Origin of the sequence: Sphingosinicella sp. CPCC 101087 (assembly GCF_004151485.1) — a bacterium.
In the GTDB taxonomy this organism is placed as follows: Bacteria; Pseudomonadota; Alphaproteobacteria; order Sphingomonadales; family Sphingomonadaceae; genus Allosphingosinicella.
Map to the genome: position 1 here is coordinate 1 of NZ_SBFF01000006.1, position 57671 is coordinate 57671.

The 57671-nt window shown below is 66.7% G+C and carries 50 protein-coding genes and 3 tRNA genes (1 of these 53 running past the window's edge); 23 read left to right on the top strand and 30 right to left on the bottom strand.

From position 1 onward, the window contains the following. The 10 genes from EKM57_RS10210 to EKM57_RS10255 all read right to left on the bottom strand — a co-directional run. Positions 1 to 329: acyl-CoA dehydrogenase family protein (locus tag EKM57_RS10210; protein WP_206185391.1), on the bottom strand; the 329-nt coding region annotated here is incomplete at its 3' end. An 84-nt stretch (positions 330 to 413) separates the two neighbouring features. Beyond that, positions 414 to 1910: a hypothetical protein gene (locus EKM57_RS10215; RefSeq protein WP_129792409.1), complete on the bottom strand. Its 1497-nt coding sequence runs from the start codon at positions 1908 to 1910 to the stop codon at positions 414 to 416. 97 nt (positions 1911 to 2007) lie between these two features. Beyond that, positions 2008 to 2820: a cyanophycinase gene (locus EKM57_RS10220; protein ID WP_129792410.1), complete on the bottom strand. Its 813-nt coding sequence runs from the start codon at positions 2818 to 2820 to the stop codon at positions 2008 to 2010. Further along, positions 2817 to 3692: an isoaspartyl peptidase/L-asparaginase gene (locus tag EKM57_RS10225; RefSeq protein ID WP_129792411.1), complete on the bottom strand. Its 876-nt coding sequence runs from the start codon at positions 3690 to 3692 to the stop codon at positions 2817 to 2819. Before EKM57_RS10225 ends, EKM57_RS10220 begins: the two co-directional genes overlap by 4 nt. Continuing rightward, a complete protein-coding gene (gene cphA / locus EKM57_RS10230; protein ID WP_243450985.1) occupies positions 3689 to 6433 on the bottom strand; it encodes a cyanophycin synthetase in 2745 nt (914 codons plus the stop codon). The genes EKM57_RS10225 and cphA overlap by 4 nt, the downstream gene beginning before the upstream one ends. Before the next feature lie 393 nt (positions 6434 to 6826). Continuing rightward, positions 6827 to 8671, bottom strand: a complete 1845-nt coding sequence (locus tag EKM57_RS10235; RefSeq protein WP_129792413.1) for a M61 family metallopeptidase — start codon at positions 8669 to 8671, stop codon at positions 6827 to 6829. Positions 8672 to 8789: 118 nt separating this feature from the next. Further along, positions 8790 to 9698, bottom strand: coding sequence for a glutathione-dependent disulfide-bond oxidoreductase (gene yghU / locus EKM57_RS10240; RefSeq protein ID WP_129792414.1), 909 nt, complete (start codon positions 9696 to 9698; stop codon positions 8790 to 8792). A 143-nt stretch (positions 9699 to 9841) separates the two neighbouring features. Then, positions 9842 to 10621 carry a hypothetical protein gene (locus EKM57_RS10245; RefSeq protein ID WP_129792415.1) on the bottom strand — a complete coding sequence of 260 codons (780 nt, stop codon included), beginning with the start codon at positions 10619 to 10621 and terminating at the stop codon, positions 9842 to 9844. Next, positions 10621 to 13218 carry a TonB-dependent receptor gene (locus EKM57_RS10250; RefSeq protein WP_129792416.1) on the bottom strand — a complete coding sequence of 866 codons (2598 nt, stop codon included), beginning with the start codon at positions 13216 to 13218 and terminating at the stop codon, positions 10621 to 10623. The genes EKM57_RS10245 and EKM57_RS10250 overlap by 1 nt, the downstream gene beginning before the upstream one ends. Before the next feature lie 177 nt (positions 13219 to 13395). Next, positions 13396 to 13485, bottom strand: a tRNA-Ser gene (locus tag EKM57_RS10255). A gap of 120 nt (positions 13486 to 13605) precedes the next feature. Between EKM57_RS10255 and EKM57_RS10260 the strand changes: the two genes are divergently transcribed. The 9 genes from EKM57_RS10260 to mazG all read left to right on the top strand — a co-directional run bounded on the left by EKM57_RS10260 (position 13606) and on the right by mazG (position 22342). Then, positions 13606 to 14673 carry a lytic transglycosylase domain-containing protein gene (locus EKM57_RS10260; protein ID WP_371414132.1) on the top strand — a complete coding sequence of 356 codons (1068 nt, stop codon included), beginning with the start codon at positions 13606 to 13608 and terminating at the stop codon, positions 14671 to 14673. Between the two features lie 26 nt (positions 14674 to 14699). Then, positions 14700 to 15872 carry a D-alanyl-D-alanine carboxypeptidase family protein gene (locus tag EKM57_RS10265; RefSeq protein WP_129792686.1) on the top strand — a complete coding sequence of 391 codons (1173 nt, stop codon included), beginning with the start codon at positions 14700 to 14702 and terminating at the stop codon, positions 15870 to 15872. Next, positions 15869 to 16492, top strand: coding sequence for a dTMP kinase (gene tmk, locus EKM57_RS10270; protein WP_129792417.1), 624 nt, complete (start codon positions 15869 to 15871; stop codon positions 16490 to 16492). The genes EKM57_RS10265 and tmk overlap by 4 nt, the downstream gene beginning before the upstream one ends. Positions 16493 to 16556: 64 nt before the next feature. Beyond that, the gene (locus EKM57_RS10275) at positions 16557 to 17546 is read left to right on the top strand and encodes a DNA polymerase III subunit delta' (RefSeq protein WP_129792418.1); all 990 of its coding nucleotides are present in this window, start codon (positions 16557 to 16559) and stop codon (positions 17544 to 17546) included. 68 nt (positions 17547 to 17614) lie between these two features. Further along, on the top strand, positions 17615 to 19174 hold the full coding sequence (metG, locus tag EKM57_RS10280; RefSeq protein ID WP_129792419.1) for a methionine--tRNA ligase: 1560 nt from the start codon (positions 17615 to 17617) through the stop codon (positions 19172 to 19174). Positions 19175 to 19216: 42 nt separating this feature from the next. Beyond that, the gene (locus EKM57_RS10285; RefSeq protein WP_129792420.1) at positions 19217 to 19993 is read left to right on the top strand and encodes a TatD family hydrolase; all 777 of its coding nucleotides are present in this window, start codon (positions 19217 to 19219) and stop codon (positions 19991 to 19993) included. A 99-nt stretch (positions 19994 to 20092) separates the two neighbouring features. Beyond that, positions 20093 to 20857, top strand: a complete 765-nt coding sequence (locus tag EKM57_RS10290; protein WP_129792687.1) for an MBL fold metallo-hydrolase — start codon at positions 20093 to 20095, stop codon at positions 20855 to 20857. Positions 20858 to 20880: 23 nt separating this feature from the next. Continuing rightward, positions 20881 to 21450, top strand: coding sequence for a TIGR02281 family clan AA aspartic protease (locus EKM57_RS10295; protein ID WP_243450986.1), 570 nt, complete (start codon positions 20881 to 20883; stop codon positions 21448 to 21450). 124 nt (positions 21451 to 21574) lie between these two features. Next, a complete protein-coding gene (gene mazG, locus EKM57_RS10300; protein WP_129792422.1) occupies positions 21575 to 22342 on the top strand; it encodes a nucleoside triphosphate pyrophosphohydrolase in 768 nt (255 codons plus the stop codon). 34 nt (positions 22343 to 22376) lie between these two features. On the opposite strand, the gene hflX is transcribed toward mazG, so the two are convergent. The 5 genes from hflX to dusB all read right to left on the bottom strand — a co-directional run bounded on the left by hflX (position 22377) and on the right by dusB (position 29145). Continuing rightward, complete coding sequence (hflX, locus tag EKM57_RS10305) at positions 22377 to 23684, bottom strand: GTPase HflX (RefSeq protein ID WP_129792423.1); 1308 nt, start codon at positions 23682 to 23684, stop codon at positions 22377 to 22379. After that, positions 23681 to 24178: an RNA chaperone Hfq gene (hfq, locus tag EKM57_RS10310; RefSeq protein WP_129792424.1), complete on the bottom strand. Its 498-nt coding sequence runs from the start codon at positions 24176 to 24178 to the stop codon at positions 23681 to 23683. Before hfq ends, hflX begins: the two co-directional genes overlap by 4 nt. 126 nt (positions 24179 to 24304) lie before the next feature. After that, the gene (locus EKM57_RS10315; protein WP_129792425.1) at positions 24305 to 25693 is read right to left on the bottom strand and encodes a sigma-54 dependent transcriptional regulator; all 1389 of its coding nucleotides are present in this window, start codon (positions 25691 to 25693) and stop codon (positions 24305 to 24307) included. A 4-nt stretch (positions 25694 to 25697) separates the two neighbouring features. Further along, positions 25698 to 27932, bottom strand: a complete 2235-nt coding sequence (locus EKM57_RS10320; protein ID WP_243450987.1) for an ATP-binding protein — start codon at positions 27930 to 27932, stop codon at positions 25698 to 25700. A gap of 214 nt (positions 27933 to 28146) precedes the next feature. Then, a complete protein-coding gene (dusB, locus tag EKM57_RS10325; protein ID WP_129792689.1) occupies positions 28147 to 29145 on the bottom strand; it encodes a tRNA dihydrouridine synthase DusB in 999 nt (332 codons plus the stop codon). Positions 29146 to 29209: 64 nt separating this feature from the next. Here dusB and EKM57_RS10330 point away from each other — a divergent pair, with 64 nt between their 5' ends. Both EKM57_RS10330 and EKM57_RS10335 read left to right on the top strand, forming a co-directional pair. Continuing rightward, positions 29210 to 30376 (top strand): bifunctional 2-C-methyl-D-erythritol 4-phosphate cytidylyltransferase/2-C-methyl-D-erythritol 2,4-cyclodiphosphate synthase, encoded by a 1167-nt coding sequence (locus EKM57_RS10330; protein ID WP_129792426.1) that lies wholly within the window; start codon positions 29210 to 29212, stop codon positions 30374 to 30376. Continuing rightward, positions 30373 to 30906 (top strand): CinA family protein, encoded by a 534-nt coding sequence (locus EKM57_RS10335; RefSeq protein WP_129792427.1) that lies wholly within the window; start codon positions 30373 to 30375, stop codon positions 30904 to 30906. Before EKM57_RS10330 ends, EKM57_RS10335 begins: the two co-directional genes overlap by 4 nt. On the opposite strand, the gene EKM57_RS10340 is transcribed toward EKM57_RS10335, so the two are convergent. Together EKM57_RS10340 and lipA are read right to left on the bottom strand one after the other, a co-directional pair. After that, positions 30846 to 31328, bottom strand: a complete 483-nt coding sequence (locus EKM57_RS10340; protein WP_129792428.1) for a type II toxin-antitoxin system RatA family toxin — start codon at positions 31326 to 31328, stop codon at positions 30846 to 30848. The two genes, EKM57_RS10335 and EKM57_RS10340, sit on opposite strands and share 61 nt — an antisense overlap. Before the next feature lie 7 nt (positions 31329 to 31335). Then, on the bottom strand, positions 31336 to 32280 hold the full coding sequence (gene lipA, locus EKM57_RS10345) for a lipoyl synthase (RefSeq protein ID WP_129792429.1): 945 nt from the start codon (positions 32278 to 32280) through the stop codon (positions 31336 to 31338). Between the two features lie 89 nt (positions 32281 to 32369). Here lipA and EKM57_RS10350 point away from each other — a divergent pair, with 89 nt between their 5' ends. Beyond that, a complete protein-coding gene (locus tag EKM57_RS10350) occupies positions 32370 to 33008 on the top strand; it encodes a carbonic anhydrase (protein WP_243450988.1) in 639 nt (212 codons plus the stop codon). Between the two features lie 12 nt (positions 33009 to 33020). On the opposite strand, the gene EKM57_RS10355 is transcribed toward EKM57_RS10350, so the two are convergent. The 3 genes from EKM57_RS10355 to EKM57_RS10365 all read right to left on the bottom strand — a co-directional run bounded on the left by EKM57_RS10355 (position 33021) and on the right by EKM57_RS10365 (position 35682). Further along, entirely contained in the window at positions 33021 to 33614 is a 594-nt protein-coding gene (locus tag EKM57_RS10355; RefSeq protein ID WP_129792431.1) for a peptidylprolyl isomerase, read from the bottom strand. Further along, a complete protein-coding gene (locus EKM57_RS10360) occupies positions 33614 to 35020 on the bottom strand; it encodes an amino acid permease (protein WP_371414133.1) in 1407 nt (468 codons plus the stop codon). The genes EKM57_RS10355 and EKM57_RS10360 overlap by 1 nt, the downstream gene beginning before the upstream one ends. 89 nt (positions 35021 to 35109) lie before the next feature. Beyond that, on the bottom strand, positions 35110 to 35682 hold the full coding sequence (locus tag EKM57_RS10365) for a CAP domain-containing protein (RefSeq protein ID WP_129792432.1): 573 nt from the start codon (positions 35680 to 35682) through the stop codon (positions 35110 to 35112). A 167-nt stretch (positions 35683 to 35849) separates the two neighbouring features. Between EKM57_RS10365 and EKM57_RS10370 the strand changes: the two genes are divergently transcribed. The 3 genes from EKM57_RS10370 (at position 35850) to EKM57_RS10380 (ending at position 37716) form a co-directional block, all read left to right on the top strand. Then, the gene (locus EKM57_RS10370) at positions 35850 to 36437 is read left to right on the top strand and encodes a PAS domain-containing protein (RefSeq protein WP_165357335.1); all 588 of its coding nucleotides are present in this window, start codon (positions 35850 to 35852) and stop codon (positions 36435 to 36437) included. Positions 36438 to 36531: 94 nt separating this feature from the next. Further along, positions 36532 to 37257 (top strand): NYN domain-containing protein, encoded by a 726-nt coding sequence (locus tag EKM57_RS10375; protein WP_129792434.1) that lies wholly within the window; start codon positions 36532 to 36534, stop codon positions 37255 to 37257. 3 nt (positions 37258 to 37260) lie between these two features. Next, positions 37261 to 37716: a GNAT family N-acetyltransferase gene (locus EKM57_RS10380; RefSeq protein ID WP_129792435.1), complete on the top strand. Its 456-nt coding sequence runs from the start codon at positions 37261 to 37263 to the stop codon at positions 37714 to 37716. A gap of 16 nt (positions 37717 to 37732) precedes the next feature. Here the strand turns inward: EKM57_RS10380 and ettA are convergent, their stop codons facing one another. Next, positions 37733 to 39412, bottom strand: a complete 1680-nt coding sequence (ettA, locus tag EKM57_RS10385; protein WP_129792436.1) for an energy-dependent translational throttle protein EttA — start codon at positions 39410 to 39412, stop codon at positions 37733 to 37735. Between the two features lie 104 nt (positions 39413 to 39516). Here ettA and EKM57_RS10390 point away from each other — a divergent pair, with 104 nt between their 5' ends. The 5 genes from EKM57_RS10390 (at position 39517) to EKM57_RS10410 (ending at position 45666) form a co-directional block, all read left to right on the top strand. Then, positions 39517 to 40902 carry a M20/M25/M40 family metallo-hydrolase gene (locus EKM57_RS10390; protein WP_129792437.1) on the top strand — a complete coding sequence of 462 codons (1386 nt, stop codon included), beginning with the start codon at positions 39517 to 39519 and terminating at the stop codon, positions 40900 to 40902. A 146-nt stretch (positions 40903 to 41048) separates the two neighbouring features. Next, positions 41049 to 42941 (top strand): TonB-dependent siderophore receptor, encoded by a 1893-nt coding sequence (locus EKM57_RS10395; RefSeq protein WP_206185392.1) that lies wholly within the window; start codon positions 41049 to 41051, stop codon positions 42939 to 42941. Positions 42942 to 43033: 92 nt separating this feature from the next. Next, a complete protein-coding gene (locus tag EKM57_RS21845; protein ID WP_165357337.1) occupies positions 43034 to 43486 on the top strand; it encodes a YfiR family protein in 453 nt (150 codons plus the stop codon). Then, positions 43483 to 45222 (top strand): response regulator, encoded by a 1740-nt coding sequence (locus EKM57_RS10405; protein ID WP_129792440.1) that lies wholly within the window; start codon positions 43483 to 43485, stop codon positions 45220 to 45222. Before EKM57_RS21845 ends, EKM57_RS10405 begins: the two co-directional genes overlap by 4 nt. 60 nt (positions 45223 to 45282) lie before the next feature. Beyond that, a complete protein-coding gene (locus tag EKM57_RS10410) occupies positions 45283 to 45666 on the top strand; it encodes a thioesterase family protein (protein WP_129792441.1) in 384 nt (127 codons plus the stop codon). Positions 45667 to 45761: 95 nt separating this feature from the next. Here EKM57_RS10410 and EKM57_RS10415 read toward each other — a convergent pair. From EKM57_RS10415 to EKM57_RS10435, 5 genes are all read right to left on the bottom strand, one after another. After that, positions 45762 to 45838, bottom strand: a tRNA-Pro gene (locus tag EKM57_RS10415). 150 nt (positions 45839 to 45988) lie between these two features. Beyond that, positions 45989 to 46063: transfer RNA gene (locus EKM57_RS10420), tRNA-Ile, on the bottom strand. A 72-nt stretch (positions 46064 to 46135) separates the two neighbouring features. Further along, on the bottom strand, positions 46136 to 47794 hold the full coding sequence (locus EKM57_RS10425) for a histidine kinase dimerization/phospho-acceptor domain-containing protein (protein ID WP_129792442.1): 1659 nt from the start codon (positions 47792 to 47794) through the stop codon (positions 46136 to 46138). Positions 47795 to 47984: 190 nt separating this feature from the next. Continuing rightward, positions 47985 to 49244, bottom strand: coding sequence for a hypothetical protein (locus tag EKM57_RS10430; protein ID WP_129792443.1), 1260 nt, complete (start codon positions 49242 to 49244; stop codon positions 47985 to 47987). A gap of 61 nt (positions 49245 to 49305) precedes the next feature. Further along, entirely contained in the window at positions 49306 to 50580 is a 1275-nt protein-coding gene (locus EKM57_RS10435) for a hypothetical protein (RefSeq protein WP_129792444.1), read from the bottom strand. Between the two features lie 329 nt (positions 50581 to 50909). Between EKM57_RS10435 and gyrA the strand changes: the two genes are divergently transcribed. Beyond that, positions 50910 to 53705 carry a DNA gyrase subunit A gene (gyrA, locus tag EKM57_RS10440; protein WP_129792445.1) on the top strand — a complete coding sequence of 932 codons (2796 nt, stop codon included), beginning with the start codon at positions 50910 to 50912 and terminating at the stop codon, positions 53703 to 53705. A 37-nt stretch (positions 53706 to 53742) separates the two neighbouring features. Here the strand turns inward: gyrA and EKM57_RS10445 are convergent, their stop codons facing one another. Together EKM57_RS10445 and EKM57_RS10450 are read right to left on the bottom strand one after the other, a co-directional pair. Next, a complete protein-coding gene (locus tag EKM57_RS10445; protein ID WP_129792446.1) occupies positions 53743 to 54174 on the bottom strand; it encodes a DUF488 family protein in 432 nt (143 codons plus the stop codon). Next, positions 54171 to 54569, bottom strand: a complete 399-nt coding sequence (locus EKM57_RS10450; protein ID WP_129792447.1) for a VOC family protein — start codon at positions 54567 to 54569, stop codon at positions 54171 to 54173. The genes EKM57_RS10445 and EKM57_RS10450 overlap by 4 nt, the downstream gene beginning before the upstream one ends. Before the next feature lie 85 nt (positions 54570 to 54654). Between EKM57_RS10450 and trmFO the strand changes: the two genes are divergently transcribed. Then, on the top strand, positions 54655 to 55983 hold the full coding sequence (gene trmFO / locus EKM57_RS10455) for a methylenetetrahydrofolate--tRNA-(uracil(54)-C(5))-methyltransferase (FADH(2)-oxidizing) TrmFO (protein ID WP_129792448.1): 1329 nt from the start codon (positions 54655 to 54657) through the stop codon (positions 55981 to 55983). Then, a complete protein-coding gene (locus tag EKM57_RS10460; RefSeq protein WP_129792449.1) occupies positions 55980 to 56732 on the top strand; it encodes a ThuA domain-containing protein in 753 nt (250 codons plus the stop codon). Before trmFO ends, EKM57_RS10460 begins: the two co-directional genes overlap by 4 nt. A 28-nt stretch (positions 56733 to 56760) precedes the next feature. On the opposite strand, the gene EKM57_RS10465 is transcribed toward EKM57_RS10460, so the two are convergent. Next, positions 56761 to 57201, bottom strand: a complete 441-nt coding sequence (locus tag EKM57_RS10465; RefSeq protein WP_129792450.1) for a hypothetical protein — start codon at positions 57199 to 57201, stop codon at positions 56761 to 56763. A 60-nt stretch (positions 57202 to 57261) separates the two neighbouring features. Beyond that, on the bottom strand, positions 57262 to 57671 hold the 3' portion of the coding sequence (locus EKM57_RS10470; protein WP_129792451.1) for a squalene/phytoene synthase family protein. 244 nt of this gene lie beyond the right edge of the window; 410 of the gene's 654 nt are visible here — the last part of the coding sequence; its start codon lies beyond the right edge, outside the window; it ends in the stop codon at positions 57262 to 57264.

Here is a 57671-nt window from a genome sequence, read left to right on the forward strand (position 1 = left end):
ACCAAGGACGACTGAACCGACATCGCCGAGCGATAGCCAGAATCCACCCGCTCGACCGCACGCGCGATCAGGCCGTAACTGACATAGTTGAGCCCGGCCCCGCCATATTCCGGCGAAATGGTCGCACCCAGCAGGCCGAGCGACCCCATCTCCGCCATGATCCCGGGATCGAAGCGCTCCTCCAGATAAGCACTCGTCACCCGCGGCTGAAGCTTCTCCTGCGCATAGGCCTCGGCCGTGTCGCGGACCATCCGCTCCTCGCCGGAAAGCTGCGCGTCAAGCGAGAACGGATCCGCCCAGTCAAAGGGAAGGGGACGAAGATCGGCCATCATGTTCCTCTTGTACCTGTCGGCGTGCGGCCTAGCCGCTACGGGGCGAGGAGGGAAGCCGGCGCGGTACGCACTCACCAGGCATCATTCGTCCGGATCAGGAAAGGCGAACGGGTCGGGCAGGTCCCGGTTGTCGCGGGCCTGCGCCTTGGCCAGCAGGGCGACCGCCGCCTGCCGCATCCGGCCGCGATGCCGGCTCGCGCCCACGGGGACGAGCAGGGCTGCGGCCCGATCATATTCGCCACGCCGGATCAGGACGTTGGCTGCCGTCATCGCGATCTCCTCCACCTGGGGCGCGATCTGGTGGGCGAGAAGCAGGATGTTGCTCGTATTCTCACTGAGGAAGTCCGGCTCCAGGCTGAGGCTTTCCGCATAGCGATAGAGGGTTGGGAAATGGTTCTCGTCGGCACGGTGGGCGCGAACGAACCAGCGCTTGGCCTCGGCGAAGTGGCGCGCGCGCGCCGCTTCGTCGCGGCGACCGGCGACGAGGTGGCGCATGCCCTTGAGATAGAGCAGCTCGACGTCTCCCGGCGCCTCGGCGAGCAAGGAATCGAGCTGCCTGTCTGCGGCCGCGCCGTCGCCGTAGAGCGCCTCGGCTCGGGCCCTGACCCGGCGCGCCAGCGCGCCGTCGCCGTCGGCGGCGCCGAGAGCGCGACCAAGAAAGCGATCGGTGACCTTCGGCGTCCAGGTGAGCTGGAGCGAAGCGCGGGCCAGGATCAATTCGTCAGGAACTCCGGCGAGCCGAACCACCTCGACCTCCGCGGCTTCCGCCGCGCTGATTCGCGGAAGGCGCGAATAGGTCATTCCCGTCCCGCCATAGCGGCTGATCTCCCGCTGAAGGGTCGAGACGTCGGTCGCGAACGCTTCGGCGAAGGCCGTCCGGGGCTCGGCACCGGCCGTCATCGCCGCGAGATAGCGCGCGAGCCGACCGCGCCGGTCCGCGTCCCGCATCAGATAATGAACGAGAAGCCAGCTCTGGGCGTAGAATTTGGCCGTCTCGGCCCCATTGAGCCGGGTGGGATCGCCGAATAGGAGCGTGTCGAGCGGCAGCCACCCCGAACGATCCGCCAGCCAGCTCGCCCGCGCCGGGTTGAACCGCCCGATCTCGAGCATGGCGTCCGCAAAGCGGATGGTGGCGAGATACTCGGCGAAGCCCTCGACATACCAGGCCGGATAGCTGGCCGGGAAATATTGCATCATGAAATGGTGCGAATATTCGTGAAGGAGGACCTCCTCATGAGTCATCCAGTCCTCGCGCCAGCCCTGGTCGACGACCGCGACGATACCATCGGGCGATGGGGCGTAGAACCCGCCGAGCCCGGCGCTGCTCTGCAAGATTCGATCGAGCTGGCCGCGACCTCGCACCATGTAGATGTTGAGCTTGTTCGGAGAAGGCGGGGCCTCGGTCCCGGTCATCATTCGCAGCAGCCGGTCGAATTCCTCGAGCTGCCGGACTCGTCCGACGAGATCCGATTCCTCCCCCTCGCTGTACACGACGAAATTGGCGCTCTCCGCGCGAAACCACTCGGCATTCGCGGTGGTGGGCGCCAGCCACAACAATATGAAGAATGAAGCAAGCACGCGCCGCATCCGCCGTCCCCCCATGACCACCGGCAACCACCAAGCCTAAGGATTTGGCGACCTGCCGCAAGGCCAGCGAATCGTCGCCTCGTCGCGCCTATTTCGCCGCCGGGATCGGGCGGCGTCCGGCCAGATCGTAGCGATCGCCGGTGCCGAGCACATGAACGACGACGCCGTGCATCGAAAGCACGCGGTCGGGCTCGGCCTCGGCCAGATTGCAATGGCTGACTCGGGAGCCGTCGACGATATAGACTGCGCCGCTTCCGATCACCTCGAGGCTGTCGCCTTCGGCGATGGCGGCGGTATCCTCGTCGATGCCGATCCCGAGAATCCTCGGATTGTGGGCAACCGCACCGATCAGACGCCCGAAGCGGCCTCGCTCGGCGAAATGCTGGTCGATAATGACGTCGCGGATCAGTCCAAGGCCGGGCGCCATGTGGAGGTCGCCGATCCGGTGCGTCTCCCCGCTCGTTCCCCGGACGAGCATCACGTCGCTCATCACCGAGGCGCCCGCGGACGTCCCTGCAACGGTGCCACCGCGTTCGAACAGCGCCCGAACCTTGGCTTCGATGCCGCTGTCGCCGATCTGGCTGGTAATCCTCAACTGGTCGCCGCCGGAGAAGAACACGGCCGCGGCATCGTCGAGCACCTGCAGCTTGTCGCGATCTCCGGCCTCCGCCCGGTCCTCGACGTAGAGCTCGACGAGTTCGCCCACCTCGAGGTCGGCGAACGCTTTCTCGTAATCGTCGAAATAGCCCTCGGGCTGGTGGCTGGCGACGGTGGCGAGCACCAGCTTGCCGCCGCGTACGCGCCGCGCAACCTCGCGCAGGATGACCCTGCGCCCCCGTGGATCGCGATCCTCGCCGCCACCGATGATGATCAGGCTTCCGCTGCCGCGCTTTTCGCTCATGCCTCGTCCTTGCTCAGCCACACCCGCCCGTCAGGGTCGCCCGCCGTCGCGACGGCGACGGCGAAATGGGGGCTATTGTGCCACCAGCCGACCGCACCGTCCTTTCGGATCGCGATTCCGCCGCCGTCGCCGCCGAGGTGGGGAAGGCGGGAAAGCGCTAGTTCCAGCGCGCGCGCAGGACCTGTTTCCGGCATGAGCCGCATCACCTCGGAAGCGATGGCCAGGCGAGCGATCGACTCGCCGTCGCCCGACAGCGCCAGCGCGCCCACGGCGTTGTCCGCATAATAACCGCATCCGGGAAGCGAGCTGTCCGCCATTCGGCCGACCGGCGCACCGGGGAGCCCGCCCGTCGACGTAGCGGTCGCGATATTGCCGGACGTGTCCAGTGCGACCGCACCGACCGTGTCATGCTCCTTGAGCGATACACGCTGCTTCTCGACGACCAGATCCCGTGGATCGCACAAGGTCGCGCCCCGCTCGATCGCGAACTGCCGTGCACCGTCGCCGGCTACCAGTATCGCCCTTTCCGCCACCAGCAGCCGAGCGACGCCGACGGGATTGCGCACCCCCTTGATCACGCCTACCGCGCCGACCGCCAGATCGCGGCCGCTCATGACCGCCGCGCACATCTCGACCTCTCCGGCCTCGTTCAGCGCGGACCCGTAGCCTGCGTTGAACGTGGGATCGTCCTCGAGAACCCGCACCGCCGCCTCGACTGCGTCCACCGCCGCTCCGCCGCGCTCGAGGACAGCGCGCCCGGCGTCGAGCGCCCGAGCGCAACCGCGCCGATTCGCCGCTTCCTCACCGGGTTCGATCTCCTTCGCCCCACCATGGACGGCGAGGGCCCAGCCACGCTCCAACAGCACCGTCATTCAGCCGCGTAGAGGGGCTGCGGGGCTGCGCTGAACTCGCGCTCGGCTGGAACGAACTCGCACACCTGCTGCCATGCCGCGAAGACCTCGGTAGGCGTGACCACCACCAGATCCCCCGGCCGAGCCGCACGCAGCGCGGCCTGCGTCGCCTCCGCTTCTCCAGCGACCAGCTGGATCCGCTCGGGATCCGCCCCGGCTTCGATCGCCCCCGCCTTGAGCAGGTTCATGATCTGGCCGCGCGGACGGCCGCGGGTCGCAGGATCCTCGCGAAAATAATGTTCGTCGAAAATTCGGGCGGCGAGCCGGCCCATTTCCAATATATCCTCGTCCCGCCGGTCACCGGGAATAGAGATGCAGCCGATCATCCGCTGGTAACGGTGACGCAGACCGTCGATCATCTCGCCGATGGCGGCCAGTCCGGCGGCATTGTGCGCATAGTCGACGATGATCCGGAATCCGTGCGCGTCGTGGACGTTGAGTCGGCCCGGATTCTGCTCGAAGCTCGATCTGAATCCGCACAGCGCCGAGCGAATGGTCAGCAGGGGGACGTCGTGGGCGACCGCGATGGCGCAGGCGGCAAGGGCGTTCGCGATATTGAACGTCGCCGCCCCGTGCAGGGTCGCCGGAATGTCGTTGGCCGCCATGATGACTTCGCGTCGTCCGCCCCGGTGAAGGACGAGACAGCCCCCCTCCGAGCCAGGCTCGCGCACCACCGCCGTGCGGCCTGCGTCGATGTGCCGGCGCACGCACACCGGCATGTTCTCGCCGCCGTCCAGCGAGAACCAGATCAGGCGGCCACCGGCGCGCCGAGCCATTCGTACCGTGAGCGGGTCATCGGCATTGAGGACGGAGGCGCCGTCACGCGGCACCGTCTCGACGATCAGCGACTTCACGGCCGCGAGGTCCTCGACCGTTTCTATTCCCTTGAGCCCGAGATGGTCGGCGCTGATGTTGAGCACGGCGGCAATGTCGGCTTCATCGAAGGCCAGGCCCTCGCGAAGCATGCCGCCGCGTGCCGTCTCCAATACCGCCACCTCGACGCTGGGATCACGCAGCACCATTCGCGCGCTGCGCGGTCCGGTGGCATCGCCTTCCGCGACGATGAGGTCGTTGACATAGACTCCGCTTGTCGACGTCAGCCCGACGGTACGGCCGGTGTAGCGCAGGATGTGATTGACCATCCGGCCCACGGTCGACTTTCCGTTCGTTCCGGTAATGGCGATGATCGGTATCCGTCCGCGGCAGCCGCGCGGGAACAGCATCTCCATCACGGGGCGGGCAACGTCTCGCGGCGCCCCTTCCGAAGGCTCGATGTGCATGCGGAAACCCGGCGCCGCATTCACCTCGATCACGCCGCCGCCGGTCTCACGGACGGACCGGGAGATATCCGGCGCGATGAAGTCGATCCCGGCAATATCAAGTCCGACGATGGCGGCAGCCCTGCGGGCGATTTCGATATTCTCCGGATGGATGTCGTTCGTCCGATCGATCGCCGTGCCGCCGGTCGAAAGGTTGGCCGTCGCGCGCAGGTCGACGACCTCCCCGCGGGCGGGCACGGTCTCGACGGTGCGTCCGCCGCGCGCGATGAATTCGATGAGGTGCGGGTCGATCCGGATCCGCGTCATCACCTTCTCGTGTCCCTCGCCGCGCCGCGGGTCCTGGTTCACCTTCTCGATCAGCTCGGCGATCGTGCTGACGCCGTCTCCGGTGACACGTGCCGGCACGCGTTCGGCGACGGCGACGAGCTGTCCATCGACGATAAGGATGCGGTGGTCGCGCCCGGCGAAAAATTGCTCCACGACAATCCGGCGGCCATGCTCGCGGGCCGCGGCAAAGCCGAAGCGCAGCTGGGCTTCGTCGCGGATGTCCGTCGTTACACCTCGGCCGTGATTTCCGTCGAGCGGCTTGGTGACGAGCGGGTAACGGAGCGTTCGCGCTTCCCGCAGCGCCGCCTCCACGTCCCGAACCACGACGCCATGAGGAACGGGGACGCCGGCCTGGGCGAGCAGCCTCTTGGTCAGGTCCTTGTTCCCCGCGATATCCACCGCCACGAGCGACGTGCGGCCGGAGATGCTCGCTCGGATGCGCTGCTGCCTACGGCCATAGCCGAGCTGGATAAGGCTATTGTCGTCGAGGCGCATGACGGGAATTCCCCGCCGCTGGGCTTCATCGACCAGCGCCTGAGTCGTCGGGCCGAAGCGGCTCGCCTTCACCAGCTGCCGTACCGCCTCCAGACGGGCTTCGTAGTCATAAGGGCCTTCAGCCGCCCAGATCCGGTCGAGCCCAACGACCCCCCGCACAGATTCGGGTAGCAGCGAATCGACAAGTTCGAGCGCGAATCGGCCGGCGGCGAGAGCGACATTCTCGTCGCGATAGGCGTACATCACATTGTAGCGTCCCGGATGCCCCTTTACCGAGCGCGTCTTGCCGCGGGTCAGGCGGTCGCCGGCGATTGTCTGCAGTTCAAGGGCGACATGCTCGGCGACATGGCCGAGCCAGGTGCCTTCCCGGAGACGCTTCACGAAGCCGCCCCGGCGGCCGAAGCAGCAGCCGTGCAGTTCAAGTCCTGGAAGCCGCGCAAGCAAGCGATCCGAGAAATCGCCCAGCCGGTCGGTGGGCCAATCCTCCATGCGGCCCAGGTCGAGCTGGATCCGCACCATCGGCGTATGACTGTATCGGTGGGGCCCGCGATATACCCCTTTTTCGATCACCCGTACGGGCTGAGTGAGCAATCGAGTCACGGCATCGGACGGTGTCCCGAAGAAAACCGGCTGGTCCGCCAAAAAACCTCTCCCAATGGCAAGGATATCACCCGTCCCGGGATTGGCCCGTTCAGGATTTTGCGTTGCAACACAAACGCCTATGGACAGTTGGCGTTCCGGAACAATCATGCTGATCCAGATTATTGCCTCTGTTCTCAAATCCGGCCTGGCGGCGCTCGGGTCGACCGGCGCGGCGCCATGGACTGCTTGTCTCCAGCGAAAGGCCTCGATTCGAGAACAGGATAGGTGGGCTGCTGATCGAAGCTTTGTCTCGGGCGCCAAGACCACCGGGTGGCGGCCGAGCTCGACCGCTCCTGTCGTGCGCGACGCGGGCGGCCCGAATGCGGGGGAAGGACGAGGCGCGGTTAGCCGCTAGCTCGCGTCTGCTTCGTCGCCCAGCCAAGCCTTTCGAAAGGAGAGCTGTTCGGCGGTTGGCCTGAGGTTCGCCGCCTCGAAGCGAACCACCTCGAGCGTCGGGTCCTCGGCGAAGATGATCGTGGCGCTGCGCTGGAGCCCCCGCTGGATATAGTCGATCCGCACCGCATCGCCCGGCGAGTGGCGGGAAAGGACGGCGTCCCAATCTTCTTGCCGATCAATCTCGATCGTGCCGATCCGGACGATCTCGTCGCCGCCGTCCAACCCCGCCGCATAAAGGGGGCTTCCAACAGTGCTGCCGCCGTCGAGCGTCACGGCCTCGCCCTCCACGTTCAGCCGGGCCGGCCCGAGCCAGGCCTCGCCCGAATGGCGCCGGCGCAGCAGCAAGCCTGCCTGGCGGAGGAGCGGCTCGAAGTCCGGCAGGCCGCTGCCTTCGATCGTCCGTGCGAAGAAGCGTTCCGCGAAGGCCGGGTCGCCGGTCAGGGCCGCAAGCCCCTCGCGCAGGTCCTGCGGCCTGAAGGGCCGCTCGGTCGCACCGTGCGTCCGCCAGACCTGGCGCATGTAATCGTCGAGCGAGCGGTCGGGAAAGTGCTGACGAAGCTCGAGATCCAGCGCCAACGCGATGACTGCGCCGTAGGGGTAATATGAGACGAAGATGTTCGAATGATTGGTCGGATCGATGGCGGTCGCGGCGTCGACGAAAGGCGCCCGCAGACTCATCTCCTGCGGCGATCCGTAACGGCGTCCCGGGGCGTTGACGATGGCGCTGAGCGTCCCCGACAGCCCCTCCAGATACTCGTCGATGGAGGAAAGGCCGGCTCGTCGCAGGATCAGCGGACCGTAATAAGAGGTGAAGCCTTCCGAGAACCACAGGCTCGGGGTGGGATTGGCGCGCTCGAAGTCGAACGGCTCGAGCTCCGCGGGGCGAAGCCGCTCGACATTCCAGGCATGGATGAATTCGTGGCTGAGCGTTCCGATCTGGGCGAAGTCCGCCTCGCTGAGGGACCGGCTGTTCGTGAGATAGGTGGAGTTGCGATGCTCCATCCCGTCGCCCGACGCATGCGGGAGATAGTCGGCGAGGAAGGTATAGGTGCCGAAATCGAAATCGGGCACGTCGCCGAACAAGGCGATCTGCTCGCGCACGACCCGCTCGGCCATTCCCGCGAAGCGGTCGACCTCCTCGCTCGTGCCCTCATGATGGACGGCGAGGCGGATCGTATAGCGGCGGCCTTCCTCCTCGACCTGCCACTCGCGCAGTTCGTGGTCGCTGAGCTCGGTCGGGCTGTCCATGAGATATTGCAGGTCAGGCGCCCGGAAGGTCCTGCCGTCGCCGACCGGCTGGAGCTGGGTGGCGACCTTCCAAGAGGGATCGAACGGGCGGAACGTCACCTCGACGGGACGCTCCTCGAGGCCGCCGGCCCACATGAAGGTGGCGGGCATGTTGAGATGGGCATGGGTGGCGTCGATCTGGCTGTAGGTGCCGTCGGCGCGATCGGCGAAGAGCGTGTAGGTGACGGTGACTTCGCCGCCATGGCCAGCCACCGTCCAGCTATAAGGATCGCTGCGTCCGACCGGGAGGGGCCGGCCAGTGCCATCGACGGCCGACACCGAATAGACGTTCTTGGCAAATTCGTGGATCGCATAGCGGCCGGGCGACGAGCGCGACATGCGCAGGACGAGCGGCGCTTCGCCCACATCCGAGAAGGTGACGCTGATCCGCGCTTCGTGGTGCACCGCGTTGGGAAAGGCGACCTCGTAGCGAACCGGCGCGGCATTTTCCTGAGCCAAGGCGGGGGTGGCGACAGCAGCCAGCAGAAGTCCGATCCTCGCCCTCGTCCTCATTCCTGCCGTCTCCCGCCCGCGCCCGACGCGGCGCGTTCCATGACTATCCGCCGCGCAGGCAGGTCGACAACCGCTTTCGGATCCGGAGTGACGGCTTTCCGACTGCCCGCCTCGGAGGTCAGACCCACTGGCCGCCGCGTGCCTGGACCAAGTCTTCGCGATTTAGCTCGAAATCGCTCGCTTCATGCCGTTCGAGCACCTGCGTCTCCGGCGACCCGAAGGTGCGGTTGACCATGCGGCCGCGCTTTACCGGCTCGCGATCCGCGATAAGGTCGACCCAGCGGTCGAGGTGACGATATTCGTGGACCGCCAGAAATTCCTGGGCGCCATAGGCTTCGCGCAGCATCGATCCGTACCAGGGCCAGGCCGCCATGTCGGCGATCGTATATTCGTCGCCGGCCAAATATTCGTTGTTGGCGAGATGGGTATCGAGCACATGGAGCTGCCGCTTGGTCTCCATGGCGTAGCGATTGATGGCATATTCCACCTTGAACGGCGCGTAAGCGTAGAAATGGCCAAACCCCCCGCCGACGAAAGGGGCGGACCCCATCTGCCACATCAGCCAGTTCATCGTCTCGGCGCGCTTGTGATGCTCGGTCGGCAGGAAGGCGCCGAACTTCTCGGCGAGATAGAAGAGTATCGATCCGCTCTCGAACAGGCGCGTTGGCGGATCGGTCGAACGGTCGAGCATCGCCGGGATCTTCGAATTGGGATTGATCTCGACGAAGCCGCTGGAGAACTGAACACCGTCGCCGATCCGGATAAGCCAGGCATCATATTCCGCGCCCTCGTGCCCGAGCGCCAGCAGCTCCTCCAGCATGATCGTGACCTTCACTCCGTTCGGCGTGCCCATCGAATAGAGCTGGAGCGGGTGTCGGCCGACCGGAAGCGCCTTTTCATGAGTCGCACCCGAGACCGGCCGGTTGATGCTTGCGAATTGGCCTCCGCTCGGCTGGTCCCAAGTCCAGACGCGGGGCGGGACATAGCCCGGCGGCTGATTGTTCGCGGGATCGAGATCGTCGGCCATGTCGGTCTCCTCGTCACGTTCGCTGTCGGATCGCGCGTTAAGACGTCGCGCGGCGCATCGCCAGCCGCATTTCGTCCGAACGCGGCCTGCTTTCCGCGGGCGCAGCGAGCAAACGCACCTGCATCCTGGCGCGTTGCCACGCTTCAGGGACGGACCGGCGGGATCCTCATCTCGATCAGCTCGCGCTGCGCGCGGTCGAGTGCCCAAAGCGTGCCAGCCGAACGATCCCACTGGATAGCCTGGCCGGGCGCAGGGATTGGTATGGTCGCGACATGGAGGAGCCGGGAACCCGCCTCGGGCAGGCGGAGCACATAGGCCTCCGGCCGGTCGTGGCCCGTGACATAGAGCAGACCATCGCGCCAGGCGCCGCCGGACGCGCTGTAGGGCGCCATCCGCTCCAATATGCTCTTCGGGAGCAGCCACGCCCCGAGCTCGCGAAAGTCGGCATCGAAGCGCACGACCACCGTCGAGCGATGATCGCGACCGGGTTCGCCGCCGCGGCCGTCATAATGGGCGAAGCCCGCCCACCAGCTGCCATCCTGCCATTCGAGCCAGGTCAGCGATCCGCGGCCGGGCCCGAGGCTCCGCGACCGGACGTGGCGCAGCGTTTCGGCGTCGAACCATTCCACCGAGCTCGCCATCGGCACTTCCGGGTAATTGGAGGCGGCGCAGACCAAAGACCCCTCGTGCAGCGTGCAGCTGTTCATATGGATGAACTGGGTCTCGTCGCCCTGCCAGACGGCGACGCGCCGGCCGCTCGCCCGGTCATATTTGCCGATCGCGCTGTTCGAGATAGCATAGACGAAGCGGGCGTCGGCGGCGACTCCCTGCCGGGCCTCCTCGGCCGGAATCCGCCTGACCTCGGTCGCGGCCGGCAGCAGGAGGGCGGCCGCGGCCGCCGCCGCGATCCATGCCCAGCCCATCAGAAGCGTACCGAGGCGCCGAGCTGCCAGGTGCGGCCGTAGCGCTCGTTCTGGGTCACCCAGTCGCGCCGCACCCACTGATATTGCCGGGTCGGCTCGTCGGTCAGATTCTGCGCCTCGACGAACAGGCGGACGTGATCGTTGACCGCAAAGCTCGCTTTCGCATCGAGCCGCCGCAAATCGTCGTTCGACTGGTCGGCGATCGGGTCGGAGTCGGCGGAGATGAGCGCCCGGCCGGTATGGTGATAGGCGATCGAGGCTTCGACCGGGCCGCGCTGGTAGAAGAGCTGCGCGCCCCAGAGCAGGTCCGACTGTTCCGGGAAGGCGACGGTCCTCACCGCATCCGGAGTCTCGATCTGCAGGTTGGAGTCGACCAAGGTCAGGGTCAGGTTCACGCCGAGGCCGGAGAGCGCGCCGGGAAGGAAGGTGAATTGCTGCTGATAGGCGGCCTCCAGGCCGATAATGTCGCCGCTGCGGGCATTTTCCGGTTGGCTGAAGCTGATTCGGTCATAGGCGACGCCGGCGAACGATCCGTCGACCACCGTGAAGGAACGCGTGAAGATCGGATTGTCGATAATCTTCGCGAAAGCGCCGATCGAAAGCAGGCCTCCACGAGCGAAATAATATTCGCCGATCGCGTCGAAGGAATCGGCGACATAGGGCCGGAGCGCCGGATTGCCGAGCGAGACCGACGCCTCATTGCCCTCGACCTCGATCTCGCCGCCCGGTGACAGCGCCGAATATTGCGGCCGGCCGACACTGCGGCTGTAGGCCAGGCGGACCACCAGATCCGGGGCCGGGTTGATCCGGACGATCAGGCTCGGAAGCCAGTTGGTATAGTCGCTTTCCGCCGTGGCCGGGATCACCGTGTCTCCGTTCTGGAGCTGGAATCCTTCTATGTCGAGCCGGGTGCGCTCGACCCGCAATCCGGCCGTCACGTCCACATCGCCGAAATCGAGGTTCGCCATCGCATAGCCGGCGATCACCTCCTCCTCGAGGTCGAGATCGCCGAGCGTCTCGTCGGCAAGGCTCCCCTCGCTGTCGAAGACGAACAGCGGTCCGCCGAGCCGCCCCTGGGTGAAGGCGATGATCGCCTGCGGGTCGATCGTCGGCGAGATCAGATAGGATTGGCCATCCACCTCGATGATCGAGTCCGCGCCCACCAGGCCTGCGCCGGCGAGTGTGAAGCGATTTCCCGAGCCGCCGCGCCCATAGCTGTCGTTGCTCGAATCGAAGCTCTTGTCCGTGGTGCGGTAGCGGCCGCCGATCCGAACGAAGCTGTCGGTGCCGAGCGCGAACTCGCGGGTGAGGTTGACGCGGGCGTCCCAGCTGTCTTCCTCGCCGCGCTCGTCCTGCTCGCTATAGCTGCGGAATTCGAGGTTCTCGGCGGCCACGCGAGTGCGCGGGACGGCGGTGAACACCGGATCGGTGAAGTCGAAATCGACCGGCCCGACCGGATCGACGTTGCGAAACTGCCAGCTCTGGTTGGGCTCGATCACCTCGTTATGGATCCGGGCCACGCCATAATCGAGGATCCAGGGACCGAACCGGTTCTCGCCGCCAGCCATCAAGGCGAGCACCGATTTCTCCTTATATTCGAGGCGAAGGTCGGAGCGCTGCGCCGTTGCGGTGGAGGTGCCGCTTAGCCCGTCCGGATCGAGGACGATCGATCCGTCGTCGACCAGCTCCTGGCCGCCATTGGCGAAGTCGATGCGGTAGCGCTGGCGATATTCGTCCTCGGTGAAGCGGCTGTACAGGCCTCGGACATAGAATTGGTGGTCATCGCTCGGCCTCCAGTCGAAGGACCCGGTGGCGCCGATCCGCTCGCGCTTCAGCTCGTAATCGGTATATTTGAGGTTGATCGGGAGCCCGCCGCGCGCCGCCTCCGCGACCGGCGCCCAATCGTCGGGATAGATTCCGGCGCTTCGGAAGGTGCGGTCCGAATAGCTCGCACCGACGAGCAGCCCGAACTGCTGGTCCGGACCGAACCGGCCGCCGACGCTGACGTCGCCGCGGATCGGGAATTCCTCGTTCAACTCCTGATAGCCGACCTGCGCCGTCGCCTGCACGGTGAACGCCTCGCGGAAATCGAAGGCCGTCTGGGTGACGAGATTGATCGATCCGCCAATGCCCTGTCCGGGCTGGTCGGCTGTCCGGACCTTGGCGACCTCGACACGATTGAGGAGCTGGCCGGAGATGACGTCGAGCGGGAGCCGGCGGCTATTGCCGTCGGGATTGCCTACCTCGAAGCCGTTGATCGTGTAGTTGTTGAGGTCCGACGGGATTCCCCGGACGGCCACGTAGCGACCCTCACCCTGGTCATATTGGACCCCGACGCCGGGAAGCCGCTCGACCACCTCGGCGACGTTGCGGTCGGGCAGCTGCCCGATCTCGTCCGCCGCGGCCGCATCGAGGATGCCGAGCGCGTCGCGCTTGATCTCGATCGAGCGCTCCTGCTGGGCGCGCTGGCCGGTGACCAGTATCTCCGCGTCGCCGCCATCCGCCAGGGCCGCACCACCGTCCTGCGCCTGAGCATGAACGGGAAGGGCGGCGGAAATGGCGAGCAGGCCGGTGCCGGCCAGAAGTCGGATGCGCATGGTCTATCCCCCGGAAATGAGCGTTGGGGGAGGGCGCTATTCCGGGCCTCTTACGAGACCGTGACAGTTTTTGTGCAGTGCAGCGACAGCGGGCAGGCGGGCAACCGCTGCGAATGCGTCGATCGCAAGTCCTGGTGTCCGCATGGGTCGGGCAGGGACGTCACGACATGAAGAAGTTGGCGGAGAGGGTGGGATTCGAACCCACGGTGAGCGTGAACCCACGGCGGTTTTCAAGACCGCTGCCTTAAACCACTCGGCCACCTCTCCGGACGCCTTCGCCGGACCGACGGCGGATAGACCCCGCATGCCCATCCGTGCAAGCCGCTGCGACACCTTCACGTGGCGGCAAGCTGATGTCATATAGGGTGCGAGCGGATGAGGGTGAAAATGCGTTTTTTGAGTATCCTGGCGGCCGGTCTTCTCGTCGCCGGACTACCCGCGGCCCGAATGGGCGACGGGGCGATCGATTTCCAGATGGAGGCACCGGCCGAGGCGCAATCTGGCGGCCTCAGCCAGGCCGGATTCATGGCGTATCTGCCGCGCCTGCGGGCGGAGGCGGAGCGCGCCGGCGTGAGCCGGGCCACGCTGGACCGGGTGTTCCCGACGCTGACCTTCTCCTCGCGCACGGTGGAACTCGACCGCGGTCAGCCCGGCGGCGCCTCGGGATCGAGCGCAATCCCGCCCTTCGAGCCGTATCGGCAGCGCCATCTCGGATCGGTGCTGATCGACCGCGGCCGCTCGCGCTATGCCCAGAATATCTCGCGCCTCAACGAGATCGGGCGCCGCTACGGCGTACCGCCGTCGGTCCTCGTCGCGATCTGGGGCAAGGAGACGAGCTACGGATCGATTACCGGCGATTTCGACCTGCTCAATTCGCTCGCCAGCCTCGCTTATGAAGGCCGGCGCCGCGACCTGTTCACCGGCGAGTTCATCGCCACGCTGAAGATGATGGACCGGGGCTTCTCGCGATCCCAGCTGGTCGGCAGCTGGGCCGGTGCCACGGGCCAGTCGCAATTCCTGCCCAGCGTCTACATCCGGCTCGGGGTCGACGGCGACGGAGACGGCCGTGCCGACATCTGGGGCAGCCATCTCGACGCCTTGGCTTCGATCGCCAATTATCTGCGCAGCGCCGGCTGGCGGCCGGGAATTCCCTGGGGAACGGCCGTGCGGGTTCCCGCGGGATTCGACCGCGCCGCGGTGGAGACCCGGCTTCGCGCGCCGCGTTGCGCCCGCGTCCACGAGCGCCACAGCCGCTGGCTCACCGCCGAGGAATGGCGCCGGCTCGGCGTGGCGAACAGTCTTCCTGCCGGCACCCTGGCGAGCCTGCTGGAGCCGGACGGCCCGGGCCGGACCGCCTATCTGCTCACCACCAACTACCGCACGATCCTCGACTATAACTGCTCGAACTTCTACGCCTTGACCGTCGGCCTCCTGGCCGATTCGGTTTCCCGTTGAACGTTCGAGGTCGCTGCTCAGAGATGATGCGCAAGCCCCTGCTCATTACCCTTTTCGCCACCGCGCTTTCGATTCCGGCCGCCGCGGCCGCTCCGCCCTTCGAAACGCCCGCGCCGATCGCCTACATGATCGATCTCTCGTCGGGTGCCGTGCTCTACGCCAAGGATGCCAATCGCCGGATCCCGCCCGCATCGATGGCGAAGATGATGACCACCCACGTCGTCTTCGAGCTGATCGACAGCGGCGAGCTGCAGCCCAACCGAATGTGCACCGTGCGGCCGGAGACATGGCAGCGCTGGCACGGACCGGAAGCGGGATCGACCATGTTCCTGTCCCCTGGCGAGCAGGTCAGCGTCGAGAATCTGCTGCACGGGATCGTCACTCTGTCCGGCAACGACGCGACCGTCGTGCTCGCCGAATGCATTTCCGGCACCGAGGCCGCCTTCGTCGCGCTGATGAACCGCCACTCGCGCGAGCTCGGGCTGGAGAATTCCAATTGGGGCAATCCGGTCGGATGGCCGGACAATGGCGTCACCTACACCACGGCCCGCGACCTCGCGACGCTGGCAGCGGCCACGATTCGCCAGCACCCCCGGCTTTACCGTGAATATTATACCGTTCGGGAGTTCACCTGGGGCCGCACGATGGGCGGCGACCGGCCGATCACCCAGGCCAACCGCAATCCGCTGCTCGGACGCATCGAAGGCGCCGACGGACTCAAGACCGGCCATACCGCCGAGGCGGGCTACGGCTTCACCGGCTCGGCCGAGCAGGGTGGGCGCCGCATCGTCATGGTGCTCGCCGGGCTCGACAGCTTCAACGGACGGTCCGCGGAATCGGTGCGGTTCATGGACTGGGGATTCCGCGCCTGGCAGTCGCGGCCGCTGCTCGATCAGGGCGAACGGATCGGCGAGGCGCAAGTCCAGCTCGGCGGCGAGGACAAGGTTGGCCTGGTCGCGCCGCGCGCGGTGGCCGTGACCATCCCGGCCGGTCTGGGGCAGGATATCAGGGCGCGCATCGTCTACCAGGGCCCGGTCAAGGCGCCGATCGCGCAGGGCCAGCACATCGCCGATCTCGTCGTCACCGCCGGCGACATGCCGCCCCAGGTCACGCCTCTGGTCGCCGAGGAAGCCGTCGGCGAAGCCGGCTTCTTCGGCCGGATGTGGGCGGGGCTGAAGCACCTGCTCGGCATGGGATGATCCCGCGTTTCGTCACCCTCGAGGGTGGGGAAGGGGTTGGAAAGTCCACCCAGCTCAAGGCGCTGGCCGAGGTGCTTCGCGCTCGGGGGCCGGCCGTCGTCGAGACGCGGGAGCCCGGCGGCAGCCCGGGCGCCGAGGCGATCCGCTCCCTGCTGCTGCAGGGCGACATCGACCGCTGGACCGGCGAGGCCGAGGCTCTCCTGTTCGCCGCCGCCCGGTCCGACCATGTCACCCGAACGATCAAGCCGGCTCTCGACCGCGGCCAATGGGTGCTGTGCGACCGCTTCCTCGACAGTTCGATCGCCTATCAGGGCATGGTCGGCGGCCTAGGCGTCGAGGCGATCCGCCGGCTGCATGCGATCGGCAGCGGCGGCTTCCTGCCCGACCGCACGCTCTTGCTCCGGCTCGACGGCGACGAGGCCGCCGCCCGGACCCGCCGCCGCGATGCCGATGGGGCCGATCGCTTCGGTGCCCGCGACGCCGCTTATCATGCCGGCATCGCCGCGGCCTTCGATCGCCTCGCGGCGGAGGAGCCGGAGCGGTTCCGCGTGATCGATGCCGCCGGCGAGGCGGAGACCGTGACGAAGCGGCTTCTCGCCGCTTTGGAAGATCTGCTTTGAAGGACGGCGCCTCTCGCTCTTGCTTCCCTCGTGGGGGAGACGTCCGCGGCGGGGCTTGTCACCCGTGACACCCCTGTACGGCCACGATACCGCCGTGGCGGCATTCCGTGCGGGGCTGGACTCCGGACGCCTCCATCATGCCTGGCTGGTCACCGGTCCGGCCGGAATCGGCAAGGCGCTGTTCGCCGACAAGGCAGCCTTGCGGGTGCTCGCGCAAGGGGCCGGAGCGTCGGTGGACGCGCCCGGGCTCGATGTTCCGGACTCCTACCCGGCGGCGAAGCTCATGGCGGCCGGCAGTCATCCCGACCTGATGCGCCTCGAGCGCCTGACGCGCGAGGGGGGCACGGATCTCGCCCGAAACATTACCGTCGACCAGGTTCGCGGACTTCAGCGGTTGTTCTCGACGACCGCATCCATGTCGCCGTGGCGCGCGGTGGTGATCGACTCGATCGACGATCTCGAACGCAACGCCGCCAATGCCCTGCTCAAGAATCTCGAGGAGCCGCCGCCGAACAGCTTGTTCATGCTGGTCAGCCACGCGCCCGAGCGATTGCTGCCGACGATCCGGTCGCGCTGCCGCATCCTGCGCCTTTCGCCGCTTCGATCCGACGCCATGGCGTCAGCCCTGCGCACTGCGCTGCCCGATGCCGACGCGGCGGAAATCGAGTCGCTCGTCGAAGTGGGGGAGGGGGCGCCCGGCCGAGCCATTGCCTTTCGCGGGCTCGACATCGCCGCGCTCGACGAGGCGATGCGGGCTCTCGCGCGCGAGGGCGATCCGACCAACCACCGGCGGTCGGCGCTGGCACAGAGTCTGTCCGGGAAGGCGGCCCAGGCGCGCTACGAGGCGTTTCTCGCCCGCGCACCGGCCCTGATCGTCGCCACTGCCCGGACACGTCGCGGCGCCGCCTTGGCCGAGGCCCTGGCCTTGTGGGAGCGCGCATCCGACCTCGCTTCGGCGGCGCGACGCCAGTCGCTCGATCCGCAGGCCGTCGCGTTCGAGCTCGCCGGATTGCTGGCCGGGCTGGCGACGACGGGGGGCAAAGCGGCGGCCTGACGGCTTCGAGGCAGGCCCGGCTGGGGAACATGATTGTCCCGGGCCGAAAATGCTCTATCTCGCCCGGCATGGCGGACCCTTTCTACATCACGACCGCGATCAGCTATCCGAACGGGCGGCCGCATATCGGCCATGCCTACGAGGCGATCGCCACCGACGCGATCGCCCGCTTCCAGCGGATGCGCGGCCGCGACGTCTTCTTCCTGACCGGAACCGACGAGCATGGGCTGAAAATGGCCCAGGCAGCGCGCGAGCGGGGGACAAGTCCGGCCGAGTTCGCCGAACAGATGTCGAGCTATTTCCGCGAGATGAATGAGAGTCTCAACATCTCGTTCGATCGCTTCATCCGCACCACCGAGCCAGCCCATCATCGCGCCAGCCAGGCGATCTGGCAGGCGATGGCGGACAAAGGCGACCTCTATCTCGGCCGTTACGAAGGCTGGTATTCGGTTCGAGACGAAGCTTATTATGACGAAAAGGAGCTCGTCGAGGGCGACAATGGAGAACGGTTGTCGCCCCAGGGCACGGCCGTCGAATGGACGGTCGAGGAGAGCTGGTTCTTCCGGCTTTCCGCCTATCAGGAGCGCCTGCTCGCATATTATCGCGATCATCCGGACTTCATCCGGCCGGAATCCCGGCGCAACGAGGTGATGCGCTTCGTCGAAGGCGGGCTTTCCGATCTCTCCATATCGCGCACCAGCTTCGACTGGGGCGTAAAGGTGCCCGGCAGCGACAAGCATGTCATGTACGTGTGGCTGGACGCGCTCACCAACTACATCACCGGCATCGGCTATCCCGATGATACGGAAGAATGGCGCAAATTCTGGCCCGCCGACCTCCATGTCATCGGCAAGGACGTGGTCCGCTTCCACGCCGTCTACTGGCCGGCCTTCCTCATGTCGGCCGGCCTTGCGCTTCCACGGCAGGTGTTCGGCCACGGGTGGCTGCTTTCGCGTGGCGAGAAGATGTCCAAGTCGGTCGGCAACGTCGTCGATCCCAACGATCTGGTGCGCGCCTTCGGCGTCGATTCGCTTCGTTATTTCCTATTGCGCGAAATCACGTTCGGACAGGACGGGAGCTATAGCGGCGAGGCGATCGTCACCAAGGTGAATGCCGACCTCGCGAACACCTTCGGCAATCTCGCACAGCGCACTTTGTCTTTCATCGCAAAGAATTGCGACGGTATCCTACCGGTGGGTGGCAAGGGAGATCCCGCCGACGAAGCGCTCATCACCCTGATTTCGGAGGTCACGCGACGCGACGTGCCGGCCCACTTCGAGGGGCTGCAGCTATCCCAGGGGATAGAGAGCTGGCTGAAGGCGGTGTTCGCCTGCAACCAGTATATCGACAGCCAGGCGCCCTGGACGCTGCGCAAGAGCGATCCGGAGCGGATGAAGGCGGTGCTGGCGACGCTCTACGTCGCCATCCGCGACCTTGCGATCGTCATTGCGCCGGTCGTGCCGGAATCGTCGGCGCGCCTGCTCGACGCGATGGGCGTGCCGGAGGGCGAGCGCGACTTTGCCGCGCTCGAGGATCCGGACAGCTACGACCGGCTTGCCGCCTCGGCCTTTCGGCTGGTGCCGCCGACCCCCATATTCCCGAGGCTGGAGCTTCCCGTCGAGGATTGAGCTTCCGATCCTTCGCGCGTGTCATGGAGCAGGCGAACGAGCATGTTCATCGATAGCCATTGCCATCTCAACTATAAGGGCCTGGTCGAGGACCAGGCCCAGGTGCTCGCCCGCGCGCGCGACGCGGGCGTGACGGCGATGCTCAACATTTCGACCCGGGCAAGCGAATGGGATGCCGTGATCGGCACCGCCGAGCGCGAGAGCGACGTCATGGCGTCGGTCGGGATCCATCCGCACGAGGCGGACGTCCATCCCGACGTCGAGGCCGAGACCCTGGTGGCCAGGGCCGAGCACCCGAAGGTGATCGCGATCGGCGAGACGGGCCTCGATTATTATTACGACCATAGCGACCGGGCGCGGCAGCAGGAGAGCTTCCGCGCCCATATCGCCGCGTCGCGCGCAACAGGCCTCCCGCTGATCGTCCACACTCGTGACGCCGAAGAGGACACGCTCGCGATCCTCGGCGAGGAGATGGGGAAGGGAGCCTTCCCCGGCGTTATCCACTGCTTCACCGGCAGCGCCGATTTTGCCGACGAGATGCTGGAGCTCGGCTTCTCGATCTCGATCTCCGGCATCGTCACGTTCAAGAATGCCCGCGACCTGCAGGAGACCGCCCGGGCCTTGCCGCTCGACCGGCTGCTCATCGAGACAGACTCGCCGTTCCTCGCGCCCGTACCCCACCGCGGCAGGCCGTGCGAGCCCGCCTTCGTGGCCGACACCGCGCGCTTCCTGGCGGAGCTGAGGGGGGAAAGGCTGGAGACGCTGGCCGAGGCGACGAGCGAGAATTTCCGGCGCTTGTTCACGAAGGCGGCCGCATGAGCAGCGCGGTACGCGCCTTGCCGGGCGCGAAGCGCATCGGGATGGGCCGGTGCGGCCTTGCCCGCAAGCCGGAGCCACGTCCCGCTGACGGAGGCCGTCATTAAGGTCCGTCTCCTCGGCTGCGGCACGTCATTCGGCGTGCCGCGCGTCGGCAACGACTGGGGTTCCTGCGATCCGGCGGAGCCTCGCAACCGCCGCCGCCGCGTCTCGATCCTTGTCGAAGAGGCTGGCAAGCGGATCCTGGTCGACACCAGCCCGGACCTTCGCGAGCAGCTGCTCGACGCCGAGGTCGGCGCACTCGATGCCGTGATCTGGACGCATGACCATGCCGACCATTGCCACGGCCTCGACGACCTTCGGGCCGTCTTTCACGCCCGCGGCGGGCCGATCCCGGGCCATGCGCGACGTCAGACGCTCGAGGCGCTGCGGAACCGCTTCACTTATGCCTTCGAGGGCAGGGGAGGTTATCCCGCGATGATCGCCGGACAGCTTCTCGCCGACCGCCTCACCGTCGGACCGATCGAGGTCGGAGTCGTCGACCAGCCGCACGGCGCGATCACCAGCGCCGGCCTGCGATTCCAGGCGGGAGGGCGGTCGATCGGCTATTCCACCGATTGCAACGATTTGACGGACGAGATGATCGCTCTGTTCCAAGGGGTCGACCTGTGGATCGTCGATGCGCTTCGCCGGCGGCCGCACCCGACCCACCCACATCTCGAGCGGACGCTGGAATGGATTGGCCTGATCCAGCCGCGCCGGGCTATACTGACCCACATGGACAACAGCATGGACTACGTCGCCTTGGCAAGGGAGCTTCCGGACGGAGTCGAGCCCGGCTATGACGGTCTTGAGGTCTCGCTATGAGCAGCGGCGATCAAGCCGTTCATTTGATTTATCTTCTTGGGGTCCTTGTGCTGGTCGGCAGCGCCCTGGTGGTGCGCCGGATCCCGATCGCCCAAGGGCTCAAGATGTTCGTGGGCTGGGTGCTCATCTTCAGCGTCGCCTTCGTCGTCTTCACCCTCAAGGACGAGTTCCTGGCGCTCGGAAACCGCGTGCTGGTCGAGACCCGCGGCGGGATCGCGCAGGTCGCACCGGGCGAGATCCGCATCCGCCAGGCGCCGGACGGGCATTTCTGGGTGACCGCAGAAGTAAATGGCGAGCCGGTCCGCTTCCTGGTCGACAGCGGCGCCACGACGACGAGCCTGTCGCGCGACGCGGCCGAACGGGCCGGCATCGAGCCCAGCTCGGGCTTCCAGGCAATGGTGCGCACGGCCAATGGTATCGTCATGGTCGATCGCGGCCGCGCGGAGCGGATGAAGATCGGGCCGATCGAGCGCCAGAACGTCGCCGTGCACATCTCGGACGCATTCGGCGACATGAACGTCATCGGCATGAATTTCCTGTCGACCTTGTCCGGTTGGAGCGTCGAAGGCCGGACCCTGGTGATGCGTTCGTGATGGGAGTCGCGGCCTTGGAGTTGTCGGGACGTCTTGGATGCCGCCGATCGCTGGCATGACGGGGGGAGTTCGCCTTCCTTGAATCAATCCGGATTTTACATAATGTATATTATCGGACTTTCAGATGGATGATTCCCCGAAGGCCCCCGCTGGCGAAGCTTTGGCCGAGCTGGCCCAGATCATGGCGCGGCTGCGCGATCCCTCGACCGGCTGCGAATGGGACCGAGTCCAGACCTTCGAGACGATCGCGCCGTACACGATCGAGGAAGCCTATGAGGTCGACGACGCAATCCGCCGCGGCGACATGGGATCACTGAAGGACGAGCTCGGCGATCTCCAGCTCCAGGTCGTCTATCATGCGCGCATCGCCGAGGAACGCGGCGCTTTCGACCTTGGTGACGTCATAACGGCAATTGCCGCCAAGATGGTCCGGCGCCATCCGCACATCTTCGGCGACGCTTCAGCGAGCCCGGGCTGGGAGACCTTGAAGGCGGCCGAGCGCGAAGCCGATGCCGATCCGAGCGCGCTGGCCGGAGTCGCCCTCGCCCTTCCCGCCTTGAAGCGCGCCGAGAAGGTACAGCGCCGCGCCGCCCGAGTGGGCTTCGACTGGCCCGACAGCGAAGGCCCGCGCCTCAAGATCGACGAAGAACTAAGCGAGATCGAGCGCGCCGAAAGCGACGAGGAGCGCGCCGCCGAGATCGGCGACCTCCTGTTTGCCGTCGTCAATTATGCCCGCCACCTCGGCGTTAATACGGAGACGGCGCTGCGTGAAGCAACGGCCCGGTTCGAGCAACGCTTCCGCAAAGTGGAAGAACTGGCCAACAAACCTTTGAATGAAATGGATATTGATGGACTGGAGGCGCTTTGGCAGCAGGCCAAGAAGCTGGTCTGACGCGCTTTCGTCATTGTCGATCGATCGGGCCGCTCTATGCCCGCTCGGCCTGCCTCGCCTCGAACCTCGACCAGTCGGCATCGGACAGTCGCACCTCGAGGCGGGTTTCGAGACCTTCCTGATGCTGCTCCAGCACCTCGCCATGGGCGTGGAGCCAGGCTATCGCGCTGCCGTCGCCCGTCGGGATGGTGATGCTGCGCACCGGCGCGCCCTTGCGCAGATGGGCGGCGACGCAGGCAAGCAGGTCGTCGACCCCGGCCCCCGTCAGCGCCGAGAGGACCACGACGTCCTCGCGCCTCCCCGCTTCGGCCCGAACCGCCTGGGCCTCTTCCGGTCCTAGCCGGTCGATCTTGTTCCACGCCTCGATCATCGGCGCGCCGATCTCGCCGGCTGCGCCGATTTCTTCGAGCACCTGCTCGACATCGCCCTGTTGCGCCTCGCTGTCCGGATGGGAGATGTCGCGGACGTGGACGATGAGATCGGCCGAAACCACTTCCTCAAGCGTCGCCCGAAATGCGGCGACGAGCTGGGTCGGAAGGTCTGATATAAAACCGACCGTGTCCGACAGGATCGCCTTGTCGAGACCGGGCAGGCCGATCTCCCGCATCGTCGGATCCAAGGTGGCGAACAAAAGGTCCTCGGCCAGCACCTCGGCACGGGTGAGGCGGTTGAACAGGGTCGACTTGCCGGCATTGGTGTAGCCGACCAGCGCAACGACCGGCCAGGGCGCGCGCTGGCGCCTGGAACGATGCAGCGCCCGCGTGCGCGATACCTGCTCCAGCTCCCGGCGCAGCTTGGCCATCCGGTCGCGGATCAGCCGCCGGTCGGCCTCGATCTGGGTTTCGCCCGGACCGCCGAGGAAGCCGAAGCCGCCGCGCTGCCGCTCGAGATGGGTCCACGAACGCACCAGCCTGCCCGCTTGATAGTCGAGATGCGCCAGCTCGACCTGCAAGCGCCCCTCCGCGGTCGCGGCACGTTCGCCGAATATCTCGAGGATGAGGCCGGTCCGGTCGATCACCTTGGCCTTGGTCCGCTCCTCCAGATTCTTCTGCTGGATCGGGGAGATCGCGCCGTCGACGATGAGCAACTCGGCTTCGGCCTGGCGCAGCGCGTCGGCAATCCGCTCGACCTGGCCCGGCCCGAAAAGCGTCGCCGGGCGCGGCTGGCGGATGCGCAGCGGGAGCCGGTCTTCGACCCTTATCCCGATCGCCTCGGCGAGGCCGGCGGCCTCGTCGAGACGCGCCTCGACATCGCGCGTCGCCCCCTGCCCGAAGTCGGGGAGGGCTATGACCGCACGGGCGCCGCGGGCGAATTCCGTTTCGTCGCGATCGAAGACGCTCAGGCGCTCGACTCCTCGCCTTGGGCATCGGCCAGATTGACCGGGCGCTCGGGCTGCACCGTCGAGATGGCATGCTTGTAGACGAGCTGGGACAAGCCTTCCCGCTCGAGCAGCATGCAGAACAGGTCGAAGGCGGCGATCTCGCCCTGCAGCATGACTCCATTCACCAGGAACATCGTCACCGGCTCGCCTGCGCGCCGCACCGCCGACAGGAAGACTTCCTGGAGCAAGGCAGGCTTCTTCTTCTCGAGCTGCTCGTCGAAAGCCTGCTGGAGGTCGCTGAGGTCGATCGGCTGGGCCGGCATGATCGTCGAGATGGCGTGCTTGTAGATGAGCTGCGCCTGCCCGTCCCGGCGCAGCAGCACCGAGAAATTATCGAACCAGGTGATGATACCCTGAAGCTTCACGCCCTTGACCAGGAACATGGTCACCGGGGTCTTGGTCCGGCGGAGCGTGTTCAGAAACATGTCCTGGAGGTTGTTGACCTTCTCGGCCATTTCTCATTCTCCCGGATCGGCTTTGATGCGGATCCCTTGTTGCAATATCACGCGCCTTGCCCCGATGCCATCCGGACAAGGCCGTGTTCGTGGTCGTTTCGGCGGCGTGCGGGTCGCCCCCCTTCCCTACTCGCCGCCGTCGCCGCGCGTTTCGCCGAGGCCGAGCGCCTTCAGCTTGCGGTGCAGCGCCGACCGTTCCATGCCGATGAAGTTGGCGGTCCGCGAGATGTTGCCCGAGAAGCGGCGGATCTGCACCCGCAGATATTCGCGCTCGAACGTCTCGCGCGCCTCGCGCAGCGGCGTGCCCATGATTGCCTTCACCGCCTCGCTCGGCGTCAGCTGGGCCTGGTCGCTCAGTATTTCGGGTGGCAGCATGTCGATGTCAATCGAACCGAGCCTTTCTCCCGGCGCGAGAATGATGGTCCGCTCGATCACATTCCTGAGCTGGCGCACGTTGCCCGGCCAGTCATAGGCCTGAAGTGCCGCCATGGCGTCGGCGGAAACTTCCGGCGTCGACACCCTGCGGTCGGCGGCATAGCGGGCGGCAAAATGGATGACGAGTTCGGGAATGTCCTCGCGCCGCTCGGCCAGCGCCGGGAGATGGACCGGGACGACATTGAGCCGGTAATAGAGATCCTCCCGGAAGCGACCCGCAGCGATTTCCTCGCCCAGATCGCGCGCGGTGGAGGAAACGACCCGCATGTCCACCTTGACCGTGCGCTGGCCGCGGACCCGGGTGAAGCTCTGATCTGTCAGGACCCGGAGGATCTTGCCCTGGGTCGACAAAGGCATGTCGGCGATTTCGTCCAGGAACAGGGTTCCGCCATGCGCCTGCTCCAGCATGCCGGGACGGGCGAGCTCGCCCCCGTCTTCCACGCCGAAAAGCTCCTCCTCGACCCGCTCGGGAGTCATCCTCGCGGCGGTGACCACGATGAAGGGCCCGCGCGCGCGCGGGCTCCAATTGTGGAGCAGCCGTGCCGCCACTTCCTTGCCGACACCGGCGGGCCCGGAGATGAGCACACGGCTGCCGGTCGCTGCGACTCGCTTCAAGGTCGCGCGGACATTGTTGATCGCCGCACTCGAGCCGGTCAGCTCCATTTCGTTGCCGACCTGCAGACGGAGCGCCTCATTCTCGCGGCGCAGGCGATCGGTCTCGGTCGCACGGGTGACCAGATGGACGAGGTGCCCTGCCTCGAACGGCTTTTCGATGAAGTCGACCGCGCCCTGCCGGATCGCGGCCACGGCGGTATCCAGATTGCCATGGCCCGAGATGATCAGCACCGGCAGCGTCGGATCCCGTCGCTTGATCTCCTCGAGCAGCTGGAGTCCGTCCAGCCGCGATCCCTGCAGCCAGACATCCAGCAAGGCGAGCGACGGCCGCCGCTCGGCCAAGGCCTGGAGCGCGCCGTCGCTGTCCGCTGCCGTGCGGGTCGAGAAGCCTTCGTCCTCGAGAACGCCCGAGACGAGGTCCCGAATGTCCTGCTCGTCGTCAACGATGAGAATGTCCAAAGCCATAGGTTCAGCCGCTCGCCACGCTTTCTTCGGAATGGAGACCATGGGCGCCGACAAGCCGGCCGAGCGCCTCCTGGTCGAAATGGAACCGGACCAGCGATCCGCCGCCAGGCCGGTCCTCGAACTCGATCTGTCCGAAATGCTCCTCGACAATCTTCTTCACGATGGCGAGGCCCAGGCCGGTGCCCTTGGCCCGGGTAGTCATGTAGGGCTCGGTCAGCCGGCCGCGCTCGGCCGGCAGGCCCACGCCGGTGTCGGCCACCTCGATGACGATCCGGCGGTCCGTCTCGCATATTTTCATCGCGATGCGGTCGGGAGCCTCCCCTTCTCCCGCAGCGCCGGCTCCGTTTTCGAGACGGGCCGCGGAGCCGCCTCGCTCGTCACGCTTCTGCTGGATCGCCTCGACGCCGTTCTTGACCACGTTGGTCAGGGCCTGGCCGAGCAGCCGGCGGTCGCAGACCAGCATGGGTGACGGATCGGGCACGTCGAGCGAGAAGTGGATCTCCGGATGAGCGACCTCGTGCAGGAACAGGGCCTGCCGGGCGATCTCGGTCACCGGCTCCTCGCGGAAGGCTGGCTTGGGCATGCGGGCGAAGGACGAGAATTCGTCGACCATGCGGCGAAGGTCCCCCACCTGCCGGACGATCGTCCCGGTCAGCCGCTCGAAGGTCGAGGGGTCTGACGTCACCTCGGTCGCATAGCGCCGCTGCAGCCGTTCGGCGGCGAGCTGGATCGGGGTCAGGGGATTCTTGATCTCGTGGGCGATGCGCCGGGCGACGTCGGACCAGGCAGCCCGTCGCTGGTCCAGCAACTGCTCGGTGATGTCGTCGAAAGTCAGGACATGGCCACCCTTCACCTTGACCGTCTTGACGGCCAGCGTGCGCGGCTCGCCACGCGAGGCGAACTGCACGACGTCCTCGCGCGAGTCCGCAGCGATCTGCCGGTCGAGTTCCGGTGCCAAATCCGCCAGCTTCTGCCCGACCGGGCTTTCCCCGCTGGTCTTCAGCAAAGCCTCCGCCGAGCTGTTGATCAGCCGGACGACATGGTCGTCGTCGACCGAGATGATGCCGGCCGTGACTCCGGCCAGAACCGCTTCGGTGAAGGCGCGGCGGCTTTCGAGCTGGGCATTGGCAGCGACCAGGGCGCCGGTCTGCTCCTCCAGGCGCCGGGTCATACGGTTGAAGGCGTCGCCGAGCGTGCCGATTTCGTCCCGAACCAGCGAGGCGGGCACGCGCGCGGAAAGATCGCCGGCGGCGACCCGGCGTGCCGCGTCGACCAGTTCCCCGATCGGCCGGATGAGCCGGTCGGCGAGCTTCAGCGCGATCCAGATGGCGAGCGCCACGATCAGCAACGAGACGAGCAGCAGGATGGCATTGAATCGAAGCTGCAGGTTGCGCGAACGCTCCGTCAGCGCGCGATAATCCTCGAGCACGGCGGCGCCGCGGTTGATCTGCTGGATCAGCTGGGGCTCGAACACGCGCGCCGCGTAGAGATAGGTGTCGCTGCCGGCGGGAAAGCGCGTGACCGCGCCGATCCGGTCGTCGTCCTGGAAGGCGACGCTGGGCCGATCGCCGGCGAGGCGGCCGAGTATCTCCGGCCGGACCGCATTCTCCAGCGATCGCTCGTAGGGATCGACCAAAGCGAGCGACTGGACGCCATGCTCCGGCGTCACCCGCATGAGGATCGCTTCGGACAGGTTGCGGTAATAGACCTGGCGGGCGAAGAATTCGGTGAATTCCAGGCTGTCGGCCGGATATTCGGAAAGGAATGCGGCAAGATCGGACGCCATGGTGAGCGTCTCTCGGTCGACTCGATCGAGCTCCTGCTGATAGCTTTCCTGCGCGATCGTCGAGGCATTTTCGAGCATGCCTCGTGCCCGGTCGGAGAACCAGAAGGCCGTGCCGCTCTGAAACAGGAAGGACGCGAAGATGACCACGAGCAGGGTCGGCACGGTCGCGAGCACCGAGAAGAGGGCGACCAGGCGAACGTGCAGGCCTCCCCTGCCCCCCATGGGCGAGCGGGTCGCGCGCCGCATCGCCACCCTGCGGGCGATCAACACCATGAGGGCGGTGGCCGGCACGAGGTTGGCCACGAGAAGCCCGGCCACCATCGGTGGCGTCAGGAGCTCCTCGGCTTCGCTGTAGCCAGAGAGGATCAAATAGCTGACCACGGCGGTGGCGATGAGCGCCGCGATGGCGCCGACCTCGACGAGAGGGATGACGCCGCTTCGTCGCAGGATCACCGACAGGCGTCGCCGCCACCGCGGCCGGGAATCGACAGGGATCGCTGCTTCGGCATTCACCCTGCGGCTCTAGCACAACAATGTGGCGCAAAGAACACAGTGAATGGGGTCGTCTGCCGCAATTCGGGCCGGATCCGTCTCCGAAACGCTCGAGAAGTCTCCGCTGGAGACCGGCCCACGGCGCGGCCGTGCCTGCCGGGGACGCTCCCGATTTTCAGGCGGCGGCGCGGCTCAGCCAAGGCGCGTAGAATTCGCGCAGCATCGCCTTGGCCCGCACAGGATCGGCTTCCTTGTTGAAGGCGTTGCGGAACTCGGCCGATCCGTGCAGGCCCTTCGTATACCAGCCGATATGCTTGCGGGCGCAGTTGACGCCGATCACCGGGCCGTAGAGCGCGAGCATCGCCTCATATTGTTCCAGGATAACGGCATATTGCTCTTCCAGGCTCGGGTCCGGAAGGCAAACGCCGGTCGCGAGCCAATGCATCACCTGGCGCAGCAACCAGGGTCGGCCATAGGCACCGCGGCCGATCATGACGCCGTCCGCACCCGACTGGTCGAGCGCAGTCTCGGCGTCCTCGATCGACTCGATGTCGCCATTGGCTATCACCGGAAGGTTCACGGCCTCCTTCACCTTGCGGATGAAGCGCCAGTCGGCCTCGCCCTTGTACATCTGGCAGCGCGTGCGGCCATGGACGGTGATCATCCGGATGCCGAGATCCTCCGCGATCCGCGCGAGTTCGGGCGCATTCAGGGACGCATGGTCCCAACCCATCCGCATCTTGAGGGTTACGGGCACATCGACCGCCTTCACCGTCGCGTCGATGATCCTCGCGGCAAGATCCAGGTCGCGCATCAGCGCCGATCCCGCGTCGCCATTGACCACCTTCTTGACCGGGCAGCCCATGTTGATGTCGATGATCGCCGCGCCGCGGTCCTGGTTGAGCTTCGCCGCCTCCGCCATCTCGACCGGCGAGCAGCCGGCGAGCTGCATCGACACCGGCTCCTCGGACGGATCCCAGGCCGCCTTCTGGAGCGACTGGCGCGTCTCGCGGATCGCCGCCTGGCTGGCGATCATCTCGGTGACGGTCAGGCCAGCGCCGTAGCGCTTGACGATCCGCCGGAACGGCATGTCGGTGACTCCGGTCATCGGCGCGAGGATGACAGGCGTCTGGATTCGGACCGGGCCGATGTCGATGGGTGTCAGGCGGCTCATGGAAAGGGCGAGATAAGGTGGATGGTGCTGGCGGGCAAGCTCGCCCTCCGCTACCAGCCCCGTCATGGACGCGCCGGGAAGGATCGTAGCCCTGGTCGTGGCGGCCGGCAGCGGCAGCCGCGTCGGCGGCGGGGTCCTGCCCAAGCAGTATCGGCGCCTCGCCGGCAAGGCGGTGCTGGCTCACGCCGTCGCCCATCTGCGACATCCGCGCATCGACGAGATCAAAGTCGTGATCGGGACCGGCCACGAGGCATTCTATCGGGAAGCGATCGGCGCCCTCGCCCTCCCCCACCCCGTCATCGGCGGCGAGACTCGCCGACTATCGGTGCGTAATGGCCTCGCGGCCGTCGCGGCCGAGGGCGGCGCGAGCCAGGTGCTGATCCATGACGCCGCCCGGCCCTTCCTCCCGCCCCCGGTGATCGACCGACTGCTCGGCGCGCTGGAAAGTCATGGCGGCGCGGTACCGGTGCTGCCCGTGGTCGACACGCTCGCCGCGGCGGACGGGAGGTTGGGGCACAGCGTCCCGCGCGAGGGCCTGGTGCGGGTGCAGACGCCACAAGCCTTTCGCTTTGCCGAAATCTTTGAGGCGCATGAGAGCTGGAATGGACCCGAACCGACCGACGACGCCCAAATGGCACGCGCGGCCGGAAGCGCCGTCGCGACGGTGGACGGAGATTCGATGCTCGAGAAGCTGACCTACGAATCCGACTTCGTGCGGGCGGAGGCGAGGCTGGGCGCGCGCATGACCAGCCGGACCGGCCTCGGCTTCGATGTCCATGCCTTCGGGCCTGGCGACGGCGTCTGGCTCGGCGGCGTGCACGTGCCCCACGATCGAGGCCTCATCGGTCACAGCGACGCCGACGTCCTGCTTCATGCCCTTACCGATGCCCTGCTCGGCGCGATCGGCGCCGGCGACATTGGCGACCATTTTCCGCCAAGCGACCCGCAATGGCGAGGCGCGCCGTCGGCCCTTTTCCTGGAACGGGCCCGCGACCTCGTCGAACGGGCGGGCGGCCGCATCGATCATGTCGATGGGACCATCGTCAGCGAAGCGCCGCGCGTCGGCCCTTACAGGGAGGCGATGCGCCGGCGGATCGCCGACTTGTTGCGGCTGCCGCTCGGGTCGGTTAGCGTCAAGGCGACGACGACGGAACGGCTCGGATTCACCGGCCGCGGCGAGGGAATGGCCGCTCAGGCGGTCGCCACGATCAGTCTCCCGGAGGCGTCATGAGCGACAATCGCGACTTCATCCTTCCCGCCGAGCTGGACGATCTGGCCCGGCGCGTGATCGAGGAAAACCGCGCCGCAGGGCGCACGATAGCGGTAGCCGAAAGCTGCACCGGCGGCCTCGTGGCGGCGGCGCTGACCGAGATCGCAGGCAGTTCCGACGTCTTCGACAGCGGGTTCGTCACTTATTCCAACGAATCGAAGATTCACCTGCTCGGAGTCAGCCAGGAGGTGATCGCGACGTTCGGCAGCGTTTCGGTCGCGACCGCCTGGGCGATGGCGCAGGGCGTGATCGCCCGCACGGGCGCCGACGTCGCGGTAGCGATCACCGGCGTGGCCGGGCCGGGCGGCGGTTCCGAGAAGAAGCCGGTCGGCACGGTCGTGTTCGCGCGGGCGCAGCGGGACTCGGACCCGGAAGAGATTGTCGCAGACCGCAAGGAGTTCGGCGACCTTGGGCGCGCCGGAGTGCGGCTTCAGGCCGCGCTCTGCGCGCTCGAATTGCTGCTCCCCGTGCCCGACGCGCCGGCGCCGTAGAGGTCATGGGCGCGTTCCTCGAACGCGCCGATCATCCGGCGTAGCGCCCGATCGAACATCTGCCCCGCCAGCGCCTCGAAGATACGGCTGCGGAAGGCGAAATCGACGCAGAAATCGACGCTGGAGCCGCCCTTGCCGTCCGGAACGAACTTCCAGTTGTTGTGGAGATATTTGAGCGGGCCCTCGATATAGTCGATCTCAATCTCTTCGGGCCGGCGCTTGTGGACCTTCGACGTGAAGGTCTCCTTGAGCGCGCGGAAGCCTACGGCGAGATCGGCGACCATCTCGGTCTCGTTGTCGGACCGCACTCGGACGGCGGCGACCCACGGGAGGAATTCCGGATAGCTCTTCACGTCCGCCACCAGATCGAACAATTGCTCGGGCGTGTAGGGCAGGTTCCTTCGCTCGGTATGACGGGGCATGAAACGCCTAAGAAGTGGTCGCCAGTTTCGCCTCTCGCGCCGCCTTGAGCTTCGCGAAATCGTCGCCGGCATGATAGCTGGAGCGGGTAAGCGGGCTGGCGGCGACCAGAAGGAAGCCCTTGGCGCGGGCGATCGCGGCATAAGCGGCGAAAGCCTGCGGCGTGACGAATTCCTGGACGCTCGCATGCCGCGGCGTCGGCTGGAGATACTGGCCCATGGTCAGGAAGTCGACGTCGGCCGATCGCATGTCGTCCATGACCTGATGGACTTCGAGCCTTTCCTCGCCCAGCCCCGCCATCAGGCCGGATTTTGTAAAGATGGTCGGGTCGTGGCGCTTGACGCTTTCGAGCAGGCGCAGCGATGCATAGTAGCGGGCGCCGGGGCGGATGGTCGGATAGAGCCGCGGGACCGTCTCGAGATTATGATTGTAGACGTCCGGCCGCGCCGCGACGATCTTCTCGACCGCCGCCTCGGACTTGTTGCGGAAATCGGGAGTGAGGATCTCGATCGTCGTCCCAGGGGCGTTGCGGCGTAGCGCCTCGATCACCCGCACGAATTGCATCGCTCCCCCGTCGGGAAGATCGTCACGATCGACCGAGGTCACTACGATGTGGCTGAGCCCGAGCTCGGCCGCCGCGACGGCGACATGCTCCGGCTCCAAGGGGTCCACCGCGCGCGGCATCCCCGTCTTCACATTGCAGAAGGCACAGGCCCGCGTGCAGGTGTCGCCGAGGATCATCACGGTGGCGTGCTTCTTGGTCCAGCACTCGCCGATGTTCGGGCAGGCCGCCTCCTCGCAAACCGTGGCGAGGTTGAGGCGCCGCATCAGCTTGCGCGTCTCCATGAATCCCGCGCTCGTCGGCGCCTTCACCCGGATCCAGTCCGGCTTTCGCTGTCTCCCGTCGCTCCGTCCCGGGACGGAGGGTATGGAGATCGGATCGGCTTCGCTCATGGTGGGCGAGATAGCGATGTCGGGGCTCACTTGCCACCCCTCGCCTCCCCCGGCTAACCGCGGCTCGAGTCTTGCCGAGGAGAATGCGCTTGCCGGGAGATATCAACGAGCTGATCGAAGGCTATCGCCGCTTCCGCCGGTCGGGCTGGGCGGCGCAGCGAGAGCGCTGGGCCGAGCTGGCCGAGGGGCAGCGGCCGAAGGTGATGGTGATCGCCTGTTCCGACAGCCGGGTCGATCCCGCCCAGATCTTCGACGCCCGGCCCGGAGAGATCTTCGTCGTCCGGAACGTCGCAAACCTCGTGCCTCCGTTCGAGACGGACAGCGCCTATCACGGCGTCTCCGCCGCGCTGGAGTTCGCCGTCACGCAGCTCGAAGTCGAGGACGTGGTGGTGATGGGCCACGGCTTCTGCGGCGGTTGCGCGGCGGCCCTGACCGGACAGTTCGACCATGCGGGACACGGCGAGGGCCAGTTCATCGCGCACTGGATCGGCATGCTGAGCGCCGCCCGCGAATCGATCCGTTCGCGCCATCCCAGCCTGGACCGCCAAGCGTTCCTTGAGATGGAACTTGAAGGCGTCCGCCTATCTCTCACGAACCTGAGGACATTTCCATGGGTACGCGAACGTGAGGAGACCAAGCGGCTCAGCCTGCACGGAGCCTATTTCGCCATCGACAACGGGATCCTGCACGTCCTCGATCCCGCGAACGGGGAATTCGTCCCCGTCTGAGGCGGGCAAAGGCTATGGCTGGCGTCGTGCGGTGACGATGCGGATGCGGGGATCGAGCATCTGGCCACGCATCACGCCCTCGCCCTCCGTCGGCGAAGTCGGCGATTCCAGGATCCGGCGAACCACGTCCATCCCTTCGACCACCCGGCCGAACACCGCGTAGCCGAGCCCATCCCCACCCGATCCAGGGCCCGCGTCCAGGTATAGCTGGTCGCCGACCATGATGGTGAAGTCGCCCTGAGCGGTGCCCGGCGCGAAGCGCGGCACCGAGACCGCGCCATCGACGTGACTTAGTCCGGTCTGGCTCGTCGGCTCATGCGCGATGGGCGGAAAGAGCTTGTTGCCGTCGCGCACGCCACCTTGAACCAGCCCCGCGCCCTCGCCGGTGCGCATGGCGCGGTAGAATTCCATTCCATCGAGGCGCTGCGCATCGACATAGCGCAGGAAGTTCGCCGAGGTTATCGGCGCGCGCGCCGGATCGACCTCGATGACGATGGTTCCGGCGCTGGTCTCCAGCGCTACCCGCACCGGGACCCTATCCGCGGATTGCGCGAGAGCGGAACCGCCATGCATGCCAAGCAAAACGCAGAGCAGCCAGCGCCACATCAGACCGCGCTCCCCGCGACGCTGCGCCGCGCGCCGTAGAGGAAGTAAATCGCAAAACCGATCAGGTGGGCACCCAGGAACCAGAGCTGCGTGCGCTGCGGCAGGCTGTAGAACAGATAGAGGCAACCGAGAATCGCAAGCAGGCCGACCGCCCAAGGCCAGGGCGTGCGGAAGGCGCGCGGCGCGTCCGGAGCGCGCCGCCGCATCACCAGCATGCATATCGCAACGGCGACGAAGGCCGTAAGCGTTCCAGCATTGGCGAGCGCCGCCAGCTCCGCGAGCGGCACCACGCCCGCGAGGAAGGCGACGATCACACCGGTGAACAGGGTGATCCGTACCGGCGAGCCGCGCCCCGACACGCGCGCAAGAGTCGGCGGGAGCAGCCCGTCACGCGCCATGACGAAGAAGATCCGGCTCTGGCCGTAGAAGAAAGCGAGAATGACGGTCGGCAGCGCGATCACCGCCGAAGCGGCGAGGTAGCGAGCGGCCCCCGGCTGCCCGATCTCGCGAAGTATCAAGGCGAGCGGCTCGGGGCTGTCGGCGAAGCGGATATAAGCGAGCGCGCCGATCGCCGCCGCCGCCACCGCCATGTAGATGAGGACGCAGGCGACCATCGATCCAACGATTCCGATCGAAAGATCGCGCTCCGGATTCTTCGTCTCTTCGGCTGCGGTGGCGATCGCGTCGAACCCGTAAAAGGCGAAGAAGATGATCGCGGCGGCGGCCATCACGCCGACTTCCGCGCCGGGCGGGCCGCTCTTGCCGAAGCCGAAAGGCATGAACGGATCGAAATTGTCCGGGTTGAAATAAGGCAAGGCGACCGCGACGAAGACGATCAGGGCGACGATCTTCACGATGACCAGGAGCGCGTTGAAATTAGCGCTCTCGCGCACCCCGTAGATGAGCAGGCCAGCGATGACGGCGATGATGAAGATAGCGGGCAGGTTGACGATCCCGCCCAGTTCCGGTCCCTGGGCGAGCGCCATGGGAAAGCCCAGCCAGTCATGGAGCAAGGGCGCGGCATAGCCCGACCAGCCGACCGCGACTGCGCTCACCACCAGCGAATATTCGAGGATCAGGCTCCAGCCGACGAACCAGGCGAGCAACTCGCCCAGCACGACATAGGTGTAGGTATAGGCGCTTCCCGAGGCGGGGATCATCGTCGCCATCTCCGCATAAGCGAGCGCCGCCGCGGCGCAGATGATCCCGGCAATGGCAAAAGAGAGTATCACCGACGGACCCGCCTTGGCGGCCCCCACACCGATCAGCGTCAGGATGCCGGTGCCGACGATCGCCCCGACACCGAGCGCGATCAGATGGGGCCAGCCGAGCGAGCGCTTCAGCCGATGCTCCGGCGCCAGGTCCTCCTCGGACACCAGCACCTTGCGCGCATTCCATCTTGCCACCGGACCCCTCCCGCTTGGTTCGCAGCGCCACCTTCAGCGGGTTGAAGCCGGCCGGACAAGAGGAAATTGGCACGGACTTCCGGAGAAGCTCAGGGTACGCGCTGACCGACGACATTGCCGGGCGGCGCGTAACGGCAGATCAGGAAGTCCCAGCGGCGCGAATGATGAAGGGCGCAACCGATCCGGGTCGATGCGGCCCAGATCATCTGCGTGTAATGGGCGACATCGCTCCAATGACCGCTGCGGCTGACGTCCGGAAAACTCCCGGGCGTGAACAAGGCCTTCTCTCCCGCCCAGCTCCCGATCATCTCTTCGAGGCTGTACGCGCCCCGCGTCCCCATCCATAGATTCTCGCCCTGCCCCGGCCGGCTTTCCGGCGGCGAATGCGCCAGCCGGCCTCGCCGCGCCAGCGCCGGTCCATAAGCGGCCGCCGCCGAGGCAAGCCCGGGATCCCAAACCAGCGGCGGCGCGCCGACGGCGGCGCGCTCGCGATTGTGCAGCGCCACGAGGCGCGGGCCGAAATTGGAAAGATCTTGCGGCCCCAGACCGGCCGGACGCTCGGTGCGGACCATCGCTCCCTCGGCCCAGGGCGGGCGTCCGTCGCCGCAGGCCGCGGTGGAGAGAGCGGCGAAAGAGATTGCGAGGACCAAATGGCGAGTCATGACGTTTGCACTCCGGGTTCAGAAAATCGGCAGTCGTCCTTGCAGTTCCGGAGACGCCCTGCCGTGACATCAGGACTAGATAGCGAGCATTCCGTGCTTCTGCAGGGAACCTCGATGCCTGATCTGAGTTAATTCCCGACCAGACGGGGGTCCTGAAAGCCTTGAAAGTGACTGATCTCGAGCTCGATAGCGTTCACGCCCACGCGACGCCGGATGAAATAGCGGACCTTACAGTGGCCGCGCTGCGTGACGGCTCCTCCGGTCTGCAGGCGCTGCTCGACGAGCTCTCCTCGCCGATTTACGTTACCGATGCCGACGGCTGGGTCACCTTCTTCAACCGGGCCTGTGTCGACTTCGTGGGCCGCACGCCGGTACCCGGGCAGGACCGTTGGTGCGTCAGCTGGCGCCTTTACACGGAAAGCGGCGCCTTTCTTCCTCACGAGAACTGCCCGATGGCGGAAGCCATCCAACAGCGCCGCCGGATCCGCGGCGTGGTGGCCGTGGCCGAGCGGCCGGACGGCAGCCGCGTCATGTTCGCCCCTCACCCGTCGCCCGTCACCGATGCGGACGGCACGCTGATCGGAGCCGTGAACATCCTCATCGACGTCACCGATCATCGACAGGCGGCCGCGCTGCAGGCCCAGGCGCTACGCTGCCGCCGCCTCGCCCAGTCGGTGACCGACCTTCGGACCGTCGAAACCCTGAGCGACATGGCGCTGGAATATGAGGAAAAGGCCCGCCGCCTGTTCCGCTGAGCGTCACGCGGCCGGCACGTCGGAAGTTGCGCCTGAAAATGGCACGGCAAAGAGCGGGATTGGTAGCGCCCCGCTCGAACGCTAAAGCCTGAGCATGAACGAAGACCCTTTGCTGCGCGGCCGCAACGTCGCCTTGCTCATCGACGCCGACAATGCCTCGCCCGACAGCCTCGATCCGGTACTGACCATCCTGGCCGAGCTCGGCACCGTGAATATCCGGCGCGCTTACGGGAATTGGCAGAAGCCGGCGCTGAAAGGATGGGCCGCGATGACCCATCTGCATGCGATCGAACCGCAGCAGCAGTTCGACGTTACGAAGGGCAAGAGCGCGACCGACATGAAAATGACGATCGACGCCATGGACCTGCTCTATCGCGGCCACGTCCACGGTTTCGGCATCATGTCGAGCGACAGCGACTTCATGCCGTTGGCGATGCGCATCCGACAGGACGGCGTCCCGGTCTATGGCTTCGGCACCGAGAAGACCCCCGTTTCCTTCAAGGAAGCGTGCACCCGCTTCATCGACGTCTCCGCGCTGGTGTCGAGGGGCGCCACCGAAGCTCCGGCCGCGGCCGAGACGCGGCCGACGGTGTCTGTCGACCGCGCCCTTCGCAAGCTGTTGCGGGACGCCATCGACGCTTCCAAGCAGGACGGGAACGGCTTTGCGAGCCTTTCCGAAGTCGGCCAACGCGCCGGCAACCGCTCCTCCTTCGATGCGCGCACCTACGGCTTTTCGCGCTTGTCGGACCTGATAGCGTCGATTCCCGAATTCGAGGTCGAGCGACGGGAAGCCGGCGTCTTCGTTCGAAGCGTGGCCTGAACGATGGTCATTGTCGCTCCGCTCCGGTCCGACGACTGCGCAGAGTGGGAGGTCTTGGCCCGCGGCTATAAGGACTTCTACCGCGATCCGCGCCCGGACGAGGATTATCGTCGCACATGGGACCGGCTGATGGCCGGCGGAGACGTGCACGGTCTCGGCGCCAAGGTGGACGGCCGGCTTGCCGGAATCGCCCACTATCTGTTTCACCCCACCGTCTGGCTCGGCGAATCCTGCTACCTGCAGGACCTGTTCACCGCTCCGGACGCGCGCGGCCGCGGCGTCGCCCGGGCGCTCATCGAGGCCGTGGCCGACGCGGCCCGATCGCGGGGCGCGAGCCGGTACTATTGGCTAACCGCGCAGGACAATCGGACGGCCCGTTCGCTCTATGACAAGGTCGCGCGATTCAAGGGTTTCGTGCGCTACGAATATGAGCTGGTCGGAAGCGGCCGGGACAGCTGATTTCCGGCCCTCCTCGCTACCGAGTCAGCTTCTTGTAGGTCATCCGATGCGGCCGGTCCGCCTCCGGACCCATGCGGCGGCGCTTGTCTTCCTCGTAATCCTGGAAGTTGCCCTCGAACCATTCGACATGGCTGTCGCCCTCGAAAGCGAGGATGTGGGTCGCCAGGCGGTCGAGGAAGAAGCGGTCGTGGCTGATGATCACGGCACAGCCGGCGAAATTCTCGAGCGCCTCCTCGAGCGCACGCAGGGTCTCGACGTCGAGATCGTTGGTCGGCTCGTCGAGCAGGAGGACGTTGCCGCCCTCCTTCAGCATCTTGGCGAGATGGACGCGATTGCGCTCGCCGCCGGAGAGCTGCCCGACCTTCTTCTGCTGATCGGGTCCCTTGAAATTGAAGGCGCCGACATAAGCTCGCGTTCCAAGCTCATGCTTTCCAAAGCGAAAGACGTCGGCGCCGCCGGAAATCTCCTCCCATACATTCTTGTTGGGGCTCAGATGGTCGCGCGACTGATCGACATAGCCGAGATGCACGGTCGGGCCGATCTTGACCTCGCCGGCATCGGGTTGCTCCTGGCCCGTGATAAGCCGGAACAGAGTGGTCTTGCCGGCACCGTTCGGGCCGATCACGCCGACGATGCCACCCGGAGGGAGGCTGAAGGTCAGGTCCTCGAACAGCAATTTGTCGCCATAAGCCTTGGTGACGCCGTTGACGTCGATGACGTTGCCGCCGAGCCGCTCAGGCACCTGGATCAGGATCTGGGCCTTGCCGGGCGTACGATTCTCCTGTGCCTCGACCAGTTCGTCGAAGGCACGGATGCGGGCCTTTGACTTGGCCTGTCGCGCCTTCGGGGATCGCCGGATCCACTCCAGCTCGTCGTTGATCGCCTTCTGGCGGCCGGCTTCCTCGCGCTCCTCCTGCTCGAGGCGCTTGGCCTTCTTCTCGAGATAGCCGGAATAATTGCTCTCGTAGATGTAATAGCGGCCGCGATCGAGCTCCAGCACCCAGTTGACCACATTGTCGAGGAAGTAGCGGTCGTGGGTGACCAGGATGACGTTGCCGGGATAGTCGATCAGATGCTTTTCGAGCCATTGGACGCTCTCGGCGTCGAGATGGTTGGTCGGCTCGTCGAGCAGCAGGATGTCGGGCTTCTCGAGCAGGAGCCGGGTCAGCGCCACTCGGCGCTTCTCGCCGCCCGAGAGGTTGGTGACTGGGCTGTCGCCCGGCGGGCAGCGAAGCGCATCCATCGCGATTTCGAGCTGGTTGTCGAGCGTCCACCCGTCGACGGCGTCTATCTTCTCCTGGAGCTCGCCCATCTCGCTCATCAGCGCGTCGAAATCGCTATCTTCGGGCGGATCGGCCATCATCGCGCTGATCGCATTGAAGCGATCCATCATGTCCGCGACCGGACGGACCGCTTCCATGACGTTCTCCTTCACCGTCTTGGTCGGATCCAGCTGCGGCTCCTGCTCGAGATAGCCGACGCGAATCCCCTCGCCCGGCCAAGCCTCTCCGACAAACTCCTTGTCGCGGCCGGCCATGATCTTCATCAAGGTCGACTTTCCCGAACCGTTCGGACCGACGATGCCGATCTTCGCGTCGGGATAGAATTGCAGGTGGACGTTGTTGAGGACGGGCTTCGGGGCGCCGGGAAAGGTCTTGGAGAGGCCTTTCATCACGAAGCTGTACTGTGCGGCCATGAGGCGCTCGGTCTCCAGATTTCAGGTTGTACGGAATTCGCGCCGTTACGTAGTGATGCGCCGTGGGATTGGCAAACGCGCAGTGGCTGCTTAAGCCCCGACGCATGAACAAGCTCATCCTGGCCGCTCTTGCTCTTCCCTCGCTCGCCTTCGCCGCACAGCCGGCTCCGACAGGCTCCCAGCTCCCGATCGACGAACAGGCCGAACGGCTGCGCGATGCGGCACTGTCCGACGATCTCGCCTGGACCATCCTGGAAGGACTCACCACCGAAGTCGGGCCACGACAGGCCGGCACCGAGGCCGAGGCGCGGGCACGCAGCTGGGCGGTGCGGCGCCTGACCGAGCTGGGCTTCAGCAACGTCCGGATAGAGCCCTTCGAAATGCCGGTCTGGGTACGAGGCGAAGAGCGCGCCGAGATCGTGTCGCCCTTCCCGCAGCCCCTCGTCGTCACGGCGCTCGGCAATAGCGGCGCGACTCCCCAGCGGGGCGTGGAGGCCGAGGTGATCGGCTTCGACAGCGAGGCCGCGAGCGAGGAAAGCGTCCGCGGCAAGATCGTCTTCATCGACCACGGCATGGCCCCCACCCAGGACGGCTCCGGCTATGGCCAGTTCGGCGCACCGCGCCGCCAAGGCCCGTCGATCGCCTCACGCAAGGGCGCCGCAGCGATCGTCATACGCTCGATCGGCACCGACTATCACCGCAACCCGCATACCGGCGTTCAGATGTGGGCCGAGGGCGTCCGGCCGATCCCGGCCGGGGCGCTCACCGTTCCCGACGCCGAGCAACTTCGGCGAATCCTCGCGCGCGGCCGACCGGTGCGGATGCGCCTGACCCTCACGCCGCGAAACACCGGTCGTCACGAGTCGGGCAATGTCGTCGCCGAAGTGCCGGGCAGCGACCCGTCGGCGGGCGTCATCACCATTGGCGGCCACCTCGATAGCTGGGATCTCGGCACCGGCGCGCTCGACAATGCGGCCGGCGTGGCGATCACGACCGCCGCGGCGCACCGCATCATGCAGGCCGGCCGCCCCCGTCGGACTATCCGCGTCGTCCTGTTCGGCGCCGAGGAGGTAGGCGGCGGCGGAGGCGACACGCATTTCGCGCTCCACCGCGAGAACGGAAACGTGGTCCTAGTCGGCGAATCCGATTTCGGCGCTGACCGGATCTGGCGCGTGGACTTCAATCTCGCGCCCGAGAACGAGGCTCTGGCGGATCGAGTCGCCGCGCTTCTCGCGCCTCTGGGGATCGTTCGCGGCCGCGACCGCGCCAATGCCGGTGCCGATTTGGGCGCTTGGCCGACCTCAGGCACTGCGGCAATCGACCTCAACCAGGACGGCACGCGCTATTTCGATTATCATCACACGCCGGACGACACGCTCGACAAAGTCGATCCGACACAGCTGCGTCAGAATGTCGCCGCCTGGACGGCGATGCTCGCGGTGGTGGCGAACGCGCCGGAGGCGATCGGCCCCGTTCCGGCGGCGCCCTGATCACGCTCCGGCCGACGCACGCCCTGCCGGCCGTGCCGAGGCTGGAACCATGATCGGGGGGCAACGGTTTCGGTACCGAAACTTGACCATGCTGGCGGCGCGGCCGACGGATGCGGCGCCGGGGGCCAATCGGCGAGGCGGCGATGGTGGCAAATATTCCCTATGCAGCATTCCTGCTCGCACCGGCGATAGCCTTGAGCGCCGCGCCGGCGACAGCGGCTGAAGAAGCCGAAACGGCGCAGGACCTCCTGGAGCTGTCGATCGAGGAGTTGGCGCGTATTCCCGTCCAGTCGGCCTCCAAACAGGACGAGCCGCTGAGTGCCGCGCCAACGGCGCTTTACGTGATCACCGGCCGGGAAATAGAAGCGTCGGGCGCACTCTCGATAGCCGAGGCGTTGCGCCTCGCGCCCAACCTTCAGGTCCAGCAGGTCGACGCACGCCAATATGCCGTCACCGCACGCGGCTTCAACGGCATCGAAAGCGCCAACAAGCTGCTGGTGTTGATCGACGGCCGCACGATCTACTCGCCGCTCGCGTCCACGGTCTTCTGGGAGCTGCACAATTTACCGGTCGAGGACATTCGCCAGATCGAGGCTATCAGCGGCCCGGGCGGAACGCTCTATGGCCCCAATGCCGTCAACGGGGTCGTCAGCATCGTCACGCGTGACGCGCACGATACGCTCGGAGGTTTGGTTCGCGCCACGGCGGGCGAGCAGGAGCAGACTGCCGCCGTGCGCTACGGAACGCCGATCGGGACAGAGGGAGCGGCCCGCTTCTATCTTCACGTCTTCAATCGGGATGGTCTGCCGCGCGGAATGGCCCCGGATCTGGACGACCGCTTTCAGGGATGGCAAGGCGGCTTTCGCGCCGATTTCGCCCGAGGCGCCGATCATTTGACCCTCCAGGGCGACCTTTTCGACACCGATTCCAACGCGCTGCCGGGCGACGGCGACCGCGGCCACAATCTGCTCGCGCGCTGGACGCGCGCCTTTGCTGCCGATTCCACACTTCGGGTCCAAGCCTATTATGACTGGGTCGAGCGCGATTTTCTGCTGACCCACGACTCGCTCCAGACCTTCGACGTCGAAGCACAGCTCAACCAGCGCATCGGCGGCCACGATCTCGTCGTCGGCGCCGGCCTGCGCACGACACGCGACGAGTTCATCAACAATCTCAACGAATTCGAACTCGATCCTGTGCGCAAGCGCCTCTGGGTCATGAACGCCTTTGTTCAGGACAGGGTCGCGCTCACCTCGGACCTCTCGCTTGTTCTCGGGATCAAGGCGGAGCAGACCAGCTTCACCGGGATCGAGCTCCTCCCCAACGTGCGCGTCGCGTGGCAGCCGGATGAGCGGACGCTGCTTTGGGGCGCCATCTCACGCGCGGTGCGCACGCCGTCGAGGATCGATCGGCAGCTCGCCAACTTGCCGTTCCTCGCCCCCGCGCCCGACTTCGTTTCGGAGAAGCTGGTCGCCTTCGAGGCAGGCTATCGCGGGCAGCCCACCGAGCGTACGTCGCTGTCGGTCTCGGTCTTCTTCAACATCTATGACGATCTACGGTCGGCCGAGCCGGCGCCCGACGGCGGCTTACCGATCCGCCTTTCCAACGGTTGGAAGGGCCACAGTTACGGCGTCGAGGCGTGGAGCAGCACCCAGCTGACCGCCTGGTGGCGTGTCAATCTGGGCCTCGCGACCTTGTGGAAGGACTTCGAGCTCAAGCCGGGGCGGATCGACCTGGCTGCCGGAGGCTCGCTCGGCCACGATCCGGAGTATCAGCTCCTCGCACGAACCCAGATGGACGTCGCCCAAGGGTTGCGATTGGATGCCGGGCTCCGCCGGGTCGGTGAATTGGAAGCGACGCCGGGGATCGGCGGTTATGTCGAGGCGGATGCACGACTCGGATATCGGGTGAGCGAGGATCTCGAACTTTTCGTCGCCGGCCGCAACCTCCTCCACCGCGACCATGCGGAGAGCGACGACGTGCAGCGTGGGCAGGCCGCCGAGCGCAGCCTCCTTGCCGGGACAAGGGTGACGTTTTGAAGTGGCGACGGCTCCTGCCGAGCCTTGCGGCCTGCGTGCTGGCCCTCGTGCCGAGCGCCTCCACGTCCGCGACGCAGCCAAGGGAGGTGGCGGTGAAGGCTGCCTTCATTCCGAAGTTCGCCCGCTACGTCGAATGGCCCGCTCCCGTTCGACCTGCCGAGCGAGACCCGTTCGAGCTCTGCGTGATCGGCCACGATCCGTACGGATCCTTGCTCGACCGCGCTGCGGCGCGCGAGGCGATCGAAGGTCGTGAGATCGTCGTCCGGCGCCTTCGGACCGCCGAAGGCGCGGCAAGCTGCCATCTTGCCTTCGTACACGGCGCATCCCCGCCGGAAACCGGCCGGCTCCTGGTCGCTTTGCGCGGCCTGCCGATTCTCACCATCACCGACAGCCGTGCAGGCCCGGTGCGCGGGATGATCCACTTCACGACGGTCGGCGGCCGGGTCCGCTTCTTCATCGACGATGCCGTGGCAGCCGAGCGCGGACTTTCGATAAGCTCGCGGCTCCTCGCCCTCGCCCTGGGCGTTAGGCAGAGACGGTCATGAAACACCTTATCGGCCTCTCCGCGACCCGGACCAATGCGCCCACGGCGATCATCGCGGTCGTCGCATTGCTGCTTCTCGCCGGCATCGGAATCATCGTCCAGAACGAGGCCGCCTATCGCGAGCTCCAGGGACAGGAGGTGCGCGTTCAGGCCGAGATCCTTGCTGAAAGCGTGGAAGCCGCGCTGGATTTCGGCGACGCGCAGGCGGCCCAGGGCGCGGTGGAGGCGATCCGCGTCAACCGCCAGGTGCGAACCGTCGGGGTTTACGACGCCGCTGGCGCGCTCGTCGCAGGCTATGGACGCGACGGCGACGCACCGCCCCCGACGCGCGACGTGCCTTATGCCTCCACCCGCGGCGCCGTCGCCTCGATCGTGCCGGTCGAAAGCGGCAGCGAACGGATCGGGTCGGTGTTCCTCGCTGCCGATCCCGAGCCGCTGTCGAGCCGCCTCACCCGCTATCTGGTGATGGCCCTGCTGGTGCTGATGGCCGTCCTGGTGATCATCGTCCTCGGGATAGGACAGAATGCCCTTCGCCGCGCAAACCGAGAGCTGGAGGAGCGGGCGGAGGCGCTGGTCGGCGCGAATGCCGAGCTCAAGGTCCAGATAGCCGAACGCGCCCGCGCGGAGGACCAACTCCGCCAGGCGCAGAAGCTGCAGGCGCTCGGTCAGCTCACCGGCGGGATCGCGCACGATTTCAACAATTTGCTGACCGTCATTCAAGGGTCGGCCGACATGCTTCGGCGCCCGGGCATCGAGGAGGCCAAGCGTATGCGCTTCGCCGAGGCCATCGCCCAGGCCGCATCGCGCGCGGCCGCACTCACCGGTCAACTGCTTGCCTTCGCGCGACGGCAGCCGCTGCAGCCCGAGGTGCTCGACGTCAATGCCCTGATCCGGGGCATGATCGACCTTTTCGACCGGACCCTTGGCGAACGGATTTCGGTGATCACCGATCTCGCTTCCACCGCCTGCGCGGTCGAGGCCGACCGCGCCCAGCTCGAATCCGCCTTGCTCAACATCGCCGTCAATGCGCGCGATGCCATGCCCGAAGGCGGCACCCTGAAGATCGCCACCGAATCGCGCCCAGACGGTGAGTCGGGGCGGATGGTCGCGATTGCCGTGACGGACAGCGGCGAAGGCATGGACGCCGAGACGCTCGCCCGGGCCATCGAGCCCTTCTTCACCACCAAGTCGACCGGCAAGGGCACGGGCCTCGGCCTCAGCCAGGTCTACGGCTTCGCGACCCAGTCGGGCGGCGACGTCCGAATCGACAGTGCGCCGGGCAAGGGGACGACCGTGACCTTGCTGCTGCCGTGCAGCCGGGCCTCGGCCTCTGCCCAAGAAGAAGATCAAGGGGCGCGGTTCCAGGCGAAGCGCACTGGCCGGGTCCTGCTTGTCGAGGATAATGACGAAGTCGGCGAGTTCGCCCACAGCCTGCTGAGCGAGATCGGACACCATGTCGAATGGGTGAGATCGGGCGAGGAGGCGCTCGAGCTGATAGAAAGCCGCGACTTCGACGTCGTTTTCAGCGACGTCGTCATGCCGGGGATGAGCGGTCTCGAGCTGGCCGAAGCGCTGAGACGATTGCGGCCGGGCCTCCCCGTCATCCTCACCACCGGCTACAGCGACGAGATCGCCGCGACCGGCGCCGGCGGCCGGCCCGTCATCCTGAAGCCCTACCGGCTGGAAAACCTCGCGGCAGCGATCGACCAGGCGCTAGACGGCCGCGAAAAGGAATGAGGGGCTGGTATTGACATCAATGTCAGCGGGCGTCATTTTCGTCTTTTCGAGGAAGCTGGCATGTTCCGCCACGCCATCGGGATCGCCCCTGCCGACATCGACCATATGGGGCACGTTAACAATTCCGTTTACCTGCGCTGGGTGCAGGAAGCGGTGATCTCCTACTGGCAGAAGGTGGCGCCGACCGACGCGGTCGCCGCTCATCTATGGGTCGCGCTCAAGCACGAAATCACCTATCGCAAACCCGCCTTCCTCGATGACGTCGTGGTCGCCGATGTAATTGCCGAAAAAGTGCAGGGCGCACGCGCCTTCTTCAAAACCATCATAAAACGGGGCGAGGAAGTGGTTGCCGAGGTCCACAGCAGCTGGTGCTGCCTCGACGCCACGACTCGACGTCCGGCACGGCTGGGGCGCGATGTGGTGAGGCGGTTCCTGCCGGAATAGGCGGTTCGGCGCGTTGTTTTCCCAAGCGGGACATCCGGTCGCGGCCGCTGGAACCGGAGCCGGCCGGGCAAGGGCGGGACGTCCGTGACGGTAAGTGGTCGGGGAGACAGGATTCGAACCTGCGACCCTCTGCTCCCAAAGCAGATGCGCTACCAGGCTGCGCTACTCCCCGCCCTCGCCGCTACGCGGCCTCGGCGGGCAAGCCCGCCAAAGGCGATAACCACTTCGCGGCTTCGGCGGGCAGTCCACCTAGGCCGCATAACGTCCCTACTTCATGGCTCCAGGCTGATTTGCCAACCGAAGCTCCGGAAGGAGCGAAGGCTGGTGGGCCCGGCAGGATTCGAACCCGCAACCTAGCCGTTATGAGCGGCCGGCTCTACCATTGAGCTACAGGCCCATTCCCCGAAGCCGGATGCGGATAGCGCAGCGGGACCGCGGATGCCACTACATCGTGCGCGGATATGCGCTTTCAAGCGCCGCCCTCGCCCTTCCCCGCCGCCGGCGGAGCTTCGACGAGGGCCGGCAAATAGAGCGAGATGCGCTCGTCGCCGATCAGCAAGGCGCCCCCGACCGCCTCGGCGAGATTGCGCACCAGGCGCAGCGCGAAGCCGAGGCCGAGCGCCGGCGCGTCGGGCCAATCGCCCTCCGGGCTGTAGCCCGGGTCGAGCAAGGCGCTCTCGTCGAACCCGTCGATCGCCTGGGGCCGATCGACCGACAGATGAAGCATCGGCCGATTGCCTCTGCGCACCAGCGCGATCTCGGTTGCGATCGTCTCATTCTCGCCGGCGAGGCCGATCGTCGCCGCAAGCAGGCGGGCGAACATCCGTTCCACCGCGCCCGGCTCTACCTGGGCCGGCGGCAATTCGGGCGCGATCGCCAAAGCCAAGCGCGATCCTCGCTGGGCAGCGATCCGCTCGTAGGATTCGTGGAGCCGGCCGAGCAGAGCGGCCGCGTCGACTGCGCTCGCGTCGAGATCGAGGCGGCGGGTCTCGATGCGGGCCGCCGTGTCGAGATCGTCGACCGCCGACAGCAGCCTGCGGGCCTGGTCCATGATCTCCCCGGCCCGACCGCGATAAGGGCTCGGCGCCGGCCCCAAAAACTGTCCTTCGATCATCTCCGCAAAACCGATGATGGCATTCAGCGGGGTCCGAAGCTCATGGATGAGCTGGCGCAGCGAATCGGCCGGAAGCTGCGGACCAAAAAGGCCCGAAGGCGAAGGCGCATCGCTTCGGGCGGTTTCGTCCAGCCGAGGGCGTCGTGCGGTTCCGCGATAGCCGAGGAAGTTGCCGCGATGTGGATCGAAATAAGGAACGCCCGAGATGCGCCAGTCACCCGAAGCGGCCCCTGCCCCGGCAACGCTCAGGCGCGCATCGCGGAACGGCGCGCGCTTCTCGAACGCGCCGGCCACCTGTCCGTCGACGCCATGCTGTCCCAGGCCGGCGATGACGGCCAGGCTCTGGCCGACCAAGGCCTCGCGCGGAGCGCCCTCCACCCAGCGAAGGATTCCGTCCGTGCCGGTCTCCCAGCGAAAGCTTTCGGCGAATGCCTCTTCCTCGGGAATCCGCTCTGCCTCGCGATCTTCCTCCCGGCGGCGGCGGAAGGCCTCGATCCGTTCGACCAACTCTTGGATCTGGGATTCCTCATGCTCGGCGGGGGCGGGCGGCGGCGCGCTCAACTCCGGCTCCGCGACCCCGCCTTCGAGCACATAATCGCTCGACCCGAAGGCGCCGAGCGCCGCATTGACCTCCCGGGGCAAGTCGCGGCGGTGACGGAGCAAGGCCCGCGCCGCGGGACCGAGCTTCGGCAGCAAGGCGAGCCATTCGTCGGCGCGAAGCCGCGCGCCGGCGATCAGAGGCGCCGCGACCGAGGGAGCGTCCTCGGCGAAGAAAGCGACGAGATCGGGGTGGACGGCAAGGCCGGACAGCGCCCGAGCCGTCTCGCGGCGCGTGTCTGCATCCAGCGCCGACCGATGTTCGCGCAGCCAGTCATAGGCCCGCGCCGTCGCTTCCGGATCGCCGGTGCGGCGCTGGGCAAGCAGATCCACGAGCTGGCGCCACCTTATCCCCCGCTTGTCCGGTGGGCCGGCCGGCTGGGCCAGCACCGTCGCGATCATGTCGTCGAATCGCATCTTCGTTCCGGCCCGGCGGTCCCTCTGGCGTGCGGGTCTATCGGTAACCCTGCCGTCGGGCGCGCGAAAGGGCGGAATTCTGCGCGTCGCAAAGTGGGACGACGGCGAATATCGCCAACGAAAAAGGGGGCGCCGACCCAAGCCGGCACCCCCTTCTTACTCGGTCCCGCATCGGACGCGGGAAGGCAGCTCAGGCCGCCCGCGACAGCCAAAGGCGCCAGAAGTTGGCAAGCTCGGATCGCGGACCGATCACCGCCTGAAAGGCAGCCTCGGCCTCAGCGCGCTGACCGGCCCGTGCCAGGGCTGCACCGAGGCGGGTATTGACGACATTCGCGTCAACCCCGCCCTTCTCGAGCGCCGCGCGGTAGAGTTCGGCGGCCTGGGCATATTCGCCGTAACCGTAATAAGCGTCGCCGAGCCGTAGCACCGCCTCGCCATTGCTTCCCGCCAGGGCTCGGGTCCGCTCAGCCGGCAGCGACTGGCGATCCTCCGCGATGCGACGTTCGGCCGCGGCAAGCATCTCGCGCGCGTAAGCGGCATTGCCGGTAATCGCGTTGCGCGCGAGGCCCTGCTCGAGCGCGGACTTGACCTCGCCGAACATCGCGCCGCGCTGGGCGGCCTCGGCATATTCGATGAAGTCGCGCTCGCTGGTCAATGCCTGGGCCGCGCTCATCAACCGGTAGAAATCGAGGTGGAGCGGCTGCTCGACCCCGCCGACTTCACGGTAGATGGCCAGCGCGTCGCGCCAGTTGGTCGGGTTGGGATAAGCTGTGACGAGCTCGCGCGCCAAGGTCAGGGTCTCTGGCAGGCGTCCCTCATAGGCCAGCGCCAGCACCCGCTTGCGAAGCTCCTCGGAGACGGGCTGCCCGGCGGCCTGCTGGACTTCCATCGCTCGGCGATATTCCTGCAGCGCCCCGGCACGGTCGTTGTTCCGAAGCTTCAGGTCGGCGGAGCGGATGATCACGTTGGGATCATTGGGGTTGAGTCCGGCGATCCGCGCCATCGCCCGCTCGGCCTTGGCGGTGTCGCCCGCCTGGATGGCGAAGCGCATCTGATTGTCGAGCAGGTTCGGCAGTTCGTGCGCCTGAGCGCCGCCCGAATCGATCAGGGCGTCGACCGCCTGCGCCTGCAGCTGGCTGTTGTTGGTGCCGAGGCCGATCCGAAGCATGATCTGGCCGACCAGATATTTGGCATCGGCGCTCTGCGCCGCCGCCTGGGCGGCCGGAAGCGCAGCCTGTGCGGCGGCCCAGTCGCTCGTACCGATCGCCGTGAGCGCGGGCGCAAGCGCGGCGCGCTCCGCCCGGCTCAGATCATATTCGCGCTCGGGCTGGGCCGGCTGCCCGCTTTGCTGCTGCCCCTGCGCCCGCTGCGCAAAAGCCGGCGCGGCCGTGAAGGTGGTCGCCGCGGTCGTGATGAGCGCCGCGATCAGGGTGGCACGGGTCGTCTTCATCCGAAATCGTCTCCTGTGGGTCGTCGTGGGGGTCGGGGGTTCCGGGTTGGTGTCGGCGGTGTCAAGCCGGACGACGTGCAAGCCAGGCGAGCCAGAAGGCGGCGAGGTCGGCACGCGGCCCGGTCACCGCCCGAAGTGCGGCTTCCGCCTCGGCCCGCTGGCCGGCAAGCGCAAGCGCGGCGCCAAGGCGGGTGTTGACGAGATTGGGATCCTCCCCGCCCTTCTGAAGGGCGGCTCGATACAGCTCGGCGGCCTCCGCATATTGACCGAAGCCGAAATGGGAATCGGCCGCAGCCCGCGCCGCGGCGCCGGTGGCGGCGGCAAGCGCCTGGGTGCGCGCGCGCGCCAAGCCGTTCCGCTCGGAAGTCGCGCGCCGGTTGTTTGCCGTCGTCATCTGGCGGACGACCGGCTCGGTCGCCGAAAGCATGCCGCGGGCGACGCCCTCCTCGAGAACCGCCTTCTCCTCACCGGCGAGTTCGGCCTCACGGAGCCCCTCGGCGAACTCGAGATAGTCGCGCTCGCCGCTCAAGGCCTGGGTGGCGCGGAGCAGCCGACGAATATCGAGGTCGAGGGCCGGATCGGGCTGCGAGGCCTGCCGGTAAAAATGCAGGGCATCGCGCCAGTTGACCGGCGTCGGATAGGAGGCAACCAGTCCACGGGCGAGCGCGACGTTTTGCGGTGTCATTCCATGGTCGAAGGCAATCGCCATCGAGCGCTTGTACCAGCTCTCGGGCACCGCCTGGCCGGAGGCCTGTTGCAGCTGGATCGCCCGGTTCAGCAGGACCAGCGATTCCTGGAACTGAGCCTGCGCCTCCGGCCGACGTCCGCCGCGAATCAGGGCGGATCCGATCTGGGATTTGATCTGGGCATAGTCGGCGATCAGCACCGCATTGTTCGGCTGCAGTTCGACCGCCTGTGCGAGCAGCCGCTCGGCGCGCGGATGCTCTCCCTCGAAGAAGGCCCGCGTCGCTTGCGAGGCGAGCAGGGACGGCAATTCCTCGCTGGTTGCGTTTCCGCTGCTGACCAGGGCGTCGACCGCCGCCGCGCCGAGCGCAGCATCCTGGCGGGCTTGGGCGATCTCGAGCTGGTAATGGGCCAGCGCGTGACGGGCGTCGGCGCTCTGAGCCACCGGGCGGGCTGCGGCGAGAGCGGCGTCCTGCGCGGCGCGATCGCTGCCGCGGGCCGCGGCCTCGAGTGCCTGCAAGGCGGTCCGCTCTTCCCGGGTCAGGTCCAGCGTGTGTCCGGCGGGCTGCTGTGCCATGGCGAGAGTGGCTGGAAGGATCGCGACGCCGCAAGCCACCCGCATCGCAGCACGCGCGATCGTCGAAACCTTCATGAAAGGAGCCTCCCTCTATCCCTGCGCCTTGCCCGGCGGGGTGTGGCTTCTACAGCCATATAAGGAGGCTTTCTAGAGGCGGGGCAATGAATGCTGCTTGAACCGCGATGGAAGGAAAGCTTGCATAAAAGCAACGACTTATTGGATCGTCAGAACCGCAACCAGCCTCGCGCGCGCGTACGCGTGCGCGGGGTGGCGCTCGCCGCCCCCTTCGGCTAGAGCCGGCATCCGAAGATCGCGTCATGCCGCGGGGCCGATAGGCCCGTTGCCGATGCGGTCGTTCCGCCGCGCTTCGGCGCTCCGTTCGCACAAATATTCAGGAACCACCATTGGCCAGCGCCCCGCCGACCATCGAGCCCAACGACATTTCCCCCATCTCCATCGTCGAGGAGATGAAGACCTCCTATCTCGACTATGCGATGTCGGTAATCGTCGCACGGGCTCTGCCCGACGTGCGCGACGGCCTGAAGCCGGTTCACCGCCGGATCCTCTATGCCTGCCAGGAAGGCGGCTTCGTCCCCGGGCGACCCTACCGCAAATCGGCGAAGATCGTCGGCGACGTGATGGGCAATTACCACCCGCACGGCGACAGCGCGATCTACGACGCGCTCGCCCGAATGACCCAGGACTGGTCGATGCGCGTCCCGCTGATCGACGGCCAGGGCAATTTCGGATCGATGGATCCCGATCCGCCGGCATCCATGCGCTACACAGAGGCCCGGCTGGCGCGGGTCGCGATGACCCTGCTCGACGATCTCGACAAGAACACGGTCGACTTCACGCCCAATTATGATGCGTCCCGCGAAGAGCCGCAGGTCCTGCCTGCGCGCTTCCCGAACCTGCTGGTGAACGGCGCCGGCGGGATTGCGGTCGGAATGGCGACCAACATCCCGCCGCACAATCTCGGCGAGGTCATCGCCGCGTGCAAAGCCTATATGGACGATCCCTCCATCACCGTCGAACAGCTGATGGAGCATATTCCTGCGCCCGATTTTCCGACGGGACCCCTGATCCTCGGCCAAGCCGGGTGCAGGGCCGCCTACCATACAGGCCGCGGATCGATCATCATGCGCTCGCGCCACGAGATCGAGGAAAGCCGCGGCGACCGCCGATCCATCGTCCTCACCGCCATTCCCTTTCAGGTCGGCAAGAACGGCCTGGTCGAGCGGATCGCCGAAGCGGCCAAGGACAAGCGCATCGAGGGGATCAGCGACATACGCGACGAATCCAACCGCCTCGGCGTGCGGATCGTCATCGATCTCAAGCGCGATGCGACCCCGGAGGTCGTCCTGAATCAGCTCTGGCGGCACACGCCGGCCCAGTCGAGCTTCCCCGCGAACATGCTTGCGATCCGCGGCGGGCGGCCCGAGACGCTCAACCTCAGGGACATCATCGAATCCTTCGTGCGGTTCCGGGAGGAGGTGATCACCCGTCGGGCCAAGTTCGAACTGGCCAAGGCGCGGGAACGGGCTCATCTGCTGCTCGGACTGGTCATCGCCGTCACCAATCTCGACGAGGTGGTCCGGATCATCCGCGCCTCCGCCTCGCCGGCCGAAGCGCGCGCCGCCCTGCTGGCGCGGGAATGGCCGATCGCGGAGATCGCGCCCTATATCGCCCTCGTCGAAGCGGTCGAGCATGAGGTCGACGGCGATTCCTACCGGCTTTCCGAGGCCCAGGTCCGGGCCATCCTCGAGCTGCGGCTACACCGACTGACCGCACTCGGTCGCGACGAGATTGCCGGCGAGCTGCGCGAGCTCGCGGCCTCGATCGGGGCCCTGCTCGAGATTCTCGCCGACCGGGTCAAGCTCTATGCGGTGATGCGCCAGGAGTTCGACGAGATCGCCGAGGCCTATGCGTCCCCGCGCCTGACGGAGATCGCGCCCGCGGCCGACGGGATCGACGACGAGGATCTGATCGAGCGCGAGGAAATGGTCGTGACCGTGACAATGGGCGGCTACATCAAGCGCACGCCGCTGGACGCCTTTCGTGCCCAGCGCCGTGGCGGCAAGGGCCGTTCGGGCATGGCGACCAAGGAAGAGGATGTGGTCACGAATCTTTTCGTGACTTCGACCCACTCGCCGGTCCTCTTCTTCTCGACCCACGGCAAGGTCTACCGCTTGAAGGTCTGGCGGCTTCCGGAAGGTGCACCGCAGGCGCGCGGACGGCCGATGGTCAACCTGCTGCCGCTGGCCGAAGGCGAGACGATCTCGACCGTGCTGCCGCTTCCCGAAGACGAGGAGGAGTGGAAGAACCTCCATGTCGTCTTCGCCACCGCGAAGGGCGGCGTGCGCCGCAACAGCATGGACGCATTCGCCAACGTACCCACGGCCGGCAAGTTCGCCATGCGCTTCGACGAAGGCGACGACGACAGCCTCGTGGGGGTCGCCTTGTTGAGCGAGGACGACGATATCCTGCTGGCTACGCGCGGCGGCAAGGCGATCCGCTTCGCCGCGACCGACGTGCGCGAGTTCCAGAGCCGCACCTCGACCGGCGTGCGGGGCATGACCCTGGCCAAGGGCGACGAGGTGATCTCATTGTCGATTCTCCATCGGGTGGGGACCAGCCAGGAGGAACGCGAGGAATATCTGCGCTTCGCGCCGTGGAAGGGCGAAAGAGAGGGCGCGTGCGGACTTTCGTCCGACCGCATGGCCGAACTGAGCGAGCGCGAGCAGTTCATTCTGACGGTGACCGCCAACGGCTATGGCAAGCGCAGCTCTGCCTATGAGTATCGCCGGACCAATCGAGGCGGGCAGGGTATCGTCAATATCGACACCTCCGAGCGCAACGGCCATGTCGTGGCGAGCTTCCCGGCCCGGAACGGCGAGCAGATCATGCTGGTCACCGACCAGGCCAAGATGATCCGCACGATGGTCGGCGACATCAGGATCATGGGACGCAACACCCAAGGCATCACCCTGTTCAGCGTCGCCGAAAACGAGCATGTCGTTTCGGCTGCCCGCATCGACGAGGAAGAGGAGCCGGAGAATCAGGCCGAAGAGATGGTGGCCGAGGAGATTGCCGACCGCGAGGACGAGCCGGGCGACCAGGTGACGCTCGATGACGGCACCGGTCCCGAAACGCTGCCCGACAGCCAGGAAGAGGAAGACGGCGAAGGCGAGCCGTAAGGCTTGGGCCGGGCCGCGGCCCTTGACGCCACGGCGATCAGGCGAACAGGTCCACCGCCTCCGCATCCGGGAGCAGCGCCTCGCGAAGCGGCGTGCGGTGGCATTGGCCAGGATCGCGCTCGAAGCAGAGCAGGGCGGCCGGCTTCTCCTCGACGAGCGCGACGAGGTGCGCGGCCTGGGCGGCGGCTTCCGGAGTGTCGAGCTGGGCGGCGTAGATCCGGTGCATTTCCGCAATCCGGCCCTTGCGCGCCGCCTCGCGGCCTTCCGGGGGCGTGCCGAGGGCCTTGAGATGCACATAGTCGATACCCGCTTCGGCAAGCCCGGCCGCCAGCACGTTCTTCGAGAATCCGGGCTTGCGCGAGAGCGGAACCGCGCGGACGTCGATCAGGCGCTCGACGCCGGCCTTGCGAAGCGCCGCGATCAGTTCGGCCTGGGTCGTGCCCTCATAGCCGATGGTGAAGATCCTCACTCCGGACCTGCCGGTTCGTGACAGACCGCCTCGACGTTGATCCCGTCGGGATCGAGCACGAAGGCGGCGTAGTAATTCTCCCCATATTCAGGGCGCAGCCCCGGACCGCCATTGTCGCGGCCGCCTGCGGCCAGGGCGGCGGCGTGGAACGCATCGACCCGATCGCGGCTCGCGGCGGTGAAGGCGACGTGGGTCCCCTCCCCCGTTCTCTCATTGTCGCCGATCCAGAAGAACGGATCGCCTTCGGTGCCGAAGCCGAGCACGGTGCCATTCGACCCGGACTGGTCCGGAGAGATTTCGTGCATCAGAGTGATGCCAAGCGGTCGCAGTGCCGCCTCGTAAAAGGCGCGCGAGCGGGCGGTGTCGGAAACCGCGAATCCGACATGGTCGAGCATGGCCTTCCTCCTTTCCGTCAACCGGATTAGAGCACAGCGGCTCCATTTCCGGAAACAGATCATCAGCCCCCAGGTTCAAGCCATCATGCCCCAACAGGTTCAAATTATCGGCGGCGGCCTCGCCGGGTCGGAGGCCGCCTGGCAGCTCGCCCAAGCCGGCATCCCCGTGCGATTGTCGGAGATGCGCGGCGGCGGCGGCATGACGCCGGCGCATCAGACCGATGGCCTCGCCGAACTGGTCTGCTCGAACAGCTTCCGGTCGGACGATGCCGAGAATAATGCCGTCGGGCTGCTTCATGCCGAGATGCGGGCCCTCGATTCACTGATCATGGCCGCGGCCGACTCCCACCGGGTGCCGGCGGGATCGGCGTTGGCCGTCGATCGCGACGGCTTCTCGCGCGAGGTCACCGACCGGATCTGCGCCCATCCTCTGATCGAGACCGTTCGGGAGCGGGTCGACGCCCTGCCGGCTTCCGGCCCTGCCATCGTCGCGACCGGGCCACTGACCAGCCCCGGACTTGCGGAGGCTATCCGCGCCGCGACGACGTCCGAAGCGCTGGCATTCTTCGACGCGATCGCGCCGATCGTTCATCGCGATTCAATCGACATGGACATTTGCTGGTTCCAGTCGCGCTGGGACAAGGGCGACACCAAGGATTATATCAACTGCCCGCTCGATCGGGACCAGTATCTCGCCTTTCGTCAGGGGCTGCTCGACGGCGAGAAGACCGAGTTCCGCGAGTGGGAGAAGGAGACGCCCTACTTCGAGGGCTGCATGCCGATCGAGGTGATGGCCGAACGCGGCGAGGATACGCTGCGCTTCGGCCCGATGAAGCCGGTCGGTCTCACCGACCCGCGCACCGGAAGGCGCGCTTACGCGGTCGTCCAGCTTCGGCAGGACAATGCCCTCGGCACGTTATGGAACATGGTCGGGTTCCAGACCAAGCTGAAGCATGCCGAGCAAGTGCGTCTGTTCAGAACCATACCCGGTCTCGAAAATGCCGAGTTCGCCCGGCTGGGCGGCCTTCATCGCAATACCTTCATCAACGCGCCCAGGCTGCTGGACCGGACGTTGCGCCTGAACGCGTCGCCCAACGTGCGCTTCGCCGGCCAGATCACCGGTTGCGAAGGCTATGTCGAATCGGCCGCGGTCGGGCTGCTCGCCGGCCGCTTCGCGGCGGCCGAGGTCAGGGGCGAGACGGTCCATCTGCCGCCGGCGGAGACCGCGCTCGGCGCCCTGCTCTTCCACATCACCGGCGGCGCCGACGAGGCGAGCTATCAGCCGATGAACGTCAATTTCGGCCTGTTCCCGCCGATCGAAGGCCGCGCGAAGAAGGCGGAGCGCAAGAAGCTCTACACGCAACGCGCTCGCCTCGCTCTGGCGGAGTGGCAAGGCCTGTCGGAACCGGCATGATCCGGGCGCTCCTGTCCCTGCTGCTGCTGCTTGCGGGCGGAACGGCTTTGAGCGCCGACCCAGGCCCCGGGCTAGAGGGAAAGCGCGTCCTGATCTTCAGCCACTCGACGGGCTTTCGGCACGAATCGATCGATGCGGCGGTGCCGTCCCTGCGGGCCGCGATTTCGGCAGCCGGCGGCGTCCCGATCGCGAGCGAAGATCCGGACATCTTCTCGTCCGAGCGGCTCGCCCGGCTCGACGCCATCATCCTCGTCAGCACCACTACCGACCGCCGCCGCCCGGAGAGCGAGTGGCTTTCGGGCGGCCGGCGTGACGCCTTCCAGGCCTTTGTCCGGCGCGGCGGCGGCGTGGTCGGGATCCACGCCGCATCCGATTCGCACTATCACTGGCTGTGGTATGGCGAGATGCTCGGCGGCCGCTTCCGCCGTCATCCGCCAGGCACAGCGCAGGGCCGGCTTCGCGTCGTCGATCCGGCTCATCCGGCAACGAAGCGGCTCGACCCGCAGTTCGGCCATCATGACGAATGGTATGTCATCGACGACCGCGACGCTTCGACGTCCCTGCTGCTCACGCTCGATCCCGCCTCCATCGGCGAGCCCGCCGGTCCGGACTGGCCGATCTCATGGGCGCGCGAGCATGAAGGCGGGCGGATCTTCTACACCGCCCTGGGTCATACGACCGAGGCCTGGTCCCAGCCTGCCATGATCAATCATGTATTGGGCGGACTGGAGTGGGTGCTGGACAGATAGCGCCACCACAGGAACATCTGCGAGCCCGTCAGCAGGCGCAATTCTGAGCCCGCGGACGGCGCGGTGGGGCCGTGGACGCGAATTCCTCTGGACTGAGGAAGTCGTCCCGATTGGTATTGGCGTCGGTGAACTTGTCCGAGGTCCGCACCGCCCACTCCTCGAAGCTCAGGCGCCCGTCGCGATCCCGATCGAGACGAGCGAAGGCGCTGCGGCGGGGATGGTAGAGTTCCTCGAGCGTGATGCGGCCGTCATCGTCGCGATCGGCCCGGTCGAAACGGCGTTCTTCGCGGGTCTGCGCATCGGAGGCGGGCGGAGTCGGCGGCGGCCCGCCGGTATCGGGCGCAGAGGATTCCGGGGGCGGCGGCGGCGGCAGCACGGTCTCCTCGTCCTGGGCGATGCCCTTCCAGGTGAAGAATCCCGCCGTGATCAGCAGCAACGCCGATCCCACTCCAGCGAAGAATCGCAGCATAGGTCCCCCTCCCATGGCAACGAGGCTAGCCCAGTGCGCGGCCTTCACCAAGATCGCGCATCACCGACCTGTAAGGCGGTGACGGAGCATCCGGATCACCCGCCGCGGGGAGCCCTGAGCCTCCAACGCGCCTCGCTCCGCATCGTCAAGCGCGAGGCGGGCGAGCATGCCGAGCGGGCGCAGCGGCACTGGCCAGCGGTCGAGGCCGCTGCGACCCCGGGCCGCGGCCAGGGCAGCCGCCGCTTCCTCAGGGTTCGAGCTGCGTCGAGCGAGATCCACGAGGGCCCAGGCTTCACCGCCCTCGACGACTGCCGGGTCGGCCAAGCCGAGCAGGCGCGCGGCCAAGGCGAATAATTGAGCGCCGCGGCCACGTGCATAGGTGTCGAGATCCTGCGCGGAAAGCGCGCCGGGCTCAGTCAGGACCGCCCAGCCGGCTTCCATCCCGGCCAGCTCGGCGCCGCGGACGCCTG

What these genes read in the sequence shown, in the direction of transcription:
- EKM57_RS10235 (WP_129792413.1), bottom strand. Translation starts at nt 8,671, where the DNA reads ATGAGGACGAGGGCGAGGATCGGACTTCTGCTGGCTGCTGTCGCCACC.
- EKM57_RS10260 (WP_371414132.1), top strand. Translation starts at nt 13,606, where the DNA reads ATGCGTTTTTTGAGTATCCTGGCGGCCGGTCTTCTCGTCGCCGGACTA.
- metG (WP_129792419.1), top strand. Translation starts at nt 17,615, where the DNA reads ATGGCGGACCCTTTCTACATCACGACCGCGATCAGCTATCCGAACGGG.
- EKM57_RS10315 (WP_129792425.1), bottom strand. Translation starts at nt 25,693, where the DNA reads ATGGCTTTGGACATTCTCATCGTTGACGACGAGCAGGACATTCGGGAC.
- EKM57_RS10330 (WP_129792426.1), top strand. Translation starts at nt 29,210, where the DNA reads ATGGACGCGCCGGGAAGGATCGTAGCCCTGGTCGTGGCGGCCGGCAGC.
- dusB (WP_129792689.1), bottom strand. Translation starts at nt 29,145, where the DNA reads ATGAGCCGCCTGACACCCATCGACATCGGCCCGGTCCGAATCCAGACG.
- mazG (WP_129792422.1), top strand. Translation starts at nt 21,575, where the DNA reads ATGGATGATTCCCCGAAGGCCCCCGCTGGCGAAGCTTTGGCCGAGCTG.
- EKM57_RS10225 (WP_129792411.1), bottom strand. Translation starts at nt 3,692, where the DNA reads ATGACGGTGCTGTTGGAGCGTGGCTGGGCCCTCGCCGTCCATGGTGGG.
- EKM57_RS10250 (WP_129792416.1), bottom strand. Translation starts at nt 13,218, where the DNA reads ATGCGCATCCGACTTCTGGCCGGCACCGGCCTGCTCGCCATTTCCGCC.
- tmk (WP_129792417.1), top strand. Translation starts at nt 15,869, where the DNA reads ATGATCCCGCGTTTCGTCACCCTCGAGGGTGGGGAAGGGGTTGGAAAG.
- ettA (WP_129792436.1), bottom strand. Translation starts at nt 39,412, where the DNA reads ATGGCCGCACAGTACAGCTTCGTGATGAAAGGCCTCTCCAAGACCTTT.
- EKM57_RS10245 (WP_129792415.1), bottom strand. Translation starts at nt 10,621, where the DNA reads ATGGGCTGGGCATGGATCGCGGCGGCGGCCGCGGCCGCCCTCCTGCTG.
- EKM57_RS10390 (WP_129792437.1), top strand. Translation starts at nt 39,517, where the DNA reads ATGAACAAGCTCATCCTGGCCGCTCTTGCTCTTCCCTCGCTCGCCTTC.
- EKM57_RS10285 (WP_129792420.1), top strand. Translation starts at nt 19,217, where the DNA reads ATGTTCATCGATAGCCATTGCCATCTCAACTATAAGGGCCTGGTCGAG.
- EKM57_RS10425 (WP_129792442.1), bottom strand. Translation starts at nt 47,794, where the DNA reads ATGCGATTCGACGACATGATCGCGACGGTGCTGGCCCAGCCGGCCGGC.
- EKM57_RS10435 (WP_129792444.1), bottom strand. Translation starts at nt 50,580, where the DNA reads ATGAAGGTTTCGACGATCGCGCGTGCTGCGATGCGGGTGGCTTGCGGC.
- EKM57_RS10375 (WP_129792434.1), top strand. Translation starts at nt 36,532, where the DNA reads ATGAACGAAGACCCTTTGCTGCGCGGCCGCAACGTCGCCTTGCTCATC.
- lipA (WP_129792429.1), bottom strand. Translation starts at nt 32,280, where the DNA reads ATGAGCGAAGCCGATCCGATCTCCATACCCTCCGTCCCGGGACGGAGC.
- trmFO (WP_129792448.1), top strand. Translation starts at nt 54,655, where the DNA reads ATGCCCCAACAGGTTCAAATTATCGGCGGCGGCCTCGCCGGGTCGGAG.
- EKM57_RS10355 (WP_129792431.1), bottom strand. Translation starts at nt 33,614, where the DNA reads ATGTGGCGCTGGCTGCTCTGCGTTTTGCTTGGCATGCATGGCGGTTCC.
- EKM57_RS10220 (WP_129792410.1), bottom strand. Translation starts at nt 2,820, where the DNA reads ATGAGCGAAAAGCGCGGCAGCGGAAGCCTGATCATCATCGGTGGCGGC.
- EKM57_RS10380 (WP_129792435.1), top strand. Translation starts at nt 37,261, where the DNA reads ATGGTCATTGTCGCTCCGCTCCGGTCCGACGACTGCGCAGAGTGGGAG.
- EKM57_RS10465 (WP_129792450.1), bottom strand. Translation starts at nt 57,201, where the DNA reads ATGCTGCGATTCTTCGCTGGAGTGGGATCGGCGTTGCTGCTGATCACG.
- EKM57_RS10365 (WP_129792432.1), bottom strand. Translation starts at nt 35,682, where the DNA reads ATGACTCGCCATTTGGTCCTCGCAATCTCTTTCGCCGCTCTCTCCACC.
- EKM57_RS10340 (WP_129792428.1), bottom strand. Translation starts at nt 31,328, where the DNA reads ATGCCCCGTCATACCGAGCGAAGGAACCTGCCCTACACGCCCGAGCAA.
- EKM57_RS10335 (WP_129792427.1), top strand. Translation starts at nt 30,373, where the DNA reads ATGAGCGACAATCGCGACTTCATCCTTCCCGCCGAGCTGGACGATCTG.
- EKM57_RS10450 (WP_129792447.1), bottom strand. Translation starts at nt 54,569, where the DNA reads ATGCTCGACCATGTCGGATTCGCGGTTTCCGACACCGCCCGCTCGCGC.
- EKM57_RS10265 (WP_129792686.1), top strand. Translation starts at nt 14,700, where the DNA reads ATGCGCAAGCCCCTGCTCATTACCCTTTTCGCCACCGCGCTTTCGATT.
- hfq (WP_129792424.1), bottom strand. Translation starts at nt 24,178, where the DNA reads ATGGCCGAGAAGGTCAACAACCTCCAGGACATGTTTCTGAACACGCTC.
- EKM57_RS10430 (WP_129792443.1), bottom strand. Translation starts at nt 49,244, where the DNA reads ATGAAGACGACCCGTGCCACCCTGATCGCGGCGCTCATCACGACCGCG.
- EKM57_RS10460 (WP_129792449.1), top strand. Translation starts at nt 55,980, where the DNA reads ATGATCCGGGCGCTCCTGTCCCTGCTGCTGCTGCTTGCGGGCGGAACG.
- EKM57_RS10405 (WP_129792440.1), top strand. Translation starts at nt 43,483, where the DNA reads ATGAAACACCTTATCGGCCTCTCCGCGACCCGGACCAATGCGCCCACG.
- yghU (WP_129792414.1), bottom strand. Translation starts at nt 9,698, where the DNA reads ATGGCCGACGATCTCGATCCCGCGAACAATCAGCCGCCGGGCTATGTC.
- EKM57_RS10410 (WP_129792441.1), top strand. Translation starts at nt 45,283, where the DNA reads ATGTTCCGCCACGCCATCGGGATCGCCCCTGCCGACATCGACCATATG.